Below are 57,275 nucleotides of genomic sequence, written 5' to 3' on the forward strand. Positions count from 1 at the left end.
CCGTTGGTCAGGGTCGCCCAGCCGGTCAGCTCGCCATCCTCCAGCGTATAGCGCAGGTTCCAGGTCAGGCCTCGAGTCAGATAGGCCAGCGTTCCCGAGCCACCCCCCTGATAGCGAAAGATCACTTTTGGGCCAGGAACAGCACTGAATCCGCCGGGATCGGGATAGGCCACTGTTCCAGGTAGCCCTACCAGGTAACGGCCCTCGTACAGATACAGGTTCCGCTCGGCACTCACCAGGGTGGCCTTGCGCCACTGACCCTCCCAGTAAAACTGCACCTCCTTGCCCACATAGGCAGCCAGAGGACTTTGTTGGGCAGCCACCTGCACCCGGCGCGACTGCTCGCTTACCCCTATCAAGCGCAGGGTTCCCGGCACCAGGCTCTGGAACAGGGTCTCGCCTGGCTCCCAGATCCACTCATTTTGCGGCAGGGTTTGCGACTGCCGAAGCTCGGCAAAGCCCCGATAAATCACGGTTTCTTGTGCCTGAGCCATACCAAATAGCACCACGGCCAACAGCAATAGTTTTCTACCCATACAAGCCAGTAAATCACCCCACCATTGAGGCGAGGTGAGAGCGCATTGACCGATTTTTGAGGTGATTCGTTACCGAACGGTAACGAATCAACAGGGTCGAAGTTATCCTCCTAGCGGAGGGGGCTTCTGCTCGATGGAAGGGAGACGCTTTTTTCGCCGATCGTAAGGAAGGGGTGTGTGTAGGATTCAAAAAGACAGCCTTTGAAGTTTTTGGTTTTGTAAACTGTCTTTTTGAATCAGGTATAAATCAAAAACCCCAGCTTTGGCTGGGGTGTCTGGTTCAAGGTAGCCAGCCTGGCGCCATCGCCTAACTCAGGCCCGGGATGTCGTCGCGAATGCAGGCTTTGAAGTGGCCGGGCGCCACTTCTTTGAGTTCGGGCACGGTATTGGCACACTCGGCAATCGCATAGCGGCAACGGGTGCGGAAAACACAGCCCGAGGGCGGGTTGATGGGGCTGGGTATATCGCCCTGCAGCACGATACGCTCACGCTTGATGGTGGGGTCGGGGGTAGGGATGGCCGATAGCAGGGCCTCGGTGTAGGGGTGGCGCGGCTTCAGGTACAGGTCCCGCGAGGGGGCCAGCTCCATCACCTTACCCAGATACATTACCGCAATGCGGTCGGAGATGTACTCCACCACCGCGAGATCGTGGGCAATGAACAGGATGGTCAGGCCCAGTTGCTCTTTGAGATCTTGCAGCAGGTTAACCACCTGGGCCTGAATCGAAACGTCCAGAGCCGAGACCGGCTCATCCGCCACGATGAACTCGGGGCGTACCGCCAGCGCACGGGCAATCCCAATACGCTGACGCTGCCCACCCGAAAACTCGTGGGGATAGCGGCGCACGTGGTCGGGGTTGAGGCCCACCAGTTGCAGCAGTTCGGCCACGCGATCGTTGCGGGCCTGGGCGGAACCTTCCAGGTTGTGGATGACCAGCGGCTCGGCAATGATGTCACCCACCGTCATGCGCGGGTTGAGCGAGGCAAAGGGATCCTGGAAGATGATCTGCATCTTGCGGCGATAGGTGCGGAGTTGGTTCTTGGGAATGTGCGTGATGTCTTGCCCTTGGAAGCTGATGGTTCCTTCGGTGGGTTCAATCAGGCGCAGGATGGTGCGGCCCACGGTGGTCTTACCCGAACCGGACTCCCCTACCAGGCCCAACACCTCGCCTTTCTTCACCCCAAAGCTCACGTCGTTGACCGCCTTAACATTGGCCACTACCCGGGAAAGAATCCCCCCGCGAATAGGGAACCACTTCTTGAGATGGGTCACCTCAACCAGGTTAGCCGTTGTGGTTTCAGGAACAACCGCGCTCATGCTCCCACCACCTCACCTTTTTGGATCTCGGCCCAGCGCACACAGCGCACCATGTGACCGTTGCCGGCATCTTGCAAGACGGGTATGTCCTGGTCACACAGGCCCGGCTTGAAGAATTTGCAGCGCGGGTGGAAGGCACAGCCCTGGGGCAGGTTGAGCGGGTTGGGTACGTTGCCCGGAATAGCCTCCAGGCGCTGTTGGTGGGTAGCCGCCAGGTCGAGCCGGGGCACCGAGTTCAAAAGACCCATGGTGTAGGGGTGCAGGGGCTTTTTGAAGGTGGGCACCACATCGGCTTCTTCCACAGCCCGCCCCGCGTACATCACCACCACCCGGTCGGCCATCTCGGCCACTACACCCAGGTTGTGGGTAATGAACAGGATGCTCATGCCAATCTCTTCCCGCAGCTTGTTCATGAGTTCCAGAATCTGGGCCTGAATGGTCACATCTAAGGCGGTGGTGGGCTCATCCGCAATGAGGAGGGAGGGATTGCAGGAGAGCGCCATGGCGATCATCACACGCTGGCGCATCCCGCCCGACATCTGGTGAGGATAGTTGGACAGGCGTTTTTTAGGTTCAGGGATGCCAACCAGATCAAGCATCTCGGCGGCCTGATCCAGGGCTTCCTTTTTGCTCTTGCCCTGGTGCAGCACGATGGCCTCAGCGATCTGGTCACCCACGGTATACACCGGGTTGAGACTGGTCATGGGCTCCTGGAAGATCATGGCAATGTCGTTGCCACGAATCTTGCGCATGGTGGCCTCATCTTCCTTGACCAGATCCCGGGTTTTGCCATCTTTACCCCTAAAAAGCACTTGCCCACCAACTATCTTGCCGGGGGGGTTGGGAATCAGGCGCATCATGGCCAGGCTGGCAACCGACTTCCCTGAGCCCGATTCGCCCACTACCGCCAGGGTCTCGCCTTTGTCAATGTGGAAAGACACCCCGTCTACGGCCTTAACCACCCCGTCGTCGGTGAAAAAGTGAACCTTCAGGTCTGTAACATCCACCAACCGTTTCTCGTCCATTCCCACTCCTAAATCACTGCAACAGCAGGTTGCGACATTATATCGCCCTCGAGGCCACATTCATCAAAAAACCATCGCCCTACACTTTGGTGCGAGGGTCGAGGGCATCGCGCAAACCGTCCCCCATGAAATTGTAGGCCAGCACCGCCAGCAGGATAAAAAAGCCCGGAATCAGAAGCCAGGGCCGCTCGCTAAAAGCTGTGATGCCGGTAGCCTGGGCCTTGGAAAGCATCAGCCCCCAGGAGGTGGCCGGTTCCTGGATGCCCAGCCCCAGGAAGGAGAGACCCGACTCGCCCAGGATGAAACCCGGAATGGCCAGCGTGACGGCCACAATCAAATAGGTGTAGGTTCCTGGCAGCACGTGTCGAATGATGATCCGGGCATCCCCGGCTCCCAGGGCCTGCGCGGCCTGAGCAAACTCCATCTCGCGCAGTTGCAGCACCTGGCTGCGAATAATGCGGGCCAGCCCGCCCCAGTTCACAAAGGAGAGAATGGTCACCACCAGCACAAAGCGCACCGCAGGCGGCACTTCCATGGGGATGAGCACCGAAAGGATGATCAGCAAGAACAAATCGGGGATGGCCGCCAGCACCTCCACCGCACGCATGATGATGGTGTCCAGATCCAGTTCGATGCGCGGCCAGAGCAGGATATACCCAATAGCCCCCAGCAGTGCTGCACCAATCAAACCCGCGATGATGGCTTCCAGACCCCGGCTGCTCTGCCAGAAGCCCCAGACCGTAATCCACAGCAGCCAGGCCATCCCCCCCCAGGCCGAAAGCCAGAGCAGGACCCTTGCCAGATGGCTACGCCAGACCAGGAAATACATCAGCACACCCAGCCCCACCAGGCCCAGCACTAATCCCAGACCCCCCAGGGCCAGGGTACTGACGCGCTGAAGGTCGGGCCGGATGTAGCGCTCGTAACCCTGGCCCATTCCCCAAAGCAAAGCAGCTATCAGAACCAAACCCAAAAGCGCCAGCAGATGATCCAGCGGGCGGCTACCCCGCACAAACTCCCAGAAGCGAGGGTTCAATAGCCCGATACTGAAAGTGACCGGTCGGCCAGCGTAGAAGCCAGAGATACTACCCATCAGGATGCCGATCACAAGAGCCAGGGCCACCGCAAAGATACCAATGGTCAGGCTGATGCGGGCCCCAAACCAGATGCGACCCCACACATCGCGGCCAAAGTCGTCGGTACCCCACAAAAAGAGTTTGGCCTGGTCTTCCAGCAGCCAGGGGCCCCCCATCAGGCGCAGGTCGGTGGGAATAAGCCCCAGAAAACGATAGGGCTCACCCTGGACGAAGAAATAAATAGGATAGCGGCCCTTCTCGCAGTCGGTGATGACCTCGACCTTGAAGGTCTCGAGGTTCCGGCGCCGCTCGGCAGCGCACACATAGGGCCGGGTCAACCTTCCGTTTTCGTCACGCCAAAAAATTTGGGTGGGTGAGGCAAAAGAGAAATCGCGGAAGCTCTTCTCTTCTGGATAAGGTGCCAGGAAGTCGGCAAACAGGGCTCCTAGGTAAAACACCAACAGAACCGCTGCACCCAGGCGAGCCAGAGGATGCCGCTTAAAGCGAATCCAGGCTTGCTGGAAAAAACTCCGGTTGGCCTGAGGGGTGGCTTTCATTTGCACTCTTGGAATCATGCACGTTCCCCCTAGCTGTAGCGGATGCGCGGGTCTACCCAGGCCAGCAAGAGATCCGAAACCACGTTGCCAATCATCAGCAAGACGGTGGTGATGGTGATGAGGCCCATAATCACATAGATGTCAATGGCCGAGATGGCCTCCAAAAGCGCAGGGGTAATGCCCGGCCAGGCCATGGTGACCTCCACCAGTCCAGCACCCCCAATCAGGCCCGGCAACAACCCCCCAATCCCAGCGATGAAGGGAATCACAGCGTTGCGCAGGGCATGTTTGTAAATCACCACCCGCTCGTTCAAACCCTTGGCCCGCGCTGTTCGAATGTAGTCTTGCGAGAGCACGTCCAGCATCTGGCCGCGCATGACGCGCATGAGGCCGGCCAGACCCGAAGTGCCCACCACAATGACCACCGGGAAGGCGTGCCAGAGTACGTTGTTGGCCCTGGCCCAAAGGGGCGACTCGGTATAGGGCAGCCGTTCGGGCAAGCCCGGCCCTTGCAACAGCGGCCAGAGCATCAGCAAAGCGCTCATGCCAAACAGCACCAGCCCCACCCAGATGCCAAACGTGGCCGTTTGCTTGCGTTGCACACGCCACCAGAACATCCCGGCAAAAACCAGGGTGCCCAGCAAGGCCGGCGGAAAGAGTATCTGGGCCGCCCGGGTCATGTTACCCAGATGAAGGAACTCGTCGGTCATGCCACCAATAGGCAAAATACGCATATTGGTAAGATCGGAGAGCCAAACTGCCAAAAAGAGCATGATGAGCCCAAAAAAGAAGTTGGGGATGGCCAGACCCAAAAAAGCCAGGACGGTGAAGGTTCGGTCGGGCCAGGTGTACTTGCGGATGGCCGAGTATACCCCAATGGGAATGGCGATCAGATAGATCATCAGGGTGGCCAGCACCACCAGAACCATAGAGTTCAGGATGCGCTGACCAATTACGCTCCACACATCGGATTTATACGAGAGCGATAGGCCCAGGTAGCCTTGCAGAATGCCGGATAGCCACTTGGCGTACTGCACCGGCAGGGGCTGATCAAGGCCCAACTGTTGGCGCAGGTTGGCAATAGATTCACGGTCTTGGGTAGGGTCGAGCTCGAGCCGGGTTACAAAATCGCCCGGCGCAAGCTGTATAACCAGAAAGGCCAGCAGGGTAGCCCCAAAAAAAGTGGGGATAAGCTGGAGCAGCCTCCGTACAACATAGCCAAACATAGCACCTCAGCATGAAGGCAAGGGGTGGCCAGCCACCCCTTGCCCCCAAAGGCAGTTACTCCTTGGCAAAAATGGTCTCGATGTAGGGGGCCTGTCCGTTAATAGAGTTGATCTGCTCCTTGGGGAACATACCACCCAGTCGGGTCAGGCGGGCCGGGTTGTAGGCCGGGGCCACGGTATAGATGAGCGGCAGATTCTCGGCCACCACCTTCTGGAACTGCACGTAAATCTGACGGCGCTGGGCCTGGTCGAGGGTGGTAGCACCGCGCTTCATCAAGGTATCGATGAGCACTTCGAAGGCCTCCACCTTGGCCGGATTTTTACCACCCGTGCCCAGGTTCCAGGCGTGCAGCGAGCCGTTGAGTTCCCACACGTTGCGGCTGAAGGCGGGTTCGATGCCGCCGGTAAGGCCGATCAGAATGGCATCGAAATCGCGGGTACCATCGGCGGCGGGGCTGGTCAGCTGACGCACCAGCTCGTTGAAGTCGATGGGGCGGTATTCGACCTTGACCCCAACCTTGCGGGCTTCGTCACGGAAGATCTGGGCGATGCGCTCGCGCACGTTGTTGCCCTGGTTGGTCACCAGGTTGAACTCCAGCACCTTGCCCTGGGCGTTCACCAGCCAGCCGTCGCGGTTTTTGCTGCGGAAACCCAGTTCGGCCAGGAGCTGCGCGGCCTTTTGCGGGCTGAACTCGAACTTGGCCACATCGTCGGTGAAAAAGGCTTTGTTAGGAATGGAGATGGGGCTCCACTGGGCCTGACCCAAGCCGCCCAGGGCCACCTCGATCATGGACTTCTTGTCCATCAGGTGGGCCATGGCCCGGCGGAACTTAACCTGACGGAACAGGTTTTCCTTGAAGGAGTCCTTGTTGTTCCAGTTGAAGACGATAAAGTTGGTACCCAGAGTAACGTCTACGTTGGGGAAGATTTCGGCCCGCAGGCGATTAGCACGGATGCGCTCCAAAACCTGCGCCACCTGGTCGGCGTTGGCGGCTGAGAAGGTATCGGCCTCCCCGGCCAGGAAGCGCGCAAGCTGGGCGTTCAGGTCGGGCACAATCTGGAAGGTGTAGCGCTCGAGGTAGGCCACCGGGTTGTTGCGTTCGTCCACCCCCCAGTAGTTGGGGTTGCGCACCAGTACCACCCGCTCACCCTTGACGTAGCTATCGAGCTTGAAGGGGCCGCCCGAGACCACCTGGGCCGCTGGCGTATCCAGGTTCCAAAGGGCCTGAAGCTGCTGCACCCCAGCCCGGTAAGCAGGGCCAAAAACGTGTTCGGGCACGATATACCAGCCCTGGATCAAAGCCGGTGCATAGGGCTTGGGGAAGTCGGCCCGCACCGTAAACTGATCTACCTTGGTCCAGCGGATCGGCTGGCCATCAAGGATGAAGCTGCTACGCGAGTTGGAGTTGACCCGCTGATCGGCGTGGACGGTGGCACTAAAAATCACATCGTCGGCGTCGATAGCCTGTCCGTCGGACCACTTGGCCCCTTCACGCAGCTTGAAAATCACAGTCAAGCCGTTGTTACGGACTTCCCACGACTTAGCCAGCCGGCCCTCTGGGGCCTGGGTATAGGGGTCATAGGTCGTCAGGTAGGGCAAAAAGAGGGCAATGATGTCGGTTGAGGAAGTCTCCCGTGCTACAAAGGGGTTCCAGGTACGCGGGTCGGAGATGGAGGTGATGCGGTAGGCACCCCCCGCCCGGCCCGGCTCGGTGCCCTTGAACACCTTGGGCTGGGCCAGCGCCAACCCGGCCAGGGCGAGCATTCCTAAGACTAGCAGTTTCTTCATTTCAAGCCTCCTGATATCTAACAGTTCACCACCCTCGCTGCTTCAGGGGAAGATACACAACGAGATGGACTTGGTACAAAGCTATAAAGCCATCCTGCGGCTGTCAAGGGCTTGTGGGTGAATTTGTACCTGGAATTCATCCACCAAACGGTGGATGGGTTTACACCAGTGCTCCACTGCTCCAACATGAAAACGCCCTCCAGCACGGCTGAAGGGCTCTTTTGGGTGAGGGATTTAACCAACCGCTTACCGGTTAAAAAACCGGAACGAAAAGGCCAGGATCACAAAGATGGCGCCCAGAACCACGGTGATGCGGTATAGACCGCCCGTTACGCCACGGGTACTGAAGAGGTCGGTCGAACCGCCAAACATATCGCCGGCACCCTGTTTGGGTTCTTGCGAAAGCACCAGGTAGACCAGAAATCCGGCCACGGCGATGTAAAGAAAAATCAGGATGTTTTGAAGAATTTCCACTGCATGCCTCCACTAGCGGTGCTGATTGGTGCCGGGAATGGGACTCGAACCCACACGGCTGTTAACCGTCCGATTTTGAGTCGGGTGCGTCTACCAATTCCGCCATCCCGGCACGCGGGGAAAAGTTCTGGCATACTCGCCAGCAAGACTAAACTATAGTGCCTTTTGTACGGATTCGCAAGCCGAGCATCACCCAGGCCCCCGCCAGCACTACCGCCCAGTCTCCCCAGCGCACGTACGGCGTCGGGCTTTTTAACAGGGCAAACTGCCCCGCCAGAAAGCCGGCCTCGCGCTGGGGAATGCGGGCCGTAACCCGGCCAAAAGGGTCTATGATGGCGGTTACGCCATCGTTGCCGGCCCGGAGCAACCACCGACCGGTTTCGACAGCCCGCAGGCGGCCCATCTGAAAATGTTGCAAACCCCCAAAGCTGGGGCCGTACCAGGCATCGTTGGAGCCGAGTTCCAAAACCTCTGCACCGTTCAAAACCAGCCTCCGCGCCACCGCTGGGAAGACCGATTCATAGCAAATAAAAGCACCGTATTTGTCCAGGGGCGTATAGGCCGTGCCGGGCGTGCGGCTGCCCAGATCGCCATCGAAGCCAAAAGCTCGGAAGAAGAAACGATACACTGGGCGCAGGGCTTCGCTCCAGGGAAAGTTCTCTCCGAAAGGTACCAGCCGATTTTTGTCGTAGAAGTGGGTGATCTGCCCCCCCACTACCCGTACCGCCCGGTTGGTGAAGCCGGTCTCGAGGCCACTCAAAAGCTCTCGGCTACCCAGCAAAGCCGGCAACTCGGGGGGAAAACTTGCTACGGCTGTCTCGGGCCAAACTACAACCTGGGCCTCGGGATGGGCTTGCAGGCCCTTGAGGGTAAGTTCCAGGTAGGTTTGCTGGGCAGAGAGGCCCTCGAGCTTTCGCAAGGGGTTGATGTTGCCCTGCACCAGCAAGGCGGTCAAGCTCCCCTGCGTAGCGGGCAGTGGGAGAAACCATAACCCTCCCCAAAACAACAGCGTACCCAGCAAACCCAGGCTGTGATAAGAAAAAACCACGCGCCCTCCTAGGGCACGCCTTCCGGCAAAGTACAGGCCGAGCGCCACCCCCAACACCAAAAGCGAAAGCAGGTAGACTCCGCCCAGGCTGGCAACCACCCGCCCCGGTGCGTCCACCAGCGCATAGCCCAAAAAGCCCCATGGGAAAGCAACTTCCCCCAAGGAGGTAAGGTATTCCTGCACCACCCACAGCCCCGCCCTGGCAAGGGGTTTGCCCCGGGTCAGGCCAAACACAACCCCCCAGATAGCGGCCTTGATCAAGACCAGCGGAAGATAGGGCACCGCACCCCAGGGCGTTTCAAACAGCACCACAAAACTAAGCGGTAGCCAGACCAGATGCACCGCCCAGAAGCCAATTCCGGCCAGCAAGCCAAAGCGAAAGCCCCCCCGCGTCAGGAGCCAGATCAGGGGCAGCGGGGCCAGGAAGCCCAGTGGCGTGGGTGGCAGACAGAGCGCGAGCGCTACACCCAAAAAAAGAGGAAGCCAGAACTGCACCGCTAAAGCATACGCCGCCCGGTTGAAAAAAGCCTGAACACATAGCCCAAACAGCACGCTCGCCTCGGTGAAGGCTAAATGAGCCCCTTATTTGACTTTTTCATGGCAAAATGAAACAGCCATGCGGCTAGGGATCATCGCTGAAATTCACGCCAATCTTCCGGCGCTTGAAGCGGTACTGGAGGCTCTACGCAAAGAGGGCATTGATCAGGTGCTGGCCGTGGGGGATCTGGTGGGTTATGGCCCCCATCCACGCCAGGTAATCCGCAAGCTCGATAAGGAAGGCATCCCCTGTGTACCGGGGGCCGCCGACTTGCGGGTGGCTTATGCCCTTCCCTCCCCTGCCCGCGAAGGCATTGCCGAGACCACCATCGTCTGGACCCGCGAACAACTGGGCGCCCGCGAGATGCATTTTTTGCGCAACCTGCGCTCGCGCCACCGCTACGAAACCCCCGGGGGCCGCCTGATGGTGTTTCACGGCTCGCCAGAGGATCCCGAACACAAGATAGATCTCAACGATGCACACCCGGCAGAAATTTTGAAAATGCTGGAAAGCATCCGCTCACGTTATGCGGTGGTCGCGGGCAAGCACATCCCCTTTCGCCGGGTGGTGCACAAAGGGGTAGTCTACGACCCCGGTTCGGTGGGCTTGAGCCTGGGGGGTGAGCCTGGGGCCGACGTACTGATTCTGGAAGATGACATTCACGGCGAGGTGCTCCACCGCTTTTTGAAGGTTCCCTATGATTATGGCCAGGTTACCTTCGACCTAGCTGCCTGGGAGTTGCCGGAGGTGCTGGCCGAGGTGGTTCGACAGGGGCGGTTCCCTAAATAGAAGGTTTCTTGGCTGCTATAACGATTCCTTCCTGGCCAACAGCAACACCCGGCTTAGCTATAGCCTGACCGACCCCGACGGTGCTCCCAGCAGCCAGTACACGGTGGTCTGGCGGCTCACCTACGGCAGCCAGAGCTGGACCATTGTGCCCAGTACCAGTCGGTTAGTTCGGCGCCGGATGGCGGCGAACTAACAGGGCCGAAGTTATCCCCGTAGCGGAGGGCGATACCGCCCCTTGGAAGTTATCTGCGTAGCGGAGGGCGTAAGCCCCTTGGAAGGGAGACGCTTTCTTCGCCGACCGTTCGGGAGGGGTGTGCTCTAGGATTCAAAAAGATAGCCTCTGGGGGTCTTTGGTTTGGATGGTTATCTTTTTGAATCCGGTATGATTTACCAATCGCTCAATACTGCCTTTCCAACCACCCCCGCGCCACCCCCACCACCAAAGGCTCTGGGTCTTGCAGTAGCGGAATAACCGAGCCCAAATCGCCCAGGCGGGCCAGCGCCTCGGCGGCTGTAGCCCGCACCAGTGGGTTGACGTCACGGGCCCCCTGACGCACCAGGGGTAGGTAGTCGGGGTTGCCCAGGTTGGCCAGGACCACCAGAGCGTTGCGGGCCATGCGGGTACGGCCAGGGCGTAGGAAAACCGTGCCGGCATACTTGCGCTGGAAGGCTTTGGAGGAGAGGTAAAAAAAATCCTCCAGGTTGGGGTAGACCAGCTCGGGCTCTGGCACAAAGCCCTGCCAGAAGGATTGGGCCCTGCGGTTCCAGGGGCACACCTCCTGGCAGATGTCACAGCCAAAGAGCCAGTCCCCCATACCCGTCCACAGCTCGGCAGGGATGGGGCCCCGGTGTTCAATGGTCCAGTAGCTGATGCAGCGCCTCGAGTCCAGCGTTCCATCGCCCAGTAGGGCCCCGGTGGGGCAGCCCGTCACACAGCGCCTACAGATGCCACAGCGATTGGGGTATAGCCCTCCTGCTGACGCAGGGGGCAGGGAGGTGAGCAGCACGGCCAGGGTCAGGTAGGTGCCCTCGCCCATCCGCATCAGCATGGCGTTGCGCCCAATCCAGCCCAGGCTGCCCTGCACCGCATACGAACGCTCGGAAAAGGGGCCGGTGTCCACGTAGCCCCTGGCTTGCAGGCCCAGGCTTTGGGCGAGGCGCTCGAGGTCTTGCAAGTAGGGCTGAATCAGCAGGTGGTAGTCCCGCACCCAGGCATAGCGGGCCACCCGGCCTATACGAACCCCGCCCGGAGGTCGCTTGGGCGGCGGGTAGGCATGGGGTGCTGCCAGCACCAGCACACTCTTCGCCCAGCCAAATCGGCTTCTGGGGCTGAGTCGGGTACTCAGATTTTGGTTCAGGTAAGCCATTTCGGCCTGCCGACCCAAAGCAAGCCAGGCCTGGTAGCGTGCTTGAGTGTCCTGCGGCAAATCCACCTGGGCCCAGGCCGTCAAAAAGCCCTGCTGCTGCGCGGCCTGGGTAAGGATTTCCGCCGCATTCACACCCCGATTGTGCGGGGTTTAGTGGGCAAATACAAGTTCTATCAGGTATTGCGGGCCGCACACCCGCAGCCATAGGCCATCGGCTGTTGGCGGGTGTTCAGCGCCTAACTTACCGGCAAGGTCACCGAAGCGGTAGTGCCCTGCCCGGGCTGGCTGACAATCTGGATGGCGCCCTGAGGCTATCTTTTCTCTTTCAAGGGGCGGTACGCCCTCCGCTACGCGGATAACTTCGGTCGGGTTAGTTCGTCACCCTTCGGTGACGAACTAACCGAATCTGGTATCAAAGCCGGCCTTGGCAATGGCCTCGAGCTTACTCTTAAGGTCGCCGCTGAGCGAAACCGTAGCAATGGAGGTGCGCATCACCCCTCCCAAACCAGCACCGCCTTGGCCTGGGGCAGCCGGCCTTGCAGCAGTTCGTTGAAGGTGTCCTGGTAGGTGCGGAAGGGCCGCACCACCGCCAGGCCTTCGGGTACCTGGGCCACCAGGGCCACTGCCCGAGCAAAGTCGTCGTGGGTGAAGACATACGCCCCTTTGAGGCCGATTTCCTGCAGAACCGCGCGCTGCAGCGGCAGCAAAGCTTCGGTGGCCTCGAGGCCCACCAGCACCACGCAGCCCCCGGACTCTACCGCGTTGACCGCCAGCCCCACCGTAGAAGCGCTCCCCACACAGTCCAGCGCCACCTCAAAGAGACCCTGGGGGGCCTCCTGTACTTCCTGAATGAACTCGAGGCCCCGCAGCCAGGCCTGGCGCAAAGGGTTGCGCTCGGCCACAACCACCTCCGCCCCGGCTCGAGCCAGCAGCCAGGCCGCCAGGGTGCCGATGGCCCCCCCGCCTATCACCAGCACCCGCCGCCCCAGCACCGGCCCGGCCAGATCGACCGCCCGCAGGGCCACCGCCAGCGGCTCGCATAGGGCACCCTTCCAGTAGGTAAGCCCTTCGGGCAGGGGGTAGAGCTGGGCTAAGGGCAGCCGTAGCTGTTGGGCAAACCCCCCCCGGTGGTGAAAGCCCACATTGGTGCGGTGGGGGCACAGGTTCGAAAGACCCCTTCGGCAGCGGTCGCAGCGCCCACAGGCCACCAGTGGATTCACCGCCACCATGCGGCCTACCCAGTCCTCGGGGCCTTCCAGCACCCGAGCCGCAATCTCGTGCCCCAGAATCAGGGGTGGCAGCCAGCGGGCCCGCATGGCCGGACTGCCCTTATAAACACTCAGGTCGCTGCCGCACACTCCGCAGGCTGCCACCTGCAAAAGCATCCCCCCTTCCTGGGGGACAGCCAGCTCCTTTAGAGAAAGCCGCCCAAAGTCTTCCAAGACCACCGCTTGCATCAGGCACGCTCCTCCGCCGGCCAGCGCAGCCAGGCCCACCAACCCCGCCGAAGACCCAGCACACCCACCACCATGGCCACGTTCAGGAAGGCCAGCAACAAGGCCAGGGGTCGCTCAAAAAAGCTCAGAAGGTTCCAGTGGGTCTTGATCATGCTGACCATAAAGTGCTGTTCTAGAAGGGGGCCCAGCACCATCCCCAGCACCACCAGCCCCAGGGGAAAGCCCCCCTGCCGTAGCACAAAGCCCAGCGCCCCCAGTACGGCCAGCAGGTAGAGGTCGAAGGGGTTGTTGTTCACCGCGTAAGCGCCCACCACGCACAAGCCCAGCACCACCCCCATCAGCACCCGGGTGGGAATCTTGAGCAGGTTCTGCACAATCAGGGCACTCAGATACCCTCCCAGGGGCATCACCAGCACGCTCACCAGGAAGAAAGCCAGGTAAATCTGAAGCACCAGCGCACCGTGTTTGTTGAATAGCTCCGGGCCGGGGGTAATGCCCAGGGCTAGAAACATCCCCAACAGAATGGCGGTCAGCGTATCGCCGGGTAGCCCCAGGGCCATCGCCGGAATCCAGGCCCCCGCCACGGCGGCGTTGTTGGCGCTGCTGCCATCCAGCGCTACCTGTTCGGGCTGGCCTTTGCGCATCCGGCGCAGGTTACTGGAAATCCAGGCCGCAATGTCGGAGCCGGCCCCCGGCAAGAACCCCACGAACGTGCCCAGCACCGAGGAGCGTACCAGGCTCCCGCGCTCTGTCCAGCAAAAGCGACCGGCCTCCCCAAAATACTGACGGAGGATGGAGCCTCGGCCCAGCCCCTGGGTTTGGGGGCCATGGGAGCTGTTTTTGTAAAGCAGGTGGTGCAGAACCTCGCTCACCCCAAAGAAAGCGATGAGGGCCACAATAAAGTCAATCCCGCCCAGCAACTCGCGCTGGCCGAAGGTAAAGCGGGGGTTGCCCAGGGCCGGGTCATAGCCGATGGTGGCCAGCAACATGCCCAGGCCAAAAGCAATAGCCCCCTTGAGTACCCTGGGCACCGCCAGAATGCCGCTCAGTATGCCCAACAGCACCAGCCAGAAGTATTCGAAGGAAGAGAACTGCCGGGCCAGGGCCACTAAACCCAGCGAGCCCACCACCAGAAAGCCCAGCCCAATCAGGCTGCCGATGGCCGAAGGCAGGGCCGATAGCCCCAGGGCAAAGGCTGGAGAGCGCCTGCGGGCCACCTCGTGCAGTTCCTCGGTGTAGGCCGCGGAGGCCGGGGTGCCGGGCATCCGCACCAGCACCGAGCCGATATCCCCAGCAAAAATGGCCGTAGCGGTGATGCCGATCAGGGCGGCGAGGGCCACCTCCGGCCCCAAAAAAAGCAGAACCGGTATGGCCAGGCTGATGGCCAGGGTAGCGGTGAGGCCAGGGATGGCCCCAAAAATGGCCCCGTAAAGCGACCCCAGCAACAGGGCCAGCAGGGCTTCTGGACTCAGGAAGTTCATCCCTGTACCCCCAGGAAGCGCTGAAAAACAGTGTAGACCAGCAGGGCCACCATACCGCCGGTGAGGAGGGCGGTGCCAAAGCGCACCCCCAGCAGCCAGGCCCCCGCCAGGGCATATAGACCTGCAGTGAAGGCCAGGCCCATCTGGCCCAGCAGCCAGGGAGCCAGGGTTAGACCCAGGAGGGCCAGGAGCACCCGCCCTTCGCCCCCCTCGAGCCGAGTCTTTTCAGTACGCCCTTGCCACAGCAAGCGGAGCCCACTAAAGACCAGCATTGCTCCCAGGACGCTCGGGAACAGAGCCGGGCCAGGGTAGCCCCCCTCCATCTGGGGCAAGTTGCGGCTCAGGACTAGGGCCAGAGTGCCCAGGGCCACGGCCAGTAAGGCCGCAGCCCGTTCCCAGATTCGCTGCACCGACACCCCGAGTACCTTCAGAACTTGAGATCAAGTTCTTTTACGATCTGCTGCATGGCCTGGGTGCGTTCCCGCAGGAAGGCCAGGCTGGCCTTGCGGTCAAGGTGGTTGATCACCAGGTTGGCGTTGTTCATGAAGCGCACAAACTCGGGGTCTTGCACGGCTTTGGCAAAAGCCTTGTCCAGCACATCCACCACCGAGGGGAGGGTGTACTTGGGCGCCGCCGCCATCAAGAAGGAGGCAAATGTCCAGTCGAAGCCCAGCTCCTTGAGGGTGGGCACGTCGGGGAAGCTGGGGAAGCGTTTATCGGTCATGAAAGCAAGGTAGCGGGCCTCGCCGGACTTCACCAACGCGCTACCTTCTCCGATGGAGACGAACGCTACGTTGACCCCTCCCGCTATCAGTTCTTGCATAGCAGCCGCGGCCCCCTGGGCAGGAACCCAGGGCAGGGCGGTTTCCTTAGCCCCGATGGTCTTTAAGAAGCCCAGCCGGGCGAAGTCGTAGGAACCCCATTTGGCCGTACCGGAGGCCTTGTACTTACCGGGGTTCTGCTTCACGTCGGCAATAAGCTCTTGGGCAGTGCGCCAGGGCGCATCCTTGCGCACCACAATGGCCACCGGGTTCAGCACCAGCAAGGAGATGGGGGTGTACTGTTCGACGTCAATTTTGGTCTGGGCCACCCAGGGAGGCAGGATGACCTCGAGGGTGATGATGCCTATTGTGTAACCGTCGGGGCGACCCTGGGCGATGGCTCCATGCCCTACCGCGCCACCCCCGCCGGTTCGATTAACCACCTGGAAGGGTGCGCCCAAGGTTTTTTCCAAAACCGGAGCCAGGGCCCGGGCGGTTAAGTCGGTCGAGCCACCCGGCGACCAGGGCACAATCATCGTGACCGGGCGAACCGGGAAACGCTGGGCCAACCCCAGCCCACCCAAAAGTAACACCGCCAGCAAAAGCGTCCACCAACGTTTCATGCTTTTCCTCCCTTTGGCTCTTCGGCTTACATCAAGGTTGTGGATGGAGCCTGGTTGTAAGCGAAGTGCGGTCACTATAACCGAGGTTTGACTACAATGCAACTGGCATCTCAGTAGGGTTTGAGTTAGACTGCTAAAAAAAGGAGGCCCATGACCCACCCCCCCCTCGAGCCCCTTCCTCTGCGCGAGCAGGCCTATTCGCGCATCAAGCAGCTCATCCTGGACGAGGAGTTTCCGCCCAATAGTTTTCTTTCGGAGCGCGGACTGGCTGAGCGCCTGGGCATGAGCAAGACCCCGGTTCGGCTGGCTATTGCTAGGCTCGAACACGAGGGGTACGTGCGGGTCTCTCCGCAGCAGGGCATCGTGGTGCTGGCCCCGAGTTTCGAGGAAATTCTGGACTACATCGATTTTCGCCTGGCGCTGGAGAGCTTCGTAGTGAAAAGTCTGGCGGCTTTACCTAGCCCGGATCGAGCCCAAGCCCTGGAAGCCCAGCTTGTCGAACAAGCCCAGGTAGTACACAACCCCAAGAGCCCTCTCCAAGCCCTGGTGCATGCCGACATGGCTTTCCACAGATTTCTGGCCGCTTTGCTGGGTAACCGCCCCATCCTGCAAGCCTTAGAGCGCCAACAAGAAGTGCTCTACCGCATCGCTATGCGCATTTTTCAAAAATACCCCCAGCGACGTGAACAGAGCTTTGTCGAGCACCAGACCCTCTGCCGCCTCATTGCTGCAGGCCAGCAGGCCGAGGCAGCAGCCCTTATCGAGCAACACATTCTGCGAATCAAGTCTTTGCTGGTAGGCGCGGAGGGGTGAACGGTACATGGCGGGAGGTACTTTTTTTCGCTATCCGCACAATGTTCACAAAGCGAACAAGCTAAAAGCCTGTCTGCAGCTTGAGGCTGTTGCATTTTGGCTTGCGCTTCCGATAAACTCAAGCCACTCGAGCTTTTCGTACAACAACTCGCTGAGTAGATGCCAGAAGCCTCGAGTTTAGGGAGGTCTAAATGTGCGCACCTTGTGTGATGGGCCTGGTAGAAAAAAGCCTCAGCCGTCGTGAGCTTCTTGGAATAGCGGCCGGTGTAGCTGCGGTAGCCGTCAGCAGTGCCCAGGCCCAGAGCCAGGTAGCCGGCAAAGCCTTCAGCAACGTGGCCGACCTGACCCACATGGTCTCGCCCAGCTTCCCCATGTTCCCCGGTGCCAGCCCCATGAAAATCACCGAGGTGGTGACCGTCAAGAAGGATGGCTACTACGGCAACACCCTGGAAATCTGGGAACATACCGGCACCCACATGGACGCCCCCGCTCACTTTGCGGATGGGGGCGCCACTGCCGACACCCTTCCCGTGAACCGCCTGATTGCCCCCCTGGCCGTTATCAACATCAAGGCCAAGGCCGACCGCAACCCCGACGCCGAGGTCACCGCAGACGATATCCTGGCCTGGGAGCGCAGCTATGGTCGGCTGCCCAACGGGGCCTTTGTGGCCATGTACTCGGGCTGGGATAGCCGCGTGAACGATGCCAAAGCTTTTGTCAACCTGGATGGCTCCAATGTACAGCACTATCCCGGTTTCAGCCCTGCCGCCGCAGAGTTTCTGGTACGCGAGCGCAACATCGTGGGCGTGGGGGTAGACACCCTCTCGCTCGACTTTGGCGCTTCCAAGGACTTCAAAAGCCATGTGACCCTGCTGGGCGCGGGCAAGTACGGCCTCGAGAACCTGGCCAACTTAGCCAGCGTGCGCCCCAACGGGGCCATGATTATTGTGGGCGGGCCCAAGCACAAGGGCGCTTCGGGCGGGCCTAGCCGGGTGATGGCGATCTGGTAACCCCCTGCGCACTTTATTGCGCCCTTACGAAACAAATCTTGCTTATAGCCGCTGATTTGCGCGGTGGCTCAAAAGGCTGTCCTAAGCAAAGAAATAACAGCGGGTAGAGATAAAAATGTGTTGCTCAAGGACTATATGGGGTTGTCTGGCGCATTGTGCCTGAAATGCTTTATTGAAGGCCAATCTCGTCGTTGTAGGAATTCCCCAACGCCCTGTTGTGAGAACCTCGAGCCGGGGTCAAAGCGCAAACTCTTACCCCCAAATATCTACATATTGTTCGATGGGTATCGCAACAAAGTTGAATTGATTCGATAAACACACAGTTCCAGTAAACTAAACCAAGATTTTACTGTGCGAGACAGACCAAACACAACCGCGTAAAATCAAAACAACACTGCCAAGACCCCCAGGCTAAAGTTTCCGATGCGAATTTGGCCCAGCAGGTAGCCAATCGCGGCCACCAAAAAGAGTAGCAATAGCGGGTTTTCCCTGAGCGGCAGCATCCTCTCTCCCCCATCCATCATGCGCCCTGTATTCGGGACAGATCGCCCAAAAAAGCAAAAATCCCCCTTTGTGGGGGATGTTCCCAGACCTGCCCCTTACCTGGCCAGCGCGCTTCGGGCCCGGTCGGCCATCTGGTAGAGCTTTTCCCTGGTAAGGGGGATTTTGCCCTCCAGAGCCAGCCCCTTGCCGTCTTCCCAGTGGGCATGGTGGTGGATGTGACCCCCCGGAACCCGGAAGGCCACATGCTTGAGCTTGGCATGGCGCGGCGAGACCGAGGCAAAGAAGAAAGGCTCTCCCCGCTCATCCGAAAGCGAGACCGCCATCATGGTGGTAGGCAGTTCGTAGGGGCGCTCCATGCGGTAGATGAAGTCGGGGAAATCGGACTCTTTGGTGAACAGCACACCTTTTTCTGAGGCGTATTGCTTCATCCATTCGATAACCTGTACCCAGGCCTGGTAGAGCATTTCGTCGTGGTGAGGGTCGTGGGCAGCGCTCATGACCTTTATAGTTTATCGGTTTAGCGTGACAAAGTCTAAGTGGTCTGGCAACCAGGAAATCGGTATGCACTACTATCCCTCTCAATGAGCCGCACATCGCAATTTTGGGCAATCAAGGTGCTCTAAAACATGCCGAAAAATAAGTTACCCGTGCACCAAGAGAGCACTCGAAAACTCGCTTAAGAACTCGAGTTTAGCCAGTCGCTTATGTCCGGCCCCAAAACCGCGCAAAACCACAAAAAGCGATTCGGCAGACCCTCCCGAGGTTAGAAACAAGTTACACAAAGCCCGCAGGCGTGTACTAGGATAAGGTTTACATGCGGCTGGAAGATCTTCCTCCTTTGCCCGAGGCGCCAGGAGTCTACCTCTGGAAAGCTGGCGAAAGCGTCATCTACGTGGGCAAGGCCAAAAACCTCAAGGCCCGGGTGACCAGCTATTTTCACAGCGAGGGCAAAAGCCTGCGGGTTTCCCAGGAAGCCACCCACCTCGAGTTCATCGTGCTGCGCGACGAGGTGGAAGCACTTTTGCTCGAGGCCAACCTCATCAAGCACCACCGCCCCCATTACAACATCTTGATGAAGGACGATAAGCACTACCCTTTCCTGAAGCTAACCCAGGAAGAATGGCCCATGCTGATGGTAGTGCGGCGGGTGCAAAACGACGGGGCCCGCTACTGGGGGCCTTTCCCCGAGGCTTCGGCGGTGCGGCGCATCAAACGCCTGGTCGACCGCTTTTTCCCACTGCGTCAGAATTCCGGCTTCCCCTTCAAAAAAAGGCGCTACCCCTGCCTCAACCACTCCATGGGACGCTGCCTGGCCCCCTGTGTGGGCAAGGCCGACCCCGAGCAGTACCGGGTGGTGGTACAGCAAGTTGAAAACCTGCTGGACGGCAAGGTAGAGGCTCTTTACGAAAGCCTCGAGCAGCAGATGCGGGCGGCGGCCCAGCACCAGGACTTCGAGCGGGCGGCGGAGATACGCGACCAGATCGTTGCAGTGCGAAGCTTCTTTGGCACCAACCAGCAAGCCTACGACCCCGAGCTGGGCGACCTGGATTTTTTAGGTTTTGCCCGAGCGGGCGATTACGCCCTCATTCAGCACTATCAGATGCGTGGGGGGCAGATGCTGGGGCGCATCAGCCGCTTTGTAGAGGGGGTCAAGGAGGCCAGCGACGCCGAATTGCTGGAAGCCTTTTTGCGCGACTACTACCTCGAGGCCACCCCGCTGCCCCCGCTGGTGCTGCTGCCCTTCGATCTGGAAGCCCAGGATGCTTTCTCGGCCTTTCTGAGCAGCAAAGGGCGCAAGGTAGAAGTTCGCATCCCCCAGCGCGGCGACAAAACCCGCCTGATTGAGCTCGCCCAGAAGAACGCAGAGACCGCCTCTGCACACCGAACTCAAGGTGCTCGAGCGCAAAGGCGACCACCCCGGCCTCAAGGGGCTAATGGAGGTCTTGGGGCTTTCACGTCGCCCCTACCGCATCGAGGGCTACGATATCTCCAACCTGCTGGGCGAGAGCGTGGTGGGCTCCATCACCGTATTCGAGGGGGGGCGCCCCAAAAAAGCCGAGTACCGACGCATTAAAATTAAGGGTCTGCAAGGACAGCCCGACGACTTTTTCTCCATGGAGCAAACCATCCTCCGGCGCTTCACCGGCAGCCTGGCGGAGCAAATGCCCATCCCCGACCTGATCCTGATCGACGGCGGGCTGGGCCAGGTGCGGGCGGCTCAAAAGGGCCTGAAGCAGGCCGGCCTCGATATTCCGCTGGTGGGGTTGGCCAAGCGCGAGGAGACCCTGGTTCTGCCCGATGGACGCACCATTGGGCTTCCGCTAAGCCATCCCGCCTTGCAAATCCTGATCTACCTGCGCGACGAAACCCACCGCAACGGCCTCGAGTTCCACCGCAAACTCCGCAACCAAAAAACCCTAAAGAGCATCTTCGACGATATCCCGGGCATCGGCCCGGCCCGCAAGATGGCCCTCTTGAACCACTTCTCTACCCTGGAAGAGCTGCGGGCCATGAGTGTGGACGAGCTGGCCAGGCTGCCAGGCCTCGATAAGCGCAGCGCCCAAGCGGTGCTAAAGGCCCTGGGGGCCGGCGTCCCTTCCGAGGGGTCTAGGGCTTGAGAAGTAAAGTCCATCGTCTATGGCCTACGTCTATAGTCCAAGGTCTACGGAAGGCTTTTATCGTTTTCCCCTTTCCCTCTGCCCCTCTTGGGAGAGGCTCGAGGCAACTCCGGCTGGCTTGGCGCTCATTTTGCCGAAATAGGACACTTCACCTGGCAACCCGGTGTGGCCGGGAGAGGGGACTGTGGCCCAGGCCTTTAGCCAGATGATGCCAGCCTGTAGACTGGCATTCCGCTCTAAGGCACGGTAGTCTTACGCCTATGGAAAGCTTGCGCATGGCCCTGATGGGGGGCGGAACCGTGGGAAGCGCTTTGGCCGAGCTGTTGCCTTTGCACCGGGCTCGCTTTGAGGCCCTGGGGCTCGAGGTCGAACTGGCCCGGGTGCTGGTGCGCGATACCCGCAAAAGTCGGCCCGGCATTCCCAGCCGGCTGCTGACCGATAACCCGGAGGGCTTTCTGGACGACGTGGACGTGCTGGTAGAGGTAGCAGGTGGCACCACCGTAGCCGCAAACCTGGTGTTGCAGGCGCTGGAGGAGGGCCTGCTGGTGGTCACGGCCAACAAAGCCCTGCTGGCCGAGCGCTGGGACGAGTTGCGTCCCTACGCCGAGGAGGGCAACCTCTACTACGAGGCCAGCGTAATGGCCGGGACGCCCATCCTGGGGGCCCTGCAAAGCCTGTGGGGCAACCAGACCCTGGAGATGCACGGCATTGTGAACGGCACCTGTAGCTACCTGATCCGGCGCATGGAGGAGGGCGCGACCTACGACGAAGCCTTCCAGGAAGCCAGCAACCTGGGCTACCTCGAGGCCGACCCCAACCTGGACGTGGGTGGGATTGACTCGGCGCACAAAATTACCGTACTGGGGCGGCTTACAGTAGACCCCGGCCTGCGCTGGGACAAGGTTTTGAGCCGCACCAGGGGCATCCAGCACCTCACCCCCCAGATGCTCCAGCAAGCCCGCGCCGAGGGCTACGCCATCAAGCTGGTGGCCAGCCTCTTCCCCGAAAAGGGCGAGTGGGTGGCGGCGGTGCGTCCGGTGCGCCTGCCTGAGTCGCACCCGCTGGTCACCATGGGCAGCGGACGCAACGCCCTGGTTTACCGGGGCGACCCGGTGGGGCAGCTGGTGTTTGCGGGCGCCGGAGCCGGTGGGGGTGTGACGGCGAGCGCTGTCCTGGGTGATTTGTACCGAGCCTTGTTGGGTACGCCCGGACACCTGCCCATTCCTGCGGCCGTTCCGGTTACCACGCAGGAAGTAGAGCAGCTACAGGAAGTTTGAGTCATGTTGGCGAATATGCAACAAAGGGCCGAAAGCACACAGGTCAGCCGTCCTGAGACCAGCGACCTGAGCCCCGCAACGCACCCGTTATGATGAGTTCCGCTCTATGATTCGCTACTACAGCACCCGCGACCCCCACAAAAACCTGGTGCGCTTCGAGGAGGCCCTGCTCAAAGGGCTAGCGCCGGACGGCGGCCTGTACGTACCTGACCAGATTCCCAAGCTCGACCCAGACCTGTGGCAGCGGGCCAACTCCATTGCCGAGGTGGGAGTGGCGGTTCTGAGAGAATGGCTGAAGGATGAAATACCTCTGGCCGACCTCGAGGCCATCGTGCGAGATGCCCTGAATTTTCCCTGCCCGCTGGTGAAGCTCTCGGACGATTTATATGTGCTCGAGCTTTTCCATGGCCCCACCCTTTCCTTCAAGGATTTTGGCGCCCGCACCATGGCCCGCCTGATGCAGTATTTTCTGCGCAAGCGGGGCGAGCGCCGCATTATTTTGGTGGCCACCTCCGGCGACACCGGCAGCGCAGTGGCCGACGGCTTTGCAGGCCAGGACAACATCGAGGTGGTGCTGCTCTACCCCAAGGGCAAGGTGAGCGAGGTGCAGGAACGCCAGCTCATCACCGAGCGCCAGGGCGTGCGCAGCTTTGCCGTGGAGGGCACCTTCGACGACTGCCAGCGCATGGTCAAGGAAGCTTTCGTAGACCCCGAGCTTTCGCACCTGCCCCTGAGCAGTGCCAACTCCATCAACATCGGGCGGCTGTTGCCGCAAGCCCTTTACTATCTGTGGGCCGCCGGTCAGATCAACAACCGCCCCCTCTCCCCTACGGGGGGAGGGGGCCGGGGGGTGGGGGCGGAAATCAACTTTTGTGTTCCCAGCGGTAACCTAGGCAACCTTATGGCCGGCGTGCTGGCCGCCCTGATGGGCCAGCCGGTGCACCGGTTTATCGCTGCCCACAACGACAACCACTTCTTCCCCGACTTCCTGCAGGGCAAAGTTGAGGCCTATCAGTTCCACCCCACCATCGCCACCCTATCCAACGCCATGGACGTGGGCTCGCCCAGCAACTTCGAGCGCCTGTACACGCTTTTGGGGAGTGAACGGCTGCGTTCGTGGATTTGGGGAACCACTGTCTCCAACGAATCTACGCTCGAGCGCATGAAAGAAACCCACGATAAATACGGCTATACCGCCTGTCCGCACACCGCCGTTGGCCTGGAGGCCCAGACGCGTTACCGCCGGGAAACCGGCGACCCCACCCCCCTCATCAGCCTGGCCTGCGCCCATCCAGCCAAGTTCCCGGACGTGGTCTTGCGGGCCCTGGGCCAAGAACCTCCCAGGGAGGAGGCTCTGGAAAGCCTGTATAGCCGCCCCACCCGCGTACAAACCATCGGCGCTACCCTGTCCGCCCTCAAGGCCCACTTACTGTAGAAAGCAGCCTCCTTCTGCTAAAAAACAGTAAGCTAAGGTAAGGTATCGAACATGGCAGACAAAGCAAAAGAAAAACAGAGCAAGGAACCCTTCCCGGGTGCTTACTTCGTTGGTCTAGTTATTACCCTGGTTCTCCTGATCGTTGTGGTGGCGGTGGGGGCCGGTTTACCGCCGGCTATCTCAGGTTTCTCGGTGGCGCTGCTCTTGGGCCTAACGGTTAACCCCAAGTATGCCCTGGGCTTTTTGAGCGCAGGGGTACTGGCCACGCTCTTGGGCTTTGCTGGCAGTGAACCCCAGGTGGCCTGGGGCGGCCTCGGGCTGATTCTTTCCAGCCTGGTGGTCTGGCGCTTTGTCAAAGCCTGAGGCTATTTGAAGTAGGTTTGGTGTATGCTGGGGGCATTTTTCAGGCGTTCGCTGGCGCCGGATCGGCTGGCCCGCACCCTCATTTATGCCGGTATTGCGGGCTTCATCTGGTTCTACTTTATTCAACCCAGCCCCTTTGGCTCCACGCTTTCGGTCACCACCCTGGTAGGGGCCGGGCTGGTGCAGTATGGCAGCGACAAACCCTTTGTCATCCCGCTTTATATCTACGTGCTGGCAGCATTGGTGCTCGCGCAGCTCGTGGGGCTGCTGCTGGGCGCAGGGGGGCAGCTCGGGGCGGCATTGCTGGGCAGCGCCCTGGGATTGGGCCTGCCCCATCTGGCTTACCGCCTGGGAGGAAAAGCATGAACGTAGCCCTGGTTCACCTGGCCACCCGCGAAACCCCCGAAGCCACCCTCGAGGCTGCTCTGGCCCTGCTCGAGCAAGCCCACCGGCAAGGCGCCGAGGTCGCGGTGCTACCGGAGCTTTTTCCCAGCGTATACCGCTACGAGGAAGCCCACAAAACCCCCGGCGTGCTGTCTGCGGTTGCCCAGTTTTGCAAACAGTCCGGCCTCACAGTGGTGGCAGGGGTTCTCGAGCCCCATCAAGACCGCTACGCCAACCGGGCGCAGGTGATCGGGCCCGAGGGCCTGCGGGCCACCTACACCAAAACCCACCTCATCCCCGCTTTCAACGAACCCGCTCACATGACCCCCGGACAAGACCTGGTACACCTGGGGCTCAAGGGCTTTCAGGCTGGCATTGCCATCTGCTTCGACCTGCGCTTTCCCGAACTCTTCCGCGCGTATGCCCTGGAAGGGGTCGACCTGTTCTTGATTCCTTCGGCCTGGCCCATGAGCCGCAGCTACGCCTGGGAACTCTTTTGCAAGGCTCGAGCCGCCGAGAATCAGGCTTATCTGATTGCTGTTAACCACGCTGAAGACCCCTTTGGTGCCGCCAGCCTGGCCATTGACCCCATGGGTATGGAGATGCTGCGACTCGAAGCCGAGGGGGTGGGCGTGGTGGCGCTTGACCCCAGCTATCCAGCCCGGCTACGCCAGGAGTTTCCGGTGTTTCCCCAGCGCCGCCCAGAGCTTTACGCGGGCCTCTTAAAAAGCCCCACCAGCAAGTAAACCAAAGCCCCCAGCATCAAGCCCTCGCCCCAGGCCGGGAAGTAGGGCCAGAGCATCTGCATCTCGAAGCGCCCCGCCAGCAACAGCGGCCAGGGCAGCAGGGCCCAGGCCAGCCCGTACTGCCGGTAGCCCGCCGCCAGCAGAAAGGCCAGCCCCACCCCGCGCATGTAAATAAGCCACCCCTGCCCCAGCTCGTTCTGGTAAATGAACCAGAGGAGGTTGAGCCAGACCCCCACTCCCCCCCAGGCCCAGCCAAAGCGGCGTATAGCTGTCAATGCCAAGAAAAACAAACCCAGGGCGACGAAAAGATCAAGCATTGCGGCTTATTCTAGGGCATTGCCCATCTGGCTTACCAAGTGCCCCAGCATCAAGCAATCGCTGTGGCCTACAAGCCGCAGGGCTGACAAAAAATTCGGGGCTACAAGCACCCCGAATTTATAGGGTTTCATACCGGATTCAAAAAGATAATCATCAAAACCAAAGACCCCCAGAGGCTATCTTTTTGAATCCTAGAGCACTCCCTTCCAAGGGGCGGTATCGCCCTCCGCTACGCGGATAACTTCGGCCCTGTTAGTTGGCCGCCATACGGCGCCGAACTAACCGAATCTGGTATCATACCAGATTCGGTTGATTCTTTACCTAACGGTACGAATCCACCCGACCGTGGATTCTTACAACCCAGCACCCTTTTCGATATGCGCCGAGACCTCACCGGTTTCCTCGGCCTCACGCCGCAAAATGGCGGCCTTGATGCGCTTGAGGGTGGTCACCTCTTCCAGCGCCCGCTGGTCGAGGGTATCGGTGACGAACTTGATTTGCTCGTTGATCTCGGGAATGGAAATTTGCTCCAGGGCGTTGACCCGGCGGTTGGTTTTCTTGATCTCTTCGCCGATTTTGCGCAAGCGGTTCTCGGTGTTGGCCACAGCGATGATGGCTTCGGCCAGCCTGCGAAAGGCTGTGGCGGCCTCGAGGGTTTTGGCGCCCACCCCAATCGGGCTGAAGGCCAGGCTACCGTCGGAGCTGGGCGCAGAAATCTTGGGTACTTTTACCCCATAGAGGCTTTCCACTTCCATGTGTACATCGATGGGAGTACCCGAAAGCGACTCCACCGCCTCCGGGGTATCGAAAGCCTTGGCTATCAGCAAGCTGAAGTAGGCGTCCTTGGCTGCGCTGTTCAGGGCCTCGCGGGCTTTGAGCGAGTCTTGCACCAGAGCAAAAAACTCGCCAATCAGGGCATCCCGCTTGTTCTTCAGCAGGTCAACGCCTTGCAAGGCCAGTCGCTTTTGGTCGCGCTTGGCCAGCAGGGTGGAGCGTGTAGGTGAGACTTGTTCAGCCATTAGCACCTCCGGTGTGCGAATAGCTGATAGCTAATAGCAGTCTTTGCTATTGGCTATCAGCAGCTCCTCACGCACCCACCAGCTCTTCCAGCTTGCCGGTCTTCTGGTGGTACTGCTCGATATACTCGCGCCGAATCCGCTTGAGTTCCGAAGCAGGGAAGTCGGCGAGCAAGGCCCAGCCAATGTTCAGGCTCTCCTCGATGGAACGTTCCTTCTGGCCCTGGTTGATGAACTTCTGCTCGAAGTTGGAAGCGAAGCGCAGATACTTCTTGTCAATCTCGGTCAGCGCATCCTCGCCGGTGATGGCCACCAGGCGGCGCAGGTTCACCCCACGGGCGTAGCTCGAGAAGAGCTGGTCGGCCAGCTCCTTGTGGTCGGCGCGGGTCTTGCCCTTGCCGATGCCGTTGTTCATCAGACGCGAGAGCGAGGGCTGGACGTTAATGGGCGGGAAGATGCCCTGCTGGGCCAGGTCGCGGGCGATGAAAATCTGGCCCTCGGTAATGTAGCCGGTCAGGTCGGGAATGGGGTGGGTGATGTCGTCGCCTGGCATGGAGAGGATGGGGATTTGCGTGACCGAACCCTTCTTGCCGTGTACCACCCCGGCGCGCTCGTAGAGCGAGGCCAGGTCGGTGTACATGTAGCCGGGGTAGCCCCGGCGGCCGGGAATCTCCTCGCGGGCCCCGCCGATCTCGCGCAGGGCCTCACAGTAGTTGGTCAGGTCGGTGAGAATAACCAGCACGTGGTAGTCGTGCTCAAAGGCCAGGTACTCGGCAGCGGTGAGGGCCATGCGGGGGGTCAGGAGGCGCTCCACGGTGGGGTCGTCGGCCTTGTTGAGGAACAGCACCGAGCGCGAGAGCGCCCCGGTGCGCTCGAACTCCTGCATGAAGTAGCTCACCTCGCGCTGGGTAATGCCCATCGCGGCAAACACCACTGCGAAGCCCTCGCCTTCGCCCAGCACCTTGGCCTGACGGGCAATCTGGGCAGCCAGTTCGTTGTGGGGCAGACCCGAACCGGAGAAGATGGGCAGCTTCTGACCCCGCACCAGGGTCATGTTCACGTCAATGGCGCTCACCCCGGTCTGGATGAACTCCTCGGGTTTCTCGCGGGCTACCGGGTTGATGGGCGCACCGTTGATGGGCAGGCGTTTGTCGGCCACCACCGGGGGCAGGCCGTCGATGGGGCGGCCAATCCCGTTGAAGGCGCGTCCCACCATCTCCTTGGAAACACCCAGGCGGGCCACGTCTTCCACCAGCGAGACGGTGGTCTTGTCGAGGTTCAGGCCCGAAGTCTCTTCAAAGACCTGTAGCACGGTGTACTGGTCGGAGACTTCAATCACCTGACCGCCGCGCACCCGGCCCGAGCCGTCGTCGATGTTCACGATGGCGCCGTAGGCCAGGTCGGCGGCCCCCTCTAAGAACAAGAGCGGGCCCGAGACGTAAGTTACGGCGTTGTATTCTTTCTTCAGCATCAGAACCTCCAGTTCGGCAGAAGGTGTCGCCGCGCATCGCGCAGCTTCCTCCCTAGGCCTTGACCGCACCCATGAAGGCCGTCTTGATCATCTGGTCGAACTCGGCCTTGTAGGCAGGGAACTCGGCTTCGGGGACGTATCGAGCGCGTCCGATTTTCTCGATCACCGGGTCGGAGAGGAAATCAGCGATGGTGCCGCCTTTAGAGAGGGCAACTTCGCCTTGTTTGTAGGCTGCGATGATCATCTGCATGATGCCGTAGGCCTTGGCCATCGAGCAGCTTGCATCCACCGGGTCGTAGCCGTTTTGCTGCAGGAAGTCCTCGCGGGCAATGCGGCCGATCTCGAGCGAAAGCCGCTCCGCATCTTGCAGCGCGTCGGGGCCCACCAGTTGCACCACCTGCTGAAGTTCGGCTTCGCGCTGCAGCAGGGTAATGATCTGCGTACGCACCTCGGGGTAGTCGGGGGCCACGTTCTCGCGGTACCAGGGCTCCAAAATGTTCAAGAAGAGCGAGTACGAACGGGCCCAGTTGATGGCGGGGAAGTGACGGGCACGGGCCAGCCCGGCATCGAGCGCCCAGAAGCCCCCCGTAATCCGCAGGGTGGACTGGGTGACCGGCTCGGAGAAGTCGCCACCCGCCGGCGAGACCGCCCCAATCACCGAAACCGCTCCTTGCTCGCCCGCCAGAGTAACCACCTTACCGGCCCGCTCATAGAAGCTCGACAGACGCGAGGAGAGGTAGGGTGGATAGCCTTCTTCGGCGGGCATCTCCTCCAGGCGCGAGGCGATTTCGCGCAGCGCTTCAGCCCAGCGGCTGGTGGAGTCGGCCATTAGCGAGACCTTGTATCCCTGGTCGCGGAAGTACTCGGCCAGGGTGATGCCGGTATAGAGGCTGGCCTCACGGGCCGCTACCGGCATGTTGGAGGTGTTGGCTACCAGGATGGTGCGTTCCATCAGAGGGCGGCCGGTCTGGGGGTCTTCTAGCTCGGGAAACTCCACCAGTACGTCGGTCATCTCGTTGCCGCGCTCACCACAGCCCACGTAGACCACAATGTTGGCATCGCCGAACTTGGCGATGGACTGCTGGGTCACGGTCTTGCCCGAGCCGAAGGGGCCGGGAATGGCCGCCGTACCCCCCGCCGCCAGGGGGAAGAGCACGTCCAGAATCCGCATCCCGGTCAGGAAGGGCTGGTTGGGGTCGAGTTTGCGCTGGATGGGACGGGCCTTGCGCACCGGCCAGTAGTGAGCCAGGCGCAGCTTGGTGCCATCTTCCAGCTCGGCGATGGTGTCGTCAATGGTGTACTGCCCTGCGCCCACAATGCTCTTGATTTTGCCGCCCTTGTCGGGTGGAACCAGAATCTTGTGGGTGAAGCTGAACTCGGGCACCGTGCCCAGGATATCGCCCCCCTTGACCTCGTCGCCTACCTTCTTGAGGGGGGTGAAGTCCCACTTCTTGGTGCGGTCGAGCGAGCTCACCTCGATGCCCCGGCTGATGAAGATGCCCGAGGCCGCCTGAATCTTGTCCAGGGGGCGCAAAATTCCGTCGAAGATACCGTTGAGCAAACCAGGGCCCAGCTCGAGGGCCAGCGGCAGCCCCGTGGTCACAATCGGCTCCCCCACTTGCAGCCCGTTGGTGTCTTCGTAGACCTGTACGAAGCAGGTGTTCCCATCCAGACGGATGATCTCACCCACCAGTTTTTCCTTGCCGACGCGCACGATGTCGTACATCTTGGCGCCTTGCAGGTTCTCGGCAATTACCGCCGGCCCTGCGATTTTTTTGATGGTTCCCACATATCCCCCTTTGTCGGATGCAGATGGCTGTCAGCAAATAGCTACGGGATTTTGGCCACTTGACTGTAAGCCATCTGTTATGGGCCTATAGTTTGATGTCGAACCCAATCGTCTCCCGCACCAACCGGCGCATATAGGCCTTGGCATCGCCCCCACCGCTAAAGCTATCGAGCAGGTTGGGCAGCGAAAGCAAAACCGGCGAATTGCGCCCCCGCATGACCCGCTCTGCGGCTTTGTTGGGGTCGGTCAGCAGGTTTTGATCCACTGCCACCAGGGCATACTGGTTGGACTGGATCATTTCGATGAGTTTTTTGGCCGCCTCGTCGGCCGTGGCCGTGACCGCCTCGAGGCCCGCGATACGGTAGCCGGAGGCCGTCTCGGCATCGGTTAGAACGCCGATTTTCATGCAACCTCCTTTGCCACCGCTTCGGGGGGCAGGTTGTAGAACGCCCGCCGGGCCAGCAGGCGGATGCGCGCACCTTCCCACTCCTTGCGGCGGATGTAGTCCAGGGCCAGGCCGGCCCCCAGGGTGTCCTTACCCCCCTGGGCCGCCTTGTCCAGCAGGATTCGCCGGAGGGCCCGCTCGAGCTCGCCCAGCGTGCGGGCGCTCGAGGCCGCCGCCAAAGGCGTACCGCTCAGGGCTTCCATGGCCCCAAAGTCGCCCGCGGCCACCCGGCTGAAGAGCACCTGGTTGACGGTGCTGCCTCCGGGGATAAGGTAGCCTTCGGCGTTGCCTGCCCCGAGGGCGTGCAGCTTGAAGGCGGTAGCCAGGTTGAGGGCGTCTACCTGCAATGCAAAGTAGGAAGCCAGCGCAGGCTCCCGCAGGCGGCGGGCCTTCTCGAGGCTATGGGCGTAAAAATCGCGGTCGAGGGCCACCTCCAGGGCCAGCGGGTCGGGGTTGCCAGCGGCCGCGTTGCGCAAAGCCTTGGCCAGAGGGTGGGTAGGAAGCTGCAGAACCTGGGCCATACTGGCTGCATCAGGGGCTTGTAGCAGGGCATTGATCAGGACATCGGACAGGGTTCCGCTGATCAGTTTGCCCTTGATCTCCTCTGCCGACTGACCCGCCGCCTTACCGCGAAGAATGGTCTTGAGATTGAGCAGGTCGGACTGCAACAGCAGCAGGTTGACCGCTTCACGCATGTTGCCGCTTGCCAGCCCAGGCAAATCTGCAACCATGCGTTGCATGTGGTTGGTGACGGCCCGATCCACATCGGCCAGAGAGTCGCCAACCATGTCCGGGCCGTAGACGGTGTCCCCCAGCGAGCGCACAAAGTCCGGGTAGGACTGCCCGGTCGCCTGCTGAAAAAACGCCTCGGGAACCATCTGGCTGCGCCGAGCCCGCAGGCGGGCATTGAGGTATGCGAAGCCGCTACCTGCCATACCTACCCCCAGATGGCCCTGGCCGCCTTGGCCGACAGGGCGTCCCAGGCCCGCTCGAGGCGCTCGCTCAAGGCATTCTGTACAAAAGACCGCCCCCCTTTAGCCACCAGTCGCACCCCGTCGCGAATGGCGGGGTCGGTTCTGAGTTCCAGTCCTTTGCTTTTGGCCCACTCGGCCAGCAAGTCGGCGTGGTTGGGGTGCAGCACCAGGGCTTCCGCCTCTCCAACAGCCGCCAGCGCTTCCTCGGCCAGCTTTTGGAGGGTCTGGCCGAACTCGGGGCGGCCGGTCAGGTCTTGCAGAGCCCGTTGCGCTTCCACTCTGACCTGATCCACCACCCTGCCCCGGGCCGCAATGCGGGCCTGGTTAACCAGCAGCTCGGCCGCACTCTCGGCCCGGCGCAACTGAGCCTGGTGTTCAGCCTCGAGCTGGCGCTCTTTGTTTGCCTTGAGGGCCTGGGCTTTTTGCAGGGCCGAGTCCAGAATGGCTTTAGCCCTGGCCTCTGCCTCGGCGGCAATGGCGCCAATCTCGGCTGCCACTTCATTTTGAAGAATATCTTCTAGTTTCGACATTTAGCCCCTCTTTAGGCTCCTGGCAGATGGCCGATGCTGACAGAACTGCCCCATCGGCTACAAACACTAGTTGATGAGGAACGAGAAAGCCAGACCGAAGATGGCAAGCGTCTCGGGGAGCAGAAAGAACAACAGGGCCGTACCAAAGTTGCGGCGATCCTCCACCACTGCCCCCAGGGCTGCCGCACCGATGGCCGACTGGGCCACACCCGTGCCCAGAATCCCCAGGCCAATGGCCAGGCCCTTACCGATGGCCGCATAGTTCGCACCCGCAGCCGCTTGACCTTCTGCAGCGAATGCAATGGTAACCAAAAGGGCAAAAACAAAAACCGAAACCAACTTAGCAGCTTTGGCAATCTTCATGCTCGTTCTCCTTTTCCTCTTTCTGATTCCAACTTGCCGGGAAATCCCAGCACTTCGTGGATTAACGCTACCGGCGTGCCAGGGTAAGCCTGCACACCCTCAACGCTCCTCACCGCGCACCGACTTGAAGGGACGGTAGGGGCGACCGCTCTCATCATAAAAACCAAAGTTGGTGCCGAACTCGATCCAAAGCAAACGGACGGGCTGCAACACGTGGCCCAGGGTAGTGATGATGATAACCGCCAGAAGGATGATCAGACCCACCACAAAACCCAGGATGCCACCTACAAAACCCAGTCGCTCAGCCATACCAAAGCCCACCTGGTTGGCCAGGCTGGCCAGCAGCGCCCCGGCCACCCCAACTGCGTAGATACGGATGTAGCTCAGGATCTGGCCGCCCTTGGAAGGCAGCTCGGCGATCATCAAAGGCATCTTGGCCAGCAGGGCGCTAATAACGAAAACCAGCAACCCTATCACCAGAATGGCCGTGAGCAGGCCGCTGTTGGACTGGGTCAGGTAGTTGTAGGCAAAAGCGATGAGGCCCACACAACCCGCCAGATACCCCAAGCCTTCCCAGAAGTGGCTCATATGGCCATGTTTGAGGCCTTGCTGCATACGGATGATAAAGGCGTAGAGCACCTGAATCACCCCAAAGGCAATGCTGGCCAGCATCAAGAAGGTAGCGGTTTGCTCAAAGTCGAGCCGGTTGATGGTCATGGGGATGAGCCCCTGGCCACCGTGGTTGGGGTCATAGAAGATGGTGCCACCCCCCGGCAGAATTTTGAGCTTTTCCAGGAAGGTTCCAAAAGCTTCGCCGTAGATGAAACCCCAGACCACCGCCCAGCCGGTCATCCACCACAGTACCTTGGAAAGACTGCCCACCACATCCGGGCCAAAGTTGGCGCCCAGGAAGCCGATAACCAGGTTCTTGCGGGCTTTAGCCAGGGAGCCCAACCAGTAAGCCAGCAAACCGAACAAAAGGGCAATTCCAATGTCACCCACCACCATTCCAAAAAAGAAAGGAAAGAAGGCGGCAATCATCAGGGTGGGGTCGTAGGTGCCGTAGCGGGGGGTATTGAGGAAGCCGTGCAAGAGCTCGAAGGGCTTGGCCCAGGCCGGGTTTTCCAGGGTTACGGGCACCTGATGCCCTTCGTGGTGCTCATCCACAGGTTCGAAGGTGTAGACAATCTGGTCGCGCAGGCGTCCCAACGCCTCCTCCACCCGCCCCTTGGCCTTCTGGGGAACCCAGCCCATTAAGGCAATCCCATACTGACCTGCGGCCATATCGGCGCAGGTCTTGTAGCGAGCCACTTCGTCTTTGGCCCGGGTCCACAAAAGCGTCAGGGCCTCCGCCGACTCCTTCTTGAGTCTGGCAATCTCCTCGCGAATGCCTACGAGCTCCTCGGGGGCCAGCCTGGCCCGTTCTTTCATGCGGGCCGCCGCTTTGGAAAGCGGCAGGGTGCCGTAGGTACCCGGAAAGCGCAACTCGCCCAGTCCCAGGCGCGATAGGGTCGAGCGGGCTATTTCCAGTTCCCCGCGCTTGACCACCACCACCGCTGCCAGCTGGTTTTCCAGGGGCTCTGCCTCGAGCACAAAGCGGTCGGGCAAGGCTTCTTGCAGGGCTTTGCGTACCCCCTCGAGCTCCTCCGGCTTGGCGAGCAGGAATGGTATCACCCCCAGCCGTGGGCTCTCGTCCAGGCCCTGTACCAGTGATGCCAACTTCTCGGCCGCTTTACCGAAGAGCTCGATGGTTTGAATCTCTTCCTCGAGCGCGGCCCGCTCCTTGCCCAGCACCTCGGCCCGGCTGGCCACAGGTCGGAGGGTAGCCTCGGCCTCTTCCAGCGAACCCCCAAACGGCTTGCTGCTCGGCACCGCCGCCAGGCCAGCCACTTGCAGCGACTGCTCGGCCTGCGAGGCCACCGTTTCCCAGCGTTTGAGCTCGGCTTCTTCAGCCGGAGATAGCCGGTATTCGCTCAGTTCATCGGGCCGCAGGGGGTCAATGTGCACCACCCCGGCTTTTTGCAGTTCGCTCAAAAGCGCTCTTGCCAGCCGCTTAGGCCCCGCCACCATCAGCTTTTCCATGGGGGCGATCAAGGCAGTACCTCCTCCAGCACCGCCTGAACCGCCCCGGCTACCTTGGCCGTTGCCGCCTCGGCGATGGCTTTAGCTTCGGCTTCGGCTTTAGCCCTGGCTTCGCTTTCAATCTTGGCTACCGCCTCGGCGGTGCGGGCTCGGTATTGGGCTTCCAAGTCCCGCGCAGCCTGCTCTGCTTCGGCCAGTATCTGAGCAGCTTTAGCCTCTGCTTCCCGAACCTTGGCCAGGGCGGCCTGCTTGGCGTCTTCAAGTTGCTTGGCCAAGGCTTGCTCACGCTCTGCAAGGCTTTTTATGAGTCCTGATCCAGCCACGTTCCCTCCTTTCTTGCTACCGTCGTTCAACGTTCGTACAGCGGGAAAGTGAGCAAGTGAAAACTTGCTCAAAATGAACCCTAAAAATCATAGCGATTTCTCAGGATTCATGTCAACGCGAGACAGCATACAATAGAGTCCTTCGCCCTGTTTTTGTTGGGAAGCACACATTTAGGCGTTTCTGCAAGCCGCAGCTACGCGGACCCATTCCGCTAAACATGGAAAAATTCCACGCATATACCTCAAGTCCAGGGCCAGGTTTATCCAAATCTGGTGTTAGACTCATTTGGTGAAGGTTCGAGTGACCCCCAAAGGTGCGGCCCGCCTGCTGGCCCATCACCCCTGGGTTTATCGAAGCGATGTGCTAGAAGGGCCGGACAGCCCCGGTTTGTACTTGGTTCAATCAAACAGGGGCGTTCTGGGGATGGCCTTATACAACCCGGCCTCCGAGATCACGGTGCGGGTTTTTAGCTTCCAGGACGCGGAGCACCCTTTGGAGGTGCTGCTCGAGCACCTCCGCAAAGCTCTGGCGCGGCGCAAACCCGCCATTGCCCAGGAACCCGGCGGGGCTTACCGGCTTGTACATGCCGAGGGCGACCTGCTCCCGGCCCTGGTGCTCGACTACTATGCCGGACACGGGGTTTTACAGGTGGGGTCGGCTGCCCTCGAGCCGCTTACCGAAGCCTTGGTGGAGGTTATTCAAGCCGAGATTCCCCTGCATAGTCTGCTGGCCAAAAACGACCAGAAGTCCCGCAGCCTGGAGGGGCTGCCCCTGCACGTCAGGGCTTTGCTGGGCCAGGTGCCCGACTTTGTGATGGTGCAGGAGGGTTCTATTCAATACCGTGTAGACCTTGCACAAGGCCAGAAAACCGGGGCCTTTATCGACCAGCGCGACAACCGTATCCGTCTGGGAGCCTTCGCTGGCAAAAAAGCCCTGGACGTGTTCAGCTATCACGGCTCGTTTGCCCTCCACCTGGCCCGGGGCTTTGCGCAGGTCATTGCAGTAGATAGCTCAGTAGCCGCCCTGCAAAGGGCCCAGCAAAACGCCCAGGCCAACGGCTTCACCAACATCATCGCTAAAGAAGCCAATGCTTTTGAGTTTTTACGGGAGGAAGAAAAACACGGCAGTTTGTACGACCTGATTGTGCTAGACCCACCCGCCTTTGCCAAGGGCAAGCGCGATCTGGAGCGGGCCTACGCGGCTTACAAAGAAATTAATCTGCGGGCCATGAAGCTCCTGCCCAGCGGAGGCATCCTGGCCACCGCTTCTTGTAGCCACCACCTAAGCGAACCCCTCTTCTATCAGATGCTTGCCGAGGCCGCCGCCGACGCCCACCGCACCGTGCGGGTCCTGGAGAAGCGCGGCCAGGGCTGGGACCATCCGGTGCTGCTCAATGTGCCGGAAACGCACTATCTGAAGTTTGCCCTGCTGGAGGTCATGTAGAGCGGCCTCCCACGAATACCCAGAACATCGGGTTTTGCTGTTCTGGGTAAAACACTCCACATCGCATGTGGAGTGTTTGTGGGAAACGCGATAACAGCTCGCCGCATGTCGCAGGTCTCATGTCCCAAGTCTGAATGTGAATGACCAACATGTAGCCAAAGAATGGACGAGGCGGCATACCACCACCTCGTCTTGGCTCAGACAGCTAAAAAAAGTTAGCGGGCGCGGTTCAGGTTCAAGCGGACTTGTATCACCCGTCCCGGCTCGGCCCGCACGTCGCGCACCTCCACCCGGAAACCTGGGGCCAGGGCTACGAGTTGCGTGTTGCCCGGTTCTACATCCTCGAGCCGCAGGAAACCGCCTCGGGTCTGGCCCACCTCGCGCCCATCCAGGAAGATGCGGGCCTCCACGTTGGTGAAAACCTCGAGCGCTCCCCGCAGGGCCTGCAGGTTCACATTCACCGGCACGGTCTGCCCGTTGTCCACCGCCACCGAGGTGCGGAACCCCTGGTAGCCCCCCAGGCGCAGTTCGATGTCGTAGCGGCCCGGCTGCACGGTCAGGTTGAGGGGGGTATTGCCCACCACCCGGCCATTCACCAGCACCTGAGCGCCCTGTGGGTTGGAGCTTATCTGCAATAGACCGTTCTGTACCACTGGGGTCAGGTTGGCGTTTACCACCGCAGTCTCGCCAGGGCGAACCTGCACCGAGGTACGGAAAGGTTGGTAGCCGCCCAGGCGCAGTTCCACATCCACACGACCGGGGCGCACCACGAGGTTTAGGGGCGTACTGCCCACCACACGGCCTTCCACCAGCACCTGAGCGCCCGAAGGGTTGGAGTTCACACTCAGGGTTCCCGTTCCGGGCTGTACCGGCTGTACCGGTGTAACAGCTGCCCGCCCCACGATAAAAAAGGCCACGTTGCTCACCCAGTCGCGCTCGGGCAGCGGCGTGACCACAATCGAAAGCGCCCGGGCCAGGTTATCGGCGCCCTGCACGTTGACCTGCCCGGTCTGGATGTTGGCAATCTGTGCGAGCGAAAGCGGCTGGCGGCTGGCCACGGCCAGCACCCGGTCCTGGCCCTCGGGGCCCCCCACATCCAGGCTGTAGCGGGCCCCGGTTGCCGGTGGGAAGGTACGGGTCTCGCCGGCCCGCAGCAGGTTGTTCTGGTCGAAGGCGTTGGGCAGAATCAGGCCAATCTCGCCCGTGGACTTGACGCTGAAAATGTAGACATAGGCCTCCTGGTTGACCTGCACCGAAACCTGGATGCGCTCCCCAATCTGATAAACCGGGTTGCCGGTTTTGGCGGGGTCTTTGTTGACCCAGACCCGCACCTGCAGGTCGGTGGGTACCGGGTTGACGATGATGCTCTGAGGGCTTAGTTCGGGCGCAGCCAGAGCGGAGCCTGCTAGTAGAAATCCAAGTGCCGTTGAGAAGATTCGCTTCATGTATGGCCTCCTCCACCCCCAGGGTAGAATACACCGTCTGGCAGGCGTGAGAAGCTATTCAGCCAAGATTAACCTTGGCGTTGAGCAAGTCTTTAGCAACGGTTTTACCTACACCTGCCGATGACCTCGAGTATGTCCTGCACACCTCGAGGCTTTACGCCGGGGCAACCACCCCGATCTTCACAAAACCCCCGCCGCCCTGAAAGCCGCATTCACCACTTCCCTGGCCTCGATCAGCACGTGTTCCAGGTGTGCTTGGCCCTTGAAGCTTTCGGCATAAATCTTGTACACGTCCTCGGTGCCGGAGGGCCGGGCGGCAAACCAGGCGTTCTCGGTCACGACCTTGAGCCCCCCGATGGGCTCGTTATTGCCGGGGGCGCGGGTCAGTTTGGCCCGAATGGGCTCGCCAGCCAGCTCGGTAGCCGTGATCATCTCGGGCGAGAGGCTGGCCAGGGCTTTTTTCTGGGTGCTGTTGGCCTCGGCGTCTATACGGGTGTAGACCGAGGCACCAAAGCGGGCCTCGAGGTCGCGGTAGTGCTGGCTGGGCGATTTGCCGGTTTTGGCCAGAATCTCGGCGGCCAGCAAACCCAGAACGATACCGTCCTTGTCGGTGCTCCAGGCCGAACCGTCCTTGCGCAAGAACGAGGCCCCCGCGCTTTCCTCACCACCAAACCCGATGGTTCCTGCCAGCAGCCCATCCACGAAATATTTGAAGCCCACCGGCACTTCCACCAGCCGCCTGCCCAGACTAGCGGCCACCCGGTCAATCATGCTGCTGCTGACCAGGGTCTTCCCCACCCCCATATCCGGCCGCCACTGGGGACGGTGCTGGTAAAGGTAGAAGATGCACACCGCCAGGTAGTGGTTGGGGTTCATCAGCCCATCGGGGGTCACGATGCCGTGCCGGTCGGCGTCGGGGTCGTTGCCGATGGCCACGTCGAAACGGTCCTTGAGGCCAATCAGCGAGGCCATGGCGTAGGGCGACGAGCAGTCCATGCGAATTTTGCCGTCTTTGTCTACGGTCATGAAGGCAAAGCTGGGGTCAATGCGTTCGTTGACGATGGTCAGGTTCAGGCCGTAGTGCTGGGCAATCTGCTGCCAGACCTCGAGCGAGGTGCCTCCCAGGGGGTCTACCCCAATGCGCACCCCCGCCGCCTTGATGGCCTCCATATCCAGGATGCTGCTCAACTGCTGCACGTAGGGCCTGACGAAGTCGAACTCCTGCACAGTATTCAAAGCCTGGCTTAGGGGCCAGCGCTTTACCTCGATGAGGCCGTCGCGCAGAATTTGGTTGGCCCGCTCCTGCACCACCTTGGTCACGCTGGTGTCGGCGGGTCCGCCGCTGGGGGGGTTGTACTTGAAGCCGCCGTCCTGGGGGGGGTTGTGGCTGGGGGTTATCACGATGCCATCGGCCAGTCCGCCCTGGTAAACAGGCCCGCCAGGGCTCTGTCCCAAAGGGGATCGTCCACCCTGACGGCCTCGGTTGTACTCGAGGATGGCATGGGAAACCAGGGGCGTGGGGGTGTAGCCGCGCCCTCTGGCCACCCGCACATCCACCCCATTGGCCGTCAGTACCTCTACCGCGGTAATCCAGGCGGCCTCGGAAAGGGCGTGGGTGTCCATCCCCAAAAAAAGCGGCCCGGTGATGCCCTGCTCCGCGCGGTACTCGGCCACCGCCTGCGAGACCGCCAGAATTTGGGCCTCGTTGAAGGTGCCCGCCAGCGAAGTACCCCGGTGGCCGCTGGTGCCGAAGGCCACCTGCTGGGCGGGGTTCTCGGGGTTGGGCTGGAGGGCGTAGTAGCTGCTCACCAGCCGAGGGATGTTAGCCAGAATGCTGTGAGGGGCAGGTTTGCCCGCCAGGGGATGTAGGCTCATAGCGGCTCCTCTGCGAGGAGTCTATTTCAGCTAAAGTCGATAGTCCATAGTCGATAGTCGTCGATGGAAAAAGACCACCCGCCTTTGACCGCAGACCCTCAACTATAGACCATGGACCACGGACCAAAAAACTACGCTTTTGCCACCTCTTTACCCTTATGCAAGGCCTCGATCTGATCCACCACATACTCGGCAAAGGGCATGGAAGCGGTCCAGGCTGGCGAGATGGCGTTCAGCACGTGCAGGCCCTCCGGGTTGCCCATAAGCATGAAGTCCATCACCAGTTTTTTGTCCTGGTGGTCGTAGAGCTGGGCGCGGATGCCGGGGCGGCCCCAGGTGCGGTAGTTTTCCAGCCTGACCCCCTCGAGCAAAGCCGAGGCCTGTTTGACCAAATAGGCCTGCGAGTATTTTTTGATTTCCTCCAGGGCAATCCCCCGGAAGTTAAAGTCGTTGCGGAAAAACAGAATGGCCTCGTCGCGCAGGATCGAAAGGGCTTCAGCGGCATCGAAGCCTTTGAGTCCCTCGTAGTTCTCGCGCCAGAAGGCGGGGATGGCGGTGGGGCCAATTTTGGCTTTGCCATCCACCGTTACGGTGAAGTGGACGCCCAGGAAGGTGTTGCGCAGGTCGGGCACCGGGTAGATGTTCGTTCGGAGCGCTCCCACCGGCTCTGAACCGTACACATACAGGCCCTTGAAAGGCAGAATGCGGTAGCGCTGGCCAATGCCAAAGTCGTGGGCGACCTTGTCGGCATGAAGCCCCGCGGCATTGACCACAAAGCCCGCGCTGTAGGCCTCCTGGGGTGTGATGACATCCTGGCCCCGCCGGGCCTGGTAGGGGCTATTCAGGCGAATTTCAATCCCCTGGACCCGACACTCCGCCGCCATGGCCGCCATGCATTCCTTGGGGTCTACGGTAGCGGTATTGGGTGACCACAGGGCCAGCTCGGTGGACTTGACCCGGGGCTCGATTTTTTTGGCCTCCTCGAGGGAGATCAGATAGGTCTCGACACCGTTCCGGTCGCCCCGGCGCTTGAGTTCGCGCAGTCCCTCCACCTCCTGTTCGTTTTTGGCCACTACCAGCTTGCCGCAGCGGTTGATTTGGAGGCCGCGCTCTTCCACAAACTGCTTCCAGCGGGCATTGCCCTCGCGCGTAAAGCGGGCCTTGAGCGAGTCGGCGGTGTAGTAAAAGCCAGCGTGCAGCACCCCCGAGTTGCGCCCCGAACCGTGTACGGCCAGTTCCGCTTCTTTTTCCAGCACCACAATGCTCGCCGCCCGGTTGCGCTTTTTGAGCTCGAGGGCAATCGTCAGGCCCACAATGCCCCCACCGATAATCAGGTAATCGCAGGTTTTCACCCCCCCATTCTATGCGGCGGTTGCACGCATACAGGTTCAGGTGCTGACAATGCGCCGGGTGGGGTAAGGGATGGCGATTCCCTCGGCATCGAGACGCAGCTTGATGCGGCGGCGGAACTCCCGGCCAATGGCCCACTGTTCTTTGGGTTTGGCGTTAAGAAGCACGCGAATCAGGATGCCCGAGTCGGCCAGTTGCTGGATGCCCAGGGTCTCGGGGGGCTGGTCGGTGAACTTGTCACGCCACTCGGGGTCGTGGTAAAAGGCTTCGGCCTCCGAACGTATGACCTCCAGGGCCCTGTCCACCGGCGTTTCGTAGGCCACCGAGACATCCACCACGGCCCGGGCCCAGTCGCGGCTCATGACCGTGACCTGCTGGATGGTGGAGTTGGGGATAAAGTGCACCCGGCCCTCCAGGTCGCGCAGCACGGTAATCCGCAGATTGAAGCGCTCCACCCCGCCCGAAAGCTGGCCCACCGTAATCACATCACCCACCCCGTACTGGTCTTCCAGCAGAATAAAAAACCCGTTGAGCACGTCCCGGATCAGGTTTTGCGCGGCCAGCGAGATACCAAGCCCCACCACCCCGGCCCCGGCCAGCAAGGCGGTCACGTTCAGGCCCAGGTTGGAGAGGGCAAAAAGCACCCCCAGCACCACAATCAAGACCTGCAGCACCGACTCCAGTACGCTCTTGAGGGTCTGGGCCCGCACCTGTTCACGGCTGAACTCACCGGTGCCCACCGGCACCCGTTGCAACAGCCGGGGCACCAGACGCAGCGCCAGCGAGGTCGCCCCGGCAATCAAGAGCACCGACAGACCCCGCTCACCCAGCCAGACGTACAGGGTACGACCCCAGCCGTGCAGGGGCTCGAGCACCACCGCCCAGACATGCAATATGAGCGAGGCAATCATCAGCCCCGTAACCCCCCACCACAGCCAGCCCACCACCCGCCAGTAGCGGTCATCCCGCTCGTCTGGGGTCAGGCGGCCCAGCCAGGTCAGGAGGCCCATGCCGCCCCGTCCGACCCAAAAACCCAGAATCAAGAGGCCAATGCTGATGATGGTGCGTAGCCAGACGCTCGAGGTCTCCATAGCTTCTCCTAGAAACCGGCCAGCCTGCCTATGCCGGCCCGCACCCGCTCCACCAGACCCGCCTCCACCACACCCTTGGCCTTGCGAACGGCGCTCTGCACGGCCCGCCCATCGGCGGAACCGTGGCCGATGAACACCGGGCCTTCTACCCCCAACAGCGGCATCGCGCCGTACTCGGCGGGGTCCATCCTGGCCCGCAAGCCCTGCAAGGCCCCCCGCACCAACAAGGCCCCCAGTTTGGTGAGCAGAGAACCCCCGCTCAGCGCTTCCCGAACCCACTTGAAGAGGGTGCGCGCCTCGCCTTCGGAAAGCTTGAGCACTATGTTGCCGGTATAGCCGTCGGTGACCACAATATCGGTGGTGCCTTTGAAAATATCGCGCCCTTCCACATTGCCATAAAAGCGAATACCCGGTGTGGCCTTGAGCAGCGGAAAGGTTTTTAGGGTCAGTTCGTTGCCCTTTTCCTCCTCTTCGCCGATGGATAGGAGCCCCACGCTGGGGTTCTCCACCCCCTGGGCCTGGGCATACGCGGTGGCCATGACGGCAAACTGCACCAGCCACTCTGGGCGACAGTCCACGTTGGCCCCGCCATCGGTCAGGTAGGTGCGGCCTTGTTCGCTCGGCAGCTCAATGAGCAGAGTGGGCCGATCCACCCCCTTAATGCGCCCCAGGTTGAACAAAGCCGAGGCCAGCGTGGCCCCGGTGTGCCCCATGGCCACCACCGCCGAGGCCTCTTTTTGCTTGACCAGTTCCATGCACACGTTTATGGAGGCCCGGCGCTTCTTGCGCACGTCGGTGGCATGGTCTTGCATGGTGATGTACTCCGGGGCTTCCACGATGGGCAGGTCGCCCCCTTGTCGCCGCAGTTCCTCCTTCAGCGTATCGGTAGGGCCCACTAAAACGACCGGAATCCCCTGGCTTTTGGCCAGGAGCGCCCCTTCGACCGTGACCCTGGGGGCATGGTCGCCCCCCATGGCGTCTAGCGCAATCGGCTTCATGGGATATAGCCTAAAGCCTAAAGCCGAACAGAAGCCACGCTACCAGGCCACCGGCATGGCCTTGTGGCCGCGAATCACGAACCCACCGGCGTACTCGATGGTGTCGGTGGCCAGGTGGATGCTGGGGAGCCGCTTGAGCAGGGTTTGAAAAGAGGTTTGCAGCTCCAAACGGGCCAGGGGCGCCCCAATGCAGTAGTGAATACCCAGCCCAAAGGTGAGGTGGAAGTTATCGGTTCGGGTCAGCTCGAGCCGGTCGGGGTCGGCGAACTTGCGCGGGTCGCGGTTGCCCGAGGCATACATCAGGGCGACCTCCTGGCCGCGGCGCAGGGGGATGCCCTTGTAGTCAAAATCTTCCAGCACCCAGCGCTCGAACATGGGCAGGGGGGTGTCGTAGCGCAGCAGTTCCTCCACGGCCAGCTTGAAAAACTCGGGCTGGTTTTTGGCCGCGGCCTCCCTGGCCCGTTCCATCTGCTCGAGGTTGCGCGCGAGGGCCAGAAAACCCGCAGTGGTGCCATTGACAGTGGCCTCGTGGCCGGCATTGAGCAGCAAAATGCAGTTGGCCACCAGCTCGTCGGGGGTGAGCTTATCGCCTTGTTCTTCGACCTGTACCAGCGCCGAAATCAGGTCTTCGCCGGGCTTTTTACGGCGCTCATCGGCCAGTTGCTTGATGTAAGCAGAAAACTCCACCACCGCCTGGTTGGCTTCTTTGGCCTGCGTATCGGTGTAGCCTAGCTCGTATAGCTTCACAATTTTCGCCGACCAAGGGCGCAAGCGGTGGCGGTCTTCCTCAGGAACGCCCAAAAGCTCGGCGATTACCGTTACCGGCAGGGGTTCAGCGTAGTCGGTCAGCAGATCCATCTGGCCCCGGTCTTCCGCACGGTCGAGCAGATCATTCACAATCTTCTGGATTTTTCCCCGCAGCCCTTCTACCCGGGCCGGGGTAAAGGCTTTCATCATCAGGCCTTTGAGGCGGGTATGCTTGGGCGGCTCGTTGTCGAGCATGTGGTTTTCCTGGAAGTGGTCGAAGTCGCGGGTCAGGGGGTTGGGCGGGGGCCAGCCCAGCTCATCGCGCGAGAGGATGTGGGTAATCGAGCGTCCCAGCCGCCTATCACGCAACAGGTTGGCGATGTCTTCGTAGCGCAAGAAAAAAATTTTGTTCCAGACCTCGTCGTAGAAGACCGGTAAATTCTCCCGCAGGTCGGCCAGGGTGGGGTATGGGTCGTAAACGAACGCAGGGTCGTTGATGTTGAGGTGGTGGGTTTGCATCAATAAAAAAGCATAATCCCCCTTGCCCGGTAAGGTAAGGGGGTGCGCCCGACCAGTCGCCTAGGCGCTTACCGACACGTGTTTGTTGAGCCGGGCCACAAAGTTGTTCTTGGGCGCGGCACCCACCATCACCTCTACCGGCTGGCCGTTCTTGAACAAAATAATGGTGGGAATGCTCATAACCCGGAATTTCATGGCAGTTTGTGGGTTGGCGTCCACATCCAGCTTGGCCACCGTCACCTTGCCTTCGTATTCTTTGGCCAGCTCTTCCATGACCGGGGCCACCATGCGGCAAGGGCCGCACCACTCGGCCCAGAAATCCACCAGCACGTACTGATTTTCCTTGAGGGTTGCGTCAAAGTTTGCATCGTTCACTTCGATAGGTTTGGCCATAGTTGTTTACCTCGCACTGTGGGCCGGGGTAGCCCTTCAAGCTCCATACTCTAGCACGCTTGGCAGGCTGCAGGGGGAGCCGATACACTTTTTATAGTGCAGAATTCGCATTTGCTGGGTATGCCAGAATACATCGAGGCCCAGAAGCTGTGGCGGCAGGGCCAATTCTGGGAGGTTCACGAGGCTTTAGAGCCCCTCTGGCTAAAGCTCTCGGGGTCTGACCGCGAACTGACCCACGGTATCATCCTGCTGGCCGCCGCCCTGCACAAAGCCCGTACCAACCCCAGGGGCGGTTGGCGCAATTTCGAGAAGGCCCTAAAGCACCTGGAAAGCCTCCCTGAAACCCACCAGGGCATCCGGGTAGGAGTCCTGGTGGAAGAGGTGCGGCGGGCCCTGCTGCAAGGCCCACCTTACCGGCCCGATTTTCCCTTGCTATGAGGCGGTTTGGTCATCCAGGGCAGCTTCGGGAGCGTTGCGCTTGACCGAGGCCATGCCGTTTTCCATGGCTGCTGGGGAGCTATACATCTCGCTGCGCCCAATTTCTTGGTGGTTGGCGGCCTTGAGCACAAAGTAGGGGGCACCGTTGCTGGCCGTGCGGCGCTCATAGCGCTCATCCAGAGGGGCGTTCTTGCGCACTGAATCAATACCGTTGAGGGCTCCATCCTTGCTCTGGTAACGCTCGCTGGTGAGAATGGTCTCGCCGTTGCCGGCCTTGAGGTTGAACATATACTGCCCATCTGCGGTGGTGGAGAGCACAAACTTGCCTGCCATACATACCTCCTGAATTGGGTATTGCCAGGTGCTCCAGTAAGCTTTGGCTGGGTGCATGCCCCGGTTTTATGGGAACGGGTCAAGCATGAGATTCTCGGCGACAACCCGCCTACTGTGCTGAACACCAGCGATATATTACCTCAATCGCATCCAGAGGATGTGGAAGCTGTGCTCTTGGAGGGTCGAGATTGAACATCACCCTTGCTGAGGCAAGTCACAAACTGGCCTTATCGGCAGGTGTTTTGTCTGTCGCCTGCTGGGTACTGGTTGGAACCACTCTAGGGGTTTTCCAGCCAGCCCACGGCCCAAACCTCGTTCTGGCGAAGCTCGAGGGCAATCGCCCGCAGGTCGGTAGGGGCGGGGCCATCCAGAAGCACCCCATCGGCGCGGAAACGGCTTCCGTGGCAGCCGCACTCCATAAGGCCGCGCTGGTCGGGCAGCGGAACGATGCAGCCAGCATGGGTACAGGTACGGCTGAAGGCGGTCAGGTAGATCGAGCCCGCCTGGAGCACTCGAGGGTTGGGTTTTTGCGGTGGGGGCACCCGCACCAGCAGCGCTTTCTGGCGGGCAAAATCAAAGGGCACATCGGACCCGACCTCGCCCAGCCGACCCAGCTCGGCAATGCGCTGGGGTGCTGGGGCCTGGGCCCGGCCCGCGCCCGCTACAACCCCGATGGTACTCACCAGCAAGGCTTTGGTGGCTTGTCGACGGGTCACGAGGACTCCTGTATTTCAAAGCTGCTAAAGCGGTGGGGGTGGCCCCGCTTCTGCGCGAGGCCACCCCGCTTAGGGGTAAGTCCGGCTAGGCCATCACATCCTGGGGGTGCAGGATGGGGCTCTCGGCCCGCGCCTTGAGCACCTCGAGGGCCTCCTGTTCGCTCATAACCGGGTTCTGGAAGCGGATACCCAGGGCCCGGGTCATCAGGGTGAAGTTGTAGGTGTTGTCAATCAGACCTATGCGCACGGCACCTACACCCCGACCGTACACCCCAAACAGGGTGGGCCCAGCCGTGTGCTGGCCGGAGTTCCAGCCGATGTTGGGCAGGTCGGGTTTGCTGGCGTTGGTCTGGCGCATCACCCAGGACAGGGTGTTGGCCGGCTGAACCCCATAGCGCACCCCGTCCGGCAGGTAAACCCGCTTGGTGATGGCATCCACCACCGCCTGGGCCTGCTCGGGTTTGAGGGTGACACCTTTGACGGTGCGGAAAATTTCCACCACCTGATCGGGGCTGGGGTTGTTGCCCAGGCGGCCCAGAATATATTCGAAGGTGCCCTTTTGGCCCTCGAGCTGCAACACCCCCGCGCTGCCCTCGCGGTACGAAGAACCCGTACCGTAGAGCGCAGGGGCCCCACAAACGTGGTCAGAGCCGATGATGAGGAGGGTGTCGGGGTTCTGGTCCACAAAGTTCATCACCACCTCGAGGGCTTCATCGGCAGCCAGAATATCCCACATGCTTCCGACAGGGTCGTTGAGGTGGTTGGCGTGGTCGATGCGGGCGGCCTCGACCTGGAGCACGAACCCCCGGGAATGGGCGGCCAGGCGCGGCAGGGCGGCCCGGGTCATCTGGGCCAGGCTGGGCACGTCTACGCCTTGGAAACGCCGGTCGGCCTCGTAGGGTACGTGGCTGCTGCTAAACACCCCCAGGAGCTTAGAGGCGTTGGAAGCCTGGAGCTCCCTGGGGTTTTTCACCACCCCATAGCCCTTTTCGGCAAAAGCCGCGTACATGTCCTTCTTATCGCGCCGCACCGCGGGGTCGAAAAAGCGGGTACCGCCGCCCAGGTACACTTCGGCGCCAAAATCAAGGTACTGTTCGGCAATTTGCTCCTCGGCGTTGCGGTCGGGGTTGGAAACCACGAAGCTGGCCGGGGTGGCGTGGGTGATGGTAGCGGTGGAGACCAGCCCCACCGCCTTGCCTTGCTGCTTGGCCAGGGCAAAGATGGGGGTGAGTTTGCGCCCGTCGATGTGTATGGCCAGCCCGCCGTTGACGGTCTTGACCCCGGTGCTCCAGGCGGTGCCGGCGGCGCTCGACTCGGTGACGAAGCTGGTGAGGCTGTTGGTGTTTTGCAGGCCGCTCACGCCGGTGGCCAGGAAGCGCTCGAGGGCCAGCGGCTTGCCCAGTACGCGCCTCGAGTAGAACTGGGCAATGGCATAGTCTTCCCAACCCATGCCGTCGTAAGCGAAGAAAATCAGGTTGCGGGCACGGGCCAGAATGCCCGGCTGGTTGGCCTGGGCGCTTTGGGCCTGGGCCGATAGAGCCGCTGCTGCACCTGCTACGACACCTGCTTTGATTAGGTCTCTGCGTTTCATTCCTTATACCTCCACAACATATATTTTCTGTGGCATGTCATCGGCAAGTCAAAGCAAAGCCCCCGGTCAACTATTGCCGTGGCGAACTGGCTCTAGGGCAGTTTGTGGTTTGATCCGAAGAAACCATAGCAAGGTACACTACAAACTGGCAATGGCCCCAACAGTCACCCCCTCACCTCCGGGATGATGCTTGCGCCCGCCTCACCCAGAGGCAGTTTCCTGGGACGGCCCGATCTAATGCGAAGACCGTCTGCGGGGTTACGAAAGCGGGGGTGGCTTTATGTAGCATGAACTCCAGAAGAGCCTGGGGTTCTGGCCGCCCGATTCGGTTTGCTCGCTGCCAAAAGCCGGCTACAAACCTTTGCGCCTCAAACCCCACAGCCCCACTCGAGCACCTTTACAAACCGCCTTCCGTCCCAGCGCCAGACCTTGCTGCCCCAGCCCTCGTGCACCCAGTCCTCGGTGATGATTTCCATCTTGCCGTCACCATCGAGATCGAGGATGGCCCCAACCCGGCGGGTAATCACGGTGGGCATCCCCTCGGTGCCGTCGAAGGGTTTTTTGAGGTGGGTCGCCTCCAGCACATACGTCCGCAGGTCGGTATCGCTCAGCAGCTTGCGCACCAGCACCAGGCCATAGTCGCCTACCTCCTGGGCATAGCGCCCTTCGATTTGGCCCTGGTTGATAGAGAAACCCGGCTGGTTGGCGCTCAGAATAACTTCGTCGCGTCCGTCGCCATCGAGGTCGGTGCGCAGGGCCTGGGTAACGCTGGGGGCCTTTTTTATACCCAAGCGGCTGAGTTCGACCCCCACCGCCTGCAGGTGGGCAGCCGCAGGTGCAAACGAGGCCACCGGGCGCGGCTGGGGGTTCCAGGGGGCAAAGAGGGCGTAAGCGGGGTACTGTATAGCGCGGCGCTCGAGCAGCGTCAGGGGCGTTTCCCGATTCCAGTCGCAGATATCCGGGGTTTTTAACCCTCCAGCTCCCTGGGCCTGGTTGATACGGCCTTGGGGCCCAAACACCAGGTAGCGCCGGGCCTCGAGGCGGGTTAGCTTTTCCGTCTGGGTAAAGCGTCCTGCTTGAAAAGCCCCTACCACCACGGCATTCTGCGCATCGTTCAGGCGCAGCAGCACCGCTGCTTGCGGGGCTTGCGCCACCGACAACCCCAGCACCAACCACACCGCCCATAGCTTTTGCATGCCATCAGGGTAGCAGGGAGCGGCCAGAAAAGATGGTTTTTTGGGGTAAGGCAGCCCGATATCCCCAGCGAATGGCTTATCAACCCCCCAACAAAGCGATAGGCTATGGGCAATGGATGCTTATACCTACGTCTACCGCGGGGGCCACATCGAAAACCGGCACAAGGTCTCGCTGGCCATGGTGGGGCCCCTGGGCAGCCTGCTGGCCTACTCTGGCAACCCCCATCTGGCCGCGCATATGCGTTCCTCGGCCAAGCCCTTCCAGGCCCTGGCCCTTTATGTGAGTGGGGCCATCGAGCGTTTTGGCATCACCCCGGCCGAGGTGGCCCTGACCTGCGCCTCCCACGACGGCATGGAGCCGCATGTGGCCATGGCCGCCAACTACCTGCGCAAGATTGGCCTGGACGAAAGCTACCTGGCCTGTGGTGCCCACCTGCCCTTCGACCCCGCAGCCAGGAAGGCCCTGCAGCAGGCAGACCAGCCCCCAAGCGTGCTGCACAACAACTGCTCGGGTAAACATACCGGCATGCTGGCGACAGCCCTGGCGCTGGGGGCCGACCCCAAAGGCTACGAGCAGCCCGAACACCCGGTGCAGCAGCTCAATCTGCAAACCCTGCGGGAACTTTCGGGTCAAGCGCACATCCCTTACGGGGTGGATGGATGCAGCGTGCCCACCTTCGTGCTGCCCCTGGCCTCTGCTGCCCGCATGTTTGCCCTGCTGGCAGAGCCAGCGGCTGCCCCACCCCAGTACCAGGAAGGTTTGCAGGCCATTTTTCAGGCCATGCGACAGCACCCCGACCTGGTCGCAGGCCCCCACAGCATCGACACCGTGCTGATGCAACACCTGCCCCAACTGGTTGCCAAGCGCGGCGCCGACGGCTACTACGGCATGGCCCTGCGAAACACCCGCTGGGGCAACCTTGGGATTGCGCTCAAGGTGGAGAGCGGCTCCAACGAGGCCCGGGAACCCATGATCATCCGGCTGCTGGAAGAACTCGGCATTCTCTCGCCCGAGGTAGAGCTGGAATGGCGTCGGCCCGTGGTACGGAATGTGCGGAAGCTCGAGGTCGGGCATCTGGAGGCACGGCTCGAGTTGAAGTGGCTCGACGGCTAGAGCAGCCACAAATGTGCGGCCAGACCAGATTACAAACACGATTGGACCTTCTGGTTCGCAATATCGTCAGGCCGGTATCTTTATGAATCCTGCATCAGGGCTACTTTGCATCTCAGGTGACAAAGAGTAGGCTCGTGTATATGGAGTTTGTGGAAGAGGTCGAAGGGCGCCCCCCCCTGGTGCTGGGGGTTGACCCCCGGCCCAGTCTGCACGGGCCGGAGCCCCTGACCCACATCCGCCGCTACACCCTGGAGCTGATGGAGGCCCTGGCTTCGCGGCTAGGTGCAGTCAAGTTTCAAACGGCTTTTTTCGAGGCCCTGGGGCCTCAGGGGTTTGCCCTGATGCACGAACTGATGGCGGGGGCCCGGGTGCTCTCCTTGCCGGTGATTATAGATGCCAAGCGCGGCGACATCGGCTCCACCGCCGAAGCCTACGCCAAGGCCTACCTCGAGGCCTACCCCGGCTCGGCCCTAACGGTGAACCCTTATCTGGGGAGCGATGCCCTGGAACCCTTTTTCCAAGCCGCTCAATCATCGGGGGGCGCGGTCTTTGTACTGGTCAAGACCTCCAATCCGGGCTCCGGGCTTTTCCAGGATTTACCCCTAGCCAAGGGGGGAACCCTCTACCAGGCCGTAGCGGACTATCTGGCCCAACAGGCCGAACAGCAGCGGGTGGGCCCGTGGTCGCGCGTGGCGGCTGTGGTGGGGGCAACCTATCCTGGTCAAATTGGCGACATTCGAGGCCGTTTGCCGCACTCCTTGCTGCTCTTGCCAGGTTTAGGGGCCCAGGGAGGCGAGGCCCTCCGTGGAGCGGGGTTGCTGAACTCGGCCAGCCGGGCGCTCTTTTACCCTGGTGGACAGCCCAGCCTGGAGGAGGCGGTTCGTCAGGCCGAGGGATTTTTGCAAGCCCTGCTTTGAACTTTCTATCCGCTAGCCCCTCAGGGCCCGTTTGAAAATTTGCGGAGCAAACTCCGCCACCGCTCGCAAGAATCCGGTGATGCCCCTGGCCCTTCCAGGCGTGATGTAGACCGGCACCCCCAGGTTCTCGGCCTCCAGGCGCACCGGCTCGGAGAGGTCGTGGCCCACATAGCTGCTGATGATCATAAGGCCGTGGGCTCGCTCGAGCCGGCTCTGGATGCGCCGCAATACCTCCCGCCCGGCGGCGTGGCTGTCGGAGTCAAACCAGTCGAGCTCGAGGCCCTGGTTTTTCAGAATAGGGGTCAGGCGGCTTCGAAGCTGGGTGTGGCCCCCAACCACCATCAAATACTCTCCATGGAAGCGGGGCAGTGCCTCGCGCATCAGGCTTTCGGCCGTCGCGCCGACCAGGGTATCCGGGGTGCCCTCCAGGGTAGCGAGGGCCCTCGAGGTGGCCTTGAGCTCCTCCAGGTATAGCTGAAGCTCAGGGTTGGTGGGGTTCAAAAAGAGCAGGTTACGCAGAATTTCGCGTGAAAGTGCCAGGTCTTTTTCCCAGTAGTAAGCAATATCCAGGGCTTTGCGCCAGATCTCGGTGGCCTTCTGGTAGGCCCCAGTTCGCTCGTAGTGTTCGGCCAGGTCGTACAGCACCTCCAGGGCTTCGGGGTTGCGGGCCAGCTCGGCCAGCAAGAGCCCCTCGGCCCCCAAAGCTTGCCCGGCGTTATACAGCGCGGCCAGGTACTGCCCTCGCACGGCCCCAGCCTCCTGGCTCTGGGAAAAGCTGCGCGAAAGCCGGTAGGCCAGCTCGAGGTGCTCCAGCGGAGGCTCCGGGGTTTGTTTCAGGCTCTGGGCCAGCATACGAAAGGCCTCCCAGGGGCCCTCCAGGGTCTCGACCAGTTTCAGCACCGGCTCAATCTCGCCAAAAGGTTGAAGTCCCGCTTCTCGCACCCGGCCCAAAAACTCTTTGGCCAGCACGGGCTCACCAGCTTCAAAGGCTTCCTGAGCCAGCTCAAATAGCTGTCGAACCGGGTAGGCCCGGTGTGCGTGGGCCCGCTTGTGATCGCCTAAAATCTCCTGTATGGGATAGCCCAAGAACCGCTTGGAGAGGGCCAATAGGTGGTAGGCCAGCCCAGCCGGTTCGCCACGGGAGGCCTGCGCGGCCCGCTCGAGGTAGCGCACTGCCTCGGCGTACCGCCCCTCCCGGTGCCGCAGCAGCCCCAAAGCCAGGAGCGCGGTGGCGTCCTCGGCACGGGCGACCGCATCGGTCAGGTAGGGCTCTACCTCCTTGAGGTCGGCCAGCGGTACCCCGTCCAGTGCTTCGGGGCTTCGCACCTTCAGGCCCGACAGGGCCAACCCCAAAGCCCCGTGGGACTCTCCCAGAACATAAAGGCGCTGGGCGTAGCGGGCCGCACGGCCCCATAGGCCTTGTTGCAATGCGGACTGCAAACCCACCCGCAGCAAACCTCTTGTAAGCAGTTCGGGCGATAGGTCTTCGACGAACTCCACCCGGCGGCTGGACTCGCTCCAGTCGCCTTCGCGAAACAAGCGCAACACCCGCTCCTCGATACGCTCGAGGGTGGACTTGAGGTAGACCTCGGCCTCGGGGAGGCCGCTCTCGTAAAACTGTCGCAGCGCATCCGACAAACGCCCCAGGCCCAGGTAAACTTTGCCCAAGGCAAACTTATACCGTCCTCCCCGGCTGGAAAGCTCCTCCAGGCGGGGTAAGGCCTTTGGGTACTCTTCCAGTTCGGCCCAGCAAAGCACCCGCAGCGTTTCGGCTTCGGGGTGGTGCGCTTGTGCCAGGGCTTCGTCGGCTTCGGCGAAGCGCGATAAAGCCCAGAGGGCCCGGCCGCGCAAATACGCCAGCTCTCCCCCGGCGCTGGAGGGTATGCGCTCCAGCACCTGGGCATAAGCACCCTGCTCGAGCAAGGCCCAGATCTCCTCTGTGTCTGGAAGGGGGTTGGATTCGACCGTAACCGAAGCTGCATCGGTGGGCCGAACTTGTGGTGCAGGCACGGGTAAAACCAGATCCGGGGGCATCTGGGCCGTTAGAAGAGCGTACTCCCCTTCGCCTATCAGCCGCACATCACCGAAGCCCATCTGTTCCAGGGCCCCCATCACCGCCTGGGGGTTTTTGCCCAAAAAAGGGCCATGGCTATAGACCAGCAACCCCCCCGGCTTTAGCAATCCCGCCAGACCCTGCAAACGGCGAAGCAGGTCAAAGTGCGCCAGGTAAGCCTCTTCCTCGAGGGTCGAGGGCAAGTCTCCCAGGTACCCTTCCGGCAAACAGGACAGCAGCAGCACCGCATCCATGGTCGGCAGGTTTTGCTGCTCGGGGAACCACCCCTCATGCCACTGCACCACCTCGCCGGTGCGGGCCCTTCCCAGGCGGACGGCCTCTGCAACACCCTCCAGGGCGTGCCACTCCAGCTCGGGCCGGGCCTCTTGCAGCAGCGTCACCAGGGCCCCGGTGAAGGCACCTACCTCCAGTACCCGGCCCTCTGCCGGTAAGGTTTGGGGTAAAACCCGCAGGTAAAGCTCCATAAAAGGGAGGTGCATCGCATACACCAGGGCCTCGAGCCGCTCCTTGGGATGGCTGAGCAGCACCTGGTAAAAACTTCGCACCGCCTCGAGGTTGCCCCCTTCCGCTCCCAGGTAGGCTTTCCAAGCCTCCAGAATGGGTCTTCGTCGGGCAGGGCTGCCAATGCGTCTGGCCAGCGCGCTTTCAAAGCGGCCCGGCGAAAGGGGCGCAGCCAGATGAAAATGGGTACGAAAATAGCGTTTTACTTGGGTATCTATATCTTCCACCGACAAGCACCTCCCCGGCAATTCCCGTTGCAGGATATTGTGGCAAGTTGGGATTGTGCTGTAAACCGTCCAGCCCACCGTTAGAATGCTTACCCCTGGCGGGTATATCGCCAGGGGGGCCTCCGACACTGCTTGACGCCGCTTGCACCATCTGCCTGGAGGGTCTCATACCATATCCAGACGAACACTCCGCCTTCTCCCCTGGGCTGGAGAAGGTAGCGGCACCCACCTGCGCAAAATACGCCCGACATGGGATGAGGAATTCTCCAGGGCCCCTCGAGGCCATCTATCCGGGTTCAGCGGGCCGGGTTCAGTGGGTATCACTCTTCAAGCTGGGGCATGGGACATCACAAATCTCAGTGTTTGTCCGGGGCGCATCTGCGCCAGCCTGGGTAAGTCGGCGGGATGCACCAGGGCCGGCTTGGCATAGCCCCCAAGGCGTCCCCGATCCTGAAGCAGCACGATGGGCTGCCCCTGGGGGGTTATCTGTACCGCTCCCAGCGGCGTGGCCTCGCTGATCAGCTCGCCGCCCGGCACCTCCGGCCCCGCCAGGCGAAGCCCCATTCGGTCACCCGAGACCAGTTCGTAGGGCGCCGCACACAGGGCCCGCATGGCCTCCCGGCTGTACTGCGGCCCCGGCAGCAGGCGAATGCGGTGTGAGGTGAGGGCAGGCTGGGCCAATCCAAAGCCCGCTCGAGCCTCCCTGGGTTGCGCTACCCCCAGCACATCCCCCGCCCGCAAGGCCCGCCCCACCAGTCCCTTGAGGTCGGTACTGGCGCTCCCCCAGAAACGTTCATTCTCGAGGCCCCCAGCCAGCGCCAGGTAGCCGCGGGCCCCTTCCCCAGTAAGCCGGAAGCGCAGCAAATCTCCTTTTTGCAGGGCAAAGCTCTGGGCCCCCATCACAGGCTCGTGGTTAACCAGCGGCAACATCCCATAGCCCGCAAAGGCCACCACCACCGGCTCGAGCGCGCTTAGCACAGGGCCGCTCAGGGTCAACTCGAGCAAAGGGGCGTGGGGCGGATTGCCCACCAACCGGTTGGCTACCCCCGCCGAACGTGCATCCAGCACCCCCGAGGCCGCCAGCCCATAGCGTCCCGCCATCCGCCGCCCCTCATCCAGCACCAGGTCGAGCAGACCCGGCTCCTCGACGCGCAAAACCGGGTATCGCGGCTCAGGGGGCAACAGGGAGCGTTCGGGGGGTAGGGCTGGGGTGGGGCCCTGGGCGGGCACAAAGCGCACCCAGTCCCCTGCCTCCAGCAAAAACACCCTTTCCCGCTGGGGGTTGTATACCTGAGCCAGGGCGGTTCCGATCAGATGCCACCCCCCGGGCGAGGGCAGGGGGTAGATGCCGGTCTGGTTTCCCGCTATGGCCACGCTGTGGGCCGGCACCCGTGGGCGTGGGTTTTTGCGGCGGGGCAGCCGCAGGCGCTCGGGGAGGGGGCCCAAAAATGGAAACCCTGGGGTGAAACCGGTTGCAAATACGCGGTAGAGCGGTTCAGTGTGCAGCCGGATGACTTCGTCTAACGCCAGACCCGTCTGCTCGGCCACCCAGGGCAGGTCGGGCCCGTCGTACCGCACGGGAATCTCGAGCTGTTTTCCTGGTTCCAGGTTGGGCAATTCTTCCAGGTATGGCCGCACCCAGCGCTCTACCTGTGCTTTAGATACCCGCTCAGCATCGTACTCGAGGTACACGTTTACATAACCCGGCACTATATCGGTCACCCCAGGCAGCAGGTTGGAAACCAGGGCCTTTGTGAGAGCTAAAAGTCTCGCGTTGGCCTCGAGGTCGAGCTGTTCGGAGAAAGATAGATAAAAGCCGGTGAGGGTCATGGACAGCGACGTATCCAGGAGGTGATCCAGGGGCTTCAGTAGGTCTGGATGCCTATGCCCTGGGCCTCCAGGGCTTCCCTGACGGCCCTGGCTATCCCCACTGCGTTGGGGTTGTCTCCGTGAATGCACAGGGTCTGGGCCCGTACCTCGACCCAACCGCCGTCCACTGCCTCCACCCGGCCCTCCACCACCATCTGCACGGCCCGGCGGGCAGCCAGCTCAGGCGAATGAATCCAGGCGCCCGGGGTGCCCCGGGGGGCCAGGCGACCATCGGAGGCATAACCCCGCTCAGGAAAGGCCTCCGCAACGGTACGAAGCCCCAGCTTCTGGGCCTCGGCCTCCAGCGGCGTGTTGGGCAATACCACCAGGGGTATCTGGGGGTCAAAGTCTCGGGCGGCCTCGGCGATGGCCCTTGCGGTCCCGGGGTCTTTGGTGGCCCGGTTGTAGAGGGCGCCGTGGGCCTTGATGTGGTGTAGGGGCATCTGCGCCAGCTTCAAGAAAGCCCAGAGGGCCCCCACCTGGTAGAGCACATCGGCGTACACCTCCTCGGGCGTGGCGGCCATCTCCCGCCGCCCAAACCCCACCAGGTCTGGAAAACCTGGGTGCGCCCCCACGGCCACCCCGGTCTGCCGAGCGAGCTCGAGGGTGCGCTTTATGGTCAGAGGGTCGCCCGCATGAAACCCGCAGGCCACGTTTACTGAGCTAATCAGGGGGAAGAGTTCTTCATCCCGACCTAGCGTCCAGTTGCCAAACGATTCACCGGCATCGGCGTTCAAGTCTATTTGCATATCACCTCACGGATGGCCGAACGCCCAATGGCTTTCTGTGGTGTAGAAGAGATACCGCTTTCATCTGAGGTGTTCAGGCGCCCAGGGTCCAAAAACCATACCCTCTTAATTGGCGGGGCCATTGGCTGTTGCCCCAATATTAAACTTTCACCTTTAGCCTACAGTTCCCTTTAGCCATCAACCCCCAGTCATGGTGCGGGGAAGCCAGGTCACAATATCCGGGAACACCGTGATCAGGGCCGCCGCCAGCAGCAGCATGAACAAAAAAGGCAAAGCCGAGCGGGCAATGGTAAAGATATCCCGCCCCGAAAGACCCTGCAACACAAATAGATTGAAGCCGACCGGGGGGGTAATCTGGGCCAGCTCCACCGCGATCACCAAAAAGATACCAAACCACAACAGGTCAATCCCCACCGCCTTGGCCAGCGGCAGAATCACCGAGGTGGTCAGCACAATGATGGAGATGCCGTCCAGAAAGGCTCCAAGCACCAAGAACAGCAGCATGAGCACGGCCAGCAAGGCGTATTTGGAAAGCCCCAGCTCGCCCACCCAGGCCGCCAAAGCCGCCGGGATGCCGGTAAAACCCATAGCAATCGAGAGCACCGCCGCCCCGGCCAGAATAAAACCAATCATGCTGCTGGTACGTACCGCGCCCATCAGGCTATCCAGCAAACCCTGCCAGCTCAGGCTGCGCGACCAGAAGGCAATGAGGAGGGATCCCAACACCCCCAGGCTGGCCGCCTCGGTAGGCGTGGCCACGCCGGTATAGATCGATCCGATTACCGCTACCATCAAAAGCAGCACCGGCATTATTTTGAGTAGCCCATACAGACGCCGCCCAAGGGGCATCGGCGGCTCGGGCGGGGGCATCTTCTGGGCGTTGAGTAGCCCCGCCAGCATCACCCAGCCCATGAACAAAAGCATTACCAGAAGGCCCGGCAGCAACCCTGCGATGAAAAGCCGGGCCACCGAGACTTCGGCAGCCACGCCGTAAACAATCATCATCACCGAGGGGGGAATCAGCAGACCCAGGGTGCCCGAACCGGCCAGCGAGCCCAGCACCAGCCGCTCGGGATAGCCCCGCCGCAAGAGCTCCGGCAGGGCAATCTTGCCCACGGTGGCGGTGGTGGCTGCCGAGGAGCCGATCACCGCAGCAAAGATG

Annotated in this window: 51 protein-coding genes, 1 tRNA gene and 1 pseudogene (2 of these 53 cut by a window edge); 13 read left to right on the forward strand and 40 right to left on the reverse strand. The window is 61.3% G+C overall.

Annotation, left to right across the window (positions count from 1 at the left end; all coding sequences use genetic code 11):
- The 9 genes from Q0X23_RS01365 to lnt form a co-directional block, all read right to left on the reverse strand.
- Positions 1 to 536, reverse strand: partial view of a DUF4139 domain-containing protein gene (locus tag Q0X23_RS01365; protein ID WP_297858622.1) — the 5' portion only. The gene continues 691 nt to the left of window position 1, outside the view; only the first 536 of its 1,227 coding nucleotides appear in the window; the start codon lies at positions 534 to 536; its stop codon lies beyond the left edge, outside the window.
- A gap of 307 nt (positions 537 to 843) precedes the next feature.
- Positions 844 to 1,854 (reverse strand): ABC transporter ATP-binding protein, encoded by a 1,011-nt coding sequence (locus Q0X23_RS01370; protein ID WP_297858623.1) that lies wholly within the window; start codon positions 1,852 to 1,854, stop codon positions 844 to 846.
- A complete protein-coding gene (locus tag Q0X23_RS01375) occupies positions 1,851 to 2,879 on the reverse strand; it encodes an ABC transporter ATP-binding protein (protein ID WP_119339454.1) in 1,029 nt (342 codons plus the stop codon). The genes Q0X23_RS01370 and Q0X23_RS01375 overlap by 4 nt, the downstream gene beginning before the upstream one ends.
- A gap of 79 nt (positions 2,880 to 2,958) precedes the next feature.
- Positions 2,959 to 4,530, reverse strand: a complete 1,572-nt coding sequence (locus Q0X23_RS01380; RefSeq protein WP_297858624.1) for an ABC transporter permease — start codon at positions 4,528 to 4,530, stop codon at positions 2,959 to 2,961.
- Between the two features lie 11 nt (positions 4,531 to 4,541).
- Positions 4,542 to 5,738 carry an ABC transporter permease gene (locus tag Q0X23_RS01385; protein ID WP_297858625.1) on the reverse strand — a complete coding sequence of 399 codons (1,197 nt, stop codon included), beginning with the start codon at positions 5,736 to 5,738 and terminating at the stop codon, positions 4,542 to 4,544.
- Between the two features lie 55 nt (positions 5,739 to 5,793).
- Complete coding sequence (locus tag Q0X23_RS01390; RefSeq protein WP_297858626.1) at positions 5,794 to 7,527, reverse strand: ABC transporter substrate-binding protein; 1,734 nt, start codon at positions 7,525 to 7,527, stop codon at positions 5,794 to 5,796.
- 246 nt (positions 7,528 to 7,773) lie between these two features.
- Complete coding sequence (gene secG, locus Q0X23_RS01395; RefSeq protein ID WP_119339450.1) at positions 7,774 to 8,001, reverse strand: preprotein translocase subunit SecG; 228 nt, start codon at positions 7,999 to 8,001, stop codon at positions 7,774 to 7,776.
- A 26-nt stretch (positions 8,002 to 8,027) separates the two neighbouring features.
- Positions 8,028 to 8,113 (reverse strand) — tRNA-Leu (locus Q0X23_RS01400).
- 36 nt (positions 8,114 to 8,149) lie between these two features.
- Entirely contained in the window at positions 8,150 to 9,544 is a 1,395-nt protein-coding gene (gene lnt / locus Q0X23_RS01405) for an apolipoprotein N-acyltransferase (RefSeq protein WP_297861140.1), read from the reverse strand.
- A gap of 121 nt (positions 9,545 to 9,665) precedes the next feature.
- Between lnt and Q0X23_RS01410 the strand changes: the two genes are divergently transcribed.
- A complete protein-coding gene (locus Q0X23_RS01410) occupies positions 9,666 to 10,376 on the forward strand; it encodes a metallophosphoesterase (RefSeq protein ID WP_119339449.1) in 711 nt (236 codons plus the stop codon).
- Between the two features lie 398 nt (positions 10,377 to 10,774).
- On the opposite strand, the gene queG is transcribed toward Q0X23_RS01410, so the two are convergent.
- The 5 genes from queG to Q0X23_RS01435 form a co-directional block, all read right to left on the reverse strand.
- On the reverse strand, positions 10,775 to 11,875 hold the full coding sequence (gene queG, locus Q0X23_RS01415) for a tRNA epoxyqueuosine(34) reductase QueG (RefSeq protein WP_297858627.1): 1,101 nt from the start codon (positions 11,873 to 11,875) through the stop codon (positions 10,775 to 10,777).
- A 359-nt stretch (positions 11,876 to 12,234) separates the two neighbouring features.
- The gene (locus Q0X23_RS01420) at positions 12,235 to 13,200 is read right to left on the reverse strand and encodes a zinc-binding dehydrogenase (protein WP_297858628.1); all 966 of its coding nucleotides are present in this window, start codon (positions 13,198 to 13,200) and stop codon (positions 12,235 to 12,237) included.
- Entirely contained in the window at positions 13,200 to 14,681 is a 1,482-nt protein-coding gene (locus Q0X23_RS01425; protein ID WP_297858629.1) for a tripartite tricarboxylate transporter permease, read from the reverse strand. The genes Q0X23_RS01420 and Q0X23_RS01425 overlap by 1 nt, the downstream gene beginning before the upstream one ends.
- Positions 14,678 to 15,091 carry a tripartite tricarboxylate transporter TctB family protein gene (locus Q0X23_RS01430; RefSeq protein ID WP_297858630.1) on the reverse strand — a complete coding sequence of 138 codons (414 nt, stop codon included), beginning with the start codon at positions 15,089 to 15,091 and terminating at the stop codon, positions 14,678 to 14,680. The genes Q0X23_RS01425 and Q0X23_RS01430 overlap by 4 nt, the downstream gene beginning before the upstream one ends.
- A gap of 17 nt (positions 15,092 to 15,108) precedes the next feature.
- Complete coding sequence (locus Q0X23_RS01435; protein WP_297858631.1) at positions 15,109 to 16,065, reverse strand: tripartite tricarboxylate transporter substrate binding protein; 957 nt, start codon at positions 16,063 to 16,065, stop codon at positions 15,109 to 15,111.
- 150 nt (positions 16,066 to 16,215) lie between these two features.
- On the opposite strand from Q0X23_RS01435, the gene Q0X23_RS01440 reads away from it, so the two are divergent.
- Positions 16,216 to 16,878, forward strand: a complete 663-nt coding sequence (locus Q0X23_RS01440) for a GntR family transcriptional regulator (protein ID WP_297858632.1) — start codon at positions 16,216 to 16,218, stop codon at positions 16,876 to 16,878.
- 191 nt (positions 16,879 to 17,069) lie between these two features.
- On the forward strand, positions 17,070 to 17,888 hold the full coding sequence (locus tag Q0X23_RS01445) for a cyclase family protein (protein ID WP_297858633.1): 819 nt from the start codon (positions 17,070 to 17,072) through the stop codon (positions 17,886 to 17,888).
- A gap of 599 nt (positions 17,889 to 18,487) precedes the next feature.
- Here Q0X23_RS01445 and Q0X23_RS01450 read toward each other — a convergent pair.
- Positions 18,488 to 18,889: an NADH-quinone oxidoreductase subunit 15 gene (locus tag Q0X23_RS01450; protein WP_297858634.1), complete on the reverse strand. Its 402-nt coding sequence runs from the start codon at positions 18,887 to 18,889 to the stop codon at positions 18,488 to 18,490.
- 317 nt (positions 18,890 to 19,206) lie between these two features.
- Between Q0X23_RS01450 and uvrC the strand changes: the two are divergent.
- From uvrC to Q0X23_RS01480, 6 genes and pseudogenes are all read left to right on the forward strand, one after another.
- Positions 19,207 to 21,010, forward strand: a pseudogene (uvrC, locus tag Q0X23_RS01455) (excinuclease ABC subunit UvrC).
- A gap of 260 nt (positions 21,011 to 21,270) precedes the next feature.
- Positions 21,271 to 22,287: a homoserine dehydrogenase gene (locus tag Q0X23_RS01460; RefSeq protein ID WP_297858635.1), complete on the forward strand. Its 1,017-nt coding sequence runs from the start codon at positions 21,271 to 21,273 to the stop codon at positions 22,285 to 22,287.
- A gap of 106 nt (positions 22,288 to 22,393) precedes the next feature.
- Complete coding sequence (gene thrC, locus Q0X23_RS01465) at positions 22,394 to 23,722, forward strand: threonine synthase (RefSeq protein WP_297858636.1); 1,329 nt, start codon at positions 22,394 to 22,396, stop codon at positions 23,720 to 23,722.
- Positions 23,723 to 23,773: 51 nt separating this feature from the next.
- The gene (locus tag Q0X23_RS01470) at positions 23,774 to 24,085 is read left to right on the forward strand and encodes a hypothetical protein (protein WP_119339431.1); all 312 of its coding nucleotides are present in this window, start codon (positions 23,774 to 23,776) and stop codon (positions 24,083 to 24,085) included.
- A 24-nt stretch (positions 24,086 to 24,109) separates the two neighbouring features.
- Entirely contained in the window at positions 24,110 to 24,451 is a 342-nt protein-coding gene (locus Q0X23_RS01475; protein ID WP_297858637.1) for a hypothetical protein, read from the forward strand.
- Positions 24,448 to 25,215, forward strand: coding sequence for a nitrilase-related carbon-nitrogen hydrolase (locus Q0X23_RS01480; RefSeq protein WP_297858638.1), 768 nt, complete (start codon positions 24,448 to 24,450; stop codon positions 25,213 to 25,215). The genes Q0X23_RS01475 and Q0X23_RS01480 overlap by 4 nt, the downstream gene beginning before the upstream one ends.
- Here the strand turns inward: Q0X23_RS01480 and Q0X23_RS01485 are convergent.
- The 10 genes from Q0X23_RS01485 to Q0X23_RS01530 all read right to left on the reverse strand — a co-directional run bounded on the left by Q0X23_RS01485 (position 25,179) and on the right by Q0X23_RS01530 (position 34,526).
- A complete protein-coding gene (locus Q0X23_RS01485) occupies positions 25,179 to 25,532 on the reverse strand; it encodes a hypothetical protein (protein ID WP_297858639.1) in 354 nt (117 codons plus the stop codon). The genes Q0X23_RS01480 and Q0X23_RS01485 overlap by 37 nt on opposite strands.
- Before the next feature lie 354 nt (positions 25,533 to 25,886).
- Positions 25,887 to 26,552 (reverse strand): V-type ATP synthase subunit D, encoded by a 666-nt coding sequence (locus Q0X23_RS01490; protein WP_119342063.1) that lies wholly within the window; start codon positions 26,550 to 26,552, stop codon positions 25,887 to 25,889.
- 67 nt (positions 26,553 to 26,619) lie between these two features.
- Positions 26,620 to 28,020: a V-type ATP synthase subunit B gene (locus Q0X23_RS01495; protein ID WP_119342064.1), complete on the reverse strand. Its 1,401-nt coding sequence runs from the start codon at positions 28,018 to 28,020 to the stop codon at positions 26,620 to 26,622.
- Between the two features lie 52 nt (positions 28,021 to 28,072).
- Complete coding sequence (locus Q0X23_RS01500; protein WP_297858640.1) at positions 28,073 to 29,809, reverse strand: V-type ATP synthase subunit A; 1,737 nt, start codon at positions 29,807 to 29,809, stop codon at positions 28,073 to 28,075.
- 85 nt (positions 29,810 to 29,894) lie between these two features.
- On the reverse strand, positions 29,895 to 30,215 hold the full coding sequence (locus Q0X23_RS01505; protein WP_297858641.1) for a V-type ATP synthase subunit F: 321 nt from the start codon (positions 30,213 to 30,215) through the stop codon (positions 29,895 to 29,897).
- Entirely contained in the window at positions 30,212 to 31,189 is a 978-nt protein-coding gene (locus Q0X23_RS01510) for a V-type ATPase subunit (RefSeq protein WP_297858642.1), read from the reverse strand. The genes Q0X23_RS01505 and Q0X23_RS01510 overlap by 4 nt, the downstream gene beginning before the upstream one ends.
- 2 nt (positions 31,190 to 31,191) lie before the next feature.
- Positions 31,192 to 31,758: a V-type ATP synthase subunit E gene (locus Q0X23_RS01515; RefSeq protein WP_297858643.1), complete on the reverse strand. Its 567-nt coding sequence runs from the start codon at positions 31,756 to 31,758 to the stop codon at positions 31,192 to 31,194.
- Positions 31,759 to 31,824: 66 nt separating this feature from the next.
- A complete protein-coding gene (locus Q0X23_RS01520) occupies positions 31,825 to 32,121 on the reverse strand; it encodes a F0F1 ATP synthase subunit C (protein WP_297858644.1) in 297 nt (98 codons plus the stop codon).
- A 99-nt stretch (positions 32,122 to 32,220) separates the two neighbouring features.
- Complete coding sequence (locus Q0X23_RS01525; RefSeq protein ID WP_297861141.1) at positions 32,221 to 34,203, reverse strand: V-type ATP synthase subunit I; 1,983 nt, start codon at positions 34,201 to 34,203, stop codon at positions 32,221 to 32,223.
- A gap of 8 nt (positions 34,204 to 34,211) precedes the next feature.
- Positions 34,212 to 34,526 (reverse strand): V-type ATPase subunit subunit G family protein, encoded by a 315-nt coding sequence (locus Q0X23_RS01530; RefSeq protein ID WP_297858645.1) that lies wholly within the window; start codon positions 34,524 to 34,526, stop codon positions 34,212 to 34,214.
- A 289-nt stretch (positions 34,527 to 34,815) separates the two neighbouring features.
- Between Q0X23_RS01530 and Q0X23_RS01535 the strand changes: the two genes are divergently transcribed.
- Positions 34,816 to 35,970, forward strand: a complete 1,155-nt coding sequence (locus Q0X23_RS01535) for a class I SAM-dependent rRNA methyltransferase (RefSeq protein ID WP_297858646.1) — start codon at positions 34,816 to 34,818, stop codon at positions 35,968 to 35,970.
- Positions 35,971 to 36,185: 215 nt separating this feature from the next.
- Here Q0X23_RS01535 and Q0X23_RS01540 read toward each other — a convergent pair whose 3' ends face one another.
- The 7 genes from Q0X23_RS01540 to trxA form a co-directional block, all read right to left on the reverse strand.
- Positions 36,186 to 37,415, reverse strand: a complete 1,230-nt coding sequence (locus Q0X23_RS01540; protein ID WP_297858647.1) for a PEGA domain-containing protein — start codon at positions 37,413 to 37,415, stop codon at positions 36,186 to 36,188.
- 180 nt (positions 37,416 to 37,595) lie between these two features.
- Complete coding sequence (pgm, locus tag Q0X23_RS01545) at positions 37,596 to 39,290, reverse strand: phosphoglucomutase (alpha-D-glucose-1,6-bisphosphate-dependent) (protein ID WP_297858648.1); 1,695 nt, start codon at positions 39,288 to 39,290, stop codon at positions 37,596 to 37,598.
- Between the two features lie 131 nt (positions 39,291 to 39,421).
- Entirely contained in the window at positions 39,422 to 40,642 is a 1,221-nt protein-coding gene (gene lhgO, locus Q0X23_RS01550; RefSeq protein WP_297858649.1) for an L-2-hydroxyglutarate oxidase, read from the reverse strand.
- Between the two features lie 36 nt (positions 40,643 to 40,678).
- A complete protein-coding gene (locus tag Q0X23_RS01555; RefSeq protein ID WP_297858650.1) occupies positions 40,679 to 41,731 on the reverse strand; it encodes a mechanosensitive ion channel family protein in 1,053 nt (350 codons plus the stop codon).
- An 8-nt stretch (positions 41,732 to 41,739) separates the two neighbouring features.
- Entirely contained in the window at positions 41,740 to 42,729 is a 990-nt protein-coding gene (gene plsX / locus Q0X23_RS01560; RefSeq protein WP_297858651.1) for a phosphate acyltransferase PlsX, read from the reverse strand.
- A 39-nt stretch (positions 42,730 to 42,768) separates the two neighbouring features.
- Positions 42,769 to 43,995, reverse strand: a complete 1,227-nt coding sequence (locus Q0X23_RS01565; RefSeq protein WP_297858652.1) for a cytochrome P450 — start codon at positions 43,993 to 43,995, stop codon at positions 42,769 to 42,771.
- 60 nt (positions 43,996 to 44,055) lie between these two features.
- Complete coding sequence (trxA, locus tag Q0X23_RS01570) at positions 44,056 to 44,388, reverse strand: thioredoxin (RefSeq protein WP_119342243.1); 333 nt, start codon at positions 44,386 to 44,388, stop codon at positions 44,056 to 44,058.
- Positions 44,389 to 44,484: 96 nt separating this feature from the next.
- Between trxA and Q0X23_RS01575 the strand changes: the two genes are divergently transcribed.
- Complete coding sequence (locus tag Q0X23_RS01575; RefSeq protein ID WP_297858653.1) at positions 44,485 to 44,826, forward strand: DUF309 domain-containing protein; 342 nt, start codon at positions 44,485 to 44,487, stop codon at positions 44,824 to 44,826.
- Here the strand turns inward: Q0X23_RS01575 and Q0X23_RS01580 are convergent.
- From Q0X23_RS01580 to Q0X23_RS01595, 4 genes are all read right to left on the reverse strand, one after another.
- Complete coding sequence (locus tag Q0X23_RS01580; RefSeq protein ID WP_297858654.1) at positions 44,821 to 45,159, reverse strand: YegP family protein; 339 nt, start codon at positions 45,157 to 45,159, stop codon at positions 44,821 to 44,823. The genes Q0X23_RS01575 and Q0X23_RS01580 overlap by 6 nt on opposite strands.
- 278 nt (positions 45,160 to 45,437) lie before the next feature.
- Positions 45,438 to 45,875, reverse strand: a complete 438-nt coding sequence (locus tag Q0X23_RS01585) for a ubiquinol-cytochrome c reductase iron-sulfur subunit (protein ID WP_297858655.1) — start codon at positions 45,873 to 45,875, stop codon at positions 45,438 to 45,440.
- A gap of 85 nt (positions 45,876 to 45,960) precedes the next feature.
- Positions 45,961 to 47,466, reverse strand: a complete 1,506-nt coding sequence (locus Q0X23_RS01590; protein WP_297858656.1) for an alkaline phosphatase — start codon at positions 47,464 to 47,466, stop codon at positions 45,961 to 45,963.
- Positions 47,467 to 47,834: 368 nt separating this feature from the next.
- Complete coding sequence (locus Q0X23_RS01595; RefSeq protein WP_297858657.1) at positions 47,835 to 48,662, reverse strand: hypothetical protein; 828 nt, start codon at positions 48,660 to 48,662, stop codon at positions 47,835 to 47,837.
- 112 nt (positions 48,663 to 48,774) lie between these two features.
- Between Q0X23_RS01595 and Q0X23_RS01600 the strand changes: the two genes are divergently transcribed.
- Together Q0X23_RS01600 and pyrF are read left to right on the forward strand one after the other, a co-directional pair.
- Positions 48,775 to 49,776 (forward strand): asparaginase, encoded by a 1,002-nt coding sequence (locus tag Q0X23_RS01600; RefSeq protein ID WP_297858658.1) that lies wholly within the window; start codon positions 48,775 to 48,777, stop codon positions 49,774 to 49,776.
- 140 nt (positions 49,777 to 49,916) lie between these two features.
- Positions 49,917 to 50,693 carry an orotidine-5'-phosphate decarboxylase gene (gene pyrF / locus Q0X23_RS01605; protein ID WP_297858659.1) on the forward strand — a complete coding sequence of 259 codons (777 nt, stop codon included), beginning with the start codon at positions 49,917 to 49,919 and terminating at the stop codon, positions 50,691 to 50,693.
- Between the two features lie 12 nt (positions 50,694 to 50,705).
- Here pyrF and Q0X23_RS01610 read toward each other — a convergent pair whose 3' ends face one another.
- The 4 genes from Q0X23_RS01610 to Q0X23_RS01625 all read right to left on the reverse strand — a co-directional run.
- Positions 50,706 to 53,486, reverse strand: coding sequence for a tetratricopeptide repeat protein (locus tag Q0X23_RS01610; RefSeq protein ID WP_297861142.1), 2,781 nt, complete (start codon positions 53,484 to 53,486; stop codon positions 50,706 to 50,708).
- Positions 53,487 to 53,822: 336 nt separating this feature from the next.
- Positions 53,823 to 55,325 carry a 5-oxoprolinase subunit PxpB gene (gene pxpB / locus Q0X23_RS01615; RefSeq protein ID WP_297858660.1) on the reverse strand — a complete coding sequence of 501 codons (1,503 nt, stop codon included), beginning with the start codon at positions 55,323 to 55,325 and terminating at the stop codon, positions 53,823 to 53,825.
- 35 nt (positions 55,326 to 55,360) lie between these two features.
- Entirely contained in the window at positions 55,361 to 56,113 is a 753-nt protein-coding gene (locus Q0X23_RS01620) for a LamB/YcsF family protein (protein WP_297858661.1), read from the reverse strand.
- Positions 56,114 to 56,290: 177 nt separating this feature from the next.
- A protein-coding gene (locus tag Q0X23_RS01625) for a TRAP transporter large permease (protein WP_297858662.1) crosses the window boundary here: on the reverse strand, positions 56,291 to 57,275 show its 3' portion. 320 nt of this gene lie beyond the right edge of the window; 985 of the gene's 1,305 nt are visible here — the last part of the coding sequence; its start codon lies beyond the right edge, outside the window; its stop codon occupies positions 56,291 to 56,293.

Source organism: Meiothermus sp. (assembly GCF_026004115.1).
Lineage (GTDB): Bacteria > Deinococcota > Deinococci > Deinococcales > Thermaceae > Meiothermus.

Coding starts and splice junctions, on each gene's coding strand:
- Q0X23_RS01370 (WP_297858623.1), bottom strand. CDS start 1,854: ATGAGCGCGGTTGTTCCTGAAACCACAACGGCTAACCTGGTTGAGGTG.
- Q0X23_RS01375 (WP_119339454.1), bottom strand. CDS start 2,879: ATGGACGAGAAACGGTTGGTGGATGTTACAGACCTGAAGGTTCACTTT.
- Q0X23_RS01380 (WP_297858624.1), bottom strand. CDS start 4,530: ATGATTCCAAGAGTGCAAATGAAAGCCACCCCTCAGGCCAACCGGAGT.
- Q0X23_RS01385 (WP_297858625.1), bottom strand. CDS start 5,738: ATGTTTGGCTATGTTGTACGGAGGCTGCTCCAGCTTATCCCCACTTTT.
- Q0X23_RS01390 (WP_297858626.1), bottom strand. CDS start 7,527: ATGAAGAAACTGCTAGTCTTAGGAATGCTCGCCCTGGCCGGGTTGGCG.
- Q0X23_RS01410 (WP_119339449.1), top strand. CDS start 9,666: ATGCGGCTAGGGATCATCGCTGAAATTCACGCCAATCTTCCGGCGCTT.
- Q0X23_RS01420 (WP_297858628.1), bottom strand. CDS start 13,200: ATGCAAGCGGTGGTCTTGGAAGACTTTGGGCGGCTTTCTCTAAAGGAG.
- Q0X23_RS01425 (WP_297858629.1), bottom strand. CDS start 14,681: ATGAACTTCCTGAGTCCAGAAGCCCTGCTGGCCCTGTTGCTGGGGTCG.
- Q0X23_RS01435 (WP_297858631.1), bottom strand. CDS start 16,065: ATGAAACGTTGGTGGACGCTTTTGCTGGCGGTGTTACTTTTGGGTGGG.
- Q0X23_RS01440 (WP_297858632.1), top strand. CDS start 16,216: ATGACCCACCCCCCCCTCGAGCCCCTTCCTCTGCGCGAGCAGGCCTAT.
- Q0X23_RS01445 (WP_297858633.1), top strand. CDS start 17,070: ATGTGCGCACCTTGTGTGATGGGCCTGGTAGAAAAAAGCCTCAGCCGT.
- Q0X23_RS01450 (WP_297858634.1), bottom strand. CDS start 18,889: ATGAGCGCTGCCCACGACCCTCACCACGACGAAATGCTCTACCAGGCC.
- Q0X23_RS01460 (WP_297858635.1), top strand. CDS start 21,271: ATGGAAAGCTTGCGCATGGCCCTGATGGGGGGCGGAACCGTGGGAAGC.
- thrC (WP_297858636.1), top strand. CDS start 22,394: ATGATTCGCTACTACAGCACCCGCGACCCCCACAAAAACCTGGTGCGC.
- Q0X23_RS01470 (WP_119339431.1), top strand. CDS start 23,774: ATGGCAGACAAAGCAAAAGAAAAACAGAGCAAGGAACCCTTCCCGGGT.
- Q0X23_RS01475 (WP_297858637.1), top strand. CDS start 24,110: ATGCTGGGGGCATTTTTCAGGCGTTCGCTGGCGCCGGATCGGCTGGCC.
- Q0X23_RS01480 (WP_297858638.1), top strand. CDS start 24,448: ATGAACGTAGCCCTGGTTCACCTGGCCACCCGCGAAACCCCCGAAGCC.
- Q0X23_RS01485 (WP_297858639.1), bottom strand. CDS start 25,532: ATGCTTGATCTTTTCGTCGCCCTGGGTTTGTTTTTCTTGGCATTGACA.
- Q0X23_RS01490 (WP_119342063.1), bottom strand. CDS start 26,552: ATGGCTGAACAAGTCTCACCTACACGCTCCACCCTGCTGGCCAAGCGC.
- Q0X23_RS01495 (WP_119342064.1), bottom strand. CDS start 28,020: ATGCTGAAGAAAGAATACAACGCCGTAACTTACGTCTCGGGCCCGCTC.
- Q0X23_RS01505 (WP_297858641.1), bottom strand. CDS start 30,215: ATGAAAATCGGCGTTCTAACCGATGCCGAGACGGCCTCCGGCTACCGT.
- Q0X23_RS01510 (WP_297858642.1), bottom strand. CDS start 31,189: ATGGCAGGTAGCGGCTTCGCATACCTCAATGCCCGCCTGCGGGCTCGG.
- Q0X23_RS01515 (WP_297858643.1), bottom strand. CDS start 31,758: ATGTCGAAACTAGAAGATATTCTTCAAAATGAAGTGGCAGCCGAGATT.
- Q0X23_RS01520 (WP_297858644.1), bottom strand. CDS start 32,121: ATGAAGATTGCCAAAGCTGCTAAGTTGGTTTCGGTTTTTGTTTTTGCC.
- Q0X23_RS01525 (WP_297861141.1), bottom strand. CDS start 34,203: ATGGAAAAGCTGATGGTGGCGGGGCCTAAGCGGCTGGCAAGAGCGCTT.
- Q0X23_RS01540 (WP_297858647.1), bottom strand. CDS start 37,415: ATGAAGCGAATCTTCTCAACGGCACTTGGATTTCTACTAGCAGGCTCC.
- pgm (WP_297858648.1), bottom strand. CDS start 39,290: ATGAGCCTACATCCCCTGGCGGGCAAACCTGCCCCTCACAGCATTCTG.
- Q0X23_RS01555 (WP_297858650.1), bottom strand. CDS start 41,731: ATGGAGACCTCGAGCGTCTGGCTACGCACCATCATCAGCATTGGCCTC.
- plsX (WP_297858651.1), bottom strand. CDS start 42,729: ATGAAGCCGATTGCGCTAGACGCCATGGGGGGCGACCATGCCCCCAGG.
- Q0X23_RS01565 (WP_297858652.1), bottom strand. CDS start 43,995: ATGCAAACCCACCACCTCAACATCAACGACCCTGCGTTCGTTTACGAC.
- trxA (WP_119342243.1), bottom strand. CDS start 44,388: ATGGCCAAACCTATCGAAGTGAACGATGCAAACTTTGACGCAACCCTC.
- Q0X23_RS01580 (WP_297858654.1), bottom strand. CDS start 45,159: ATGGCAGGCAAGTTTGTGCTCTCCACCACCGCAGATGGGCAGTATATG.
- Q0X23_RS01590 (WP_297858656.1), bottom strand. CDS start 47,466: ATGAAACGCAGAGACCTAATCAAAGCAGGTGTCGTAGCAGGTGCAGCA.
- Q0X23_RS01595 (WP_297858657.1), bottom strand. CDS start 48,662: ATGCAAAAGCTATGGGCGGTGTGGTTGGTGCTGGGGTTGTCGGTGGCG.
- Q0X23_RS01600 (WP_297858658.1), top strand. CDS start 48,775: ATGGATGCTTATACCTACGTCTACCGCGGGGGCCACATCGAAAACCGG.
- pyrF (WP_297858659.1), top strand. CDS start 49,917: ATGGAGTTTGTGGAAGAGGTCGAAGGGCGCCCCCCCCTGGTGCTGGGG.
- pxpB (WP_297858660.1), bottom strand. CDS start 55,325: ATGACCCTCACCGGCTTTTATCTATCTTTCTCCGAACAGCTCGACCTC.
- Q0X23_RS01620 (WP_297858661.1), bottom strand. CDS start 56,113: ATGCAAATAGACTTGAACGCCGATGCCGGTGAATCGTTTGGCAACTGG.